The sequence below is a fragment of the Campylobacter portucalensis genome (assembly GCF_009690845.1).
Lineage (GTDB): Bacteria > Campylobacterota > Campylobacteria > Campylobacterales > Campylobacteraceae > Campylobacter_B > Campylobacter_B portucalensis.
In genome coordinates, this window is the sequence record NZ_VWSJ01000031.1 from 1 (window position 1) to 48,959 (window position 48,959).

The window sequence follows — 48,959 nt, forward strand, 5'->3', positions numbered from 1 at the left end:
TTTATCAAACCCCCACACCATCGCACTTTTAAACATTTTAGTGCTTTTAAAAATTCTTATTTATTTAGTCATTTTACAACAACCTATGATAACAAAACTCTAAGCTTTGAGGGTTTAAATTTAAAAGGTAGTGGAGTATTAAAGAATTTACAAGATGAGATACAAGATAATGAAAAGCTATAGAAATCGGGATTTGCTAAAAGATATCTATAAAAGCACAAATGCAAATTTAAACTACATATAAAATAGTGAGTAGGGATAAAAATCGATATATTGCTACAATTATCAAAAAAGATTGCTATGCTAAATCCACATTATTAGTAAATTTACTTTTGTATGATAGCTCTTATCAATCCAGCAATCAACGAAATTAGCTTTATGATTACAATTTTAGCTTTTTGATAAAAACATTAAAATTTCTTTAAATTTAACTTCTAAATTTAAAGAAATAAAACAAATCCAAGCTTAATTGAACTTAATTTCCAAAAAAGTTTTAAATTATGATTAAAAGGATAAAATTATTCACTTAAGAATTTAAAAACTAATTTTATTTATAAAGTATTTTTACTTTTTTAATCGCTTTACAAAAAAATACTTTATAATTTTAATGATAAAGTTTACAAAAAAATATCTAAAACTAAGCGGTAAACATATGAATAATATTAATAAAAATTACAAAGATTTATATCACATTCTATTTTAAAAAATAGTGTTAAAATAATTAAAAATAGACTTAACTTATTAAGTCATATAAAAACTATTTTAATTTTAAAACCAAAAAGCTAGCAAATTTACACTATTTTTTGCTTAAATTTTTATATTTATATTGTTTTTGATTTCTAAGATTAAATTCATTTTTATATACAAATTTTAAAATATCTAACCAAATATAAACTTTTTTTAAATTTTAAATTAGTATAATTCTGCAATAACTTTTTAAGGAGGAGTTATGGAATTTCTTACAAATTTAAGTAATGGAACGCAGTTTTTCATACAACTTCTAATAGTTCTTGTATGTTTGTTTTACGGAGCTAAAAAAGGTGGTGTTGCTCTTGGAATGTTAGGAGGGATTGGTCTTTTAATATTAGTTTTTGGATTCAATATTAATCCAGGCAAGCCTGCTATTGATGTAATGCTAACCATTTTAGCAGTTGTTGTAGCTAGTGCAACACTTCAAGCAAGTGGCGGGCTTGATGTTATGCTTCAAATAGCGGAAAAAATATTAAGAAAAAATCCTAAATACGTAAGCATATTAGCACCTTTTATAACTTGCATTTTAACGATACTTTGCGGAACTGGACATGTTGTTTATACGGTTTTGCCTATAATTTATGATATCGCCATTAAAAATAATATAAGACCAGAACGCCCAATGGCAGCTAGCACTATTGCATGCCAAATGGGCATTATAGCTAGTCCGGTTTCGGTTGCTGTTGTAACTTTAACTGCATTTTTAATCAATGCAGATCACCACTTAGCAGGTTTTAATGGATATGTGGATTTATTAAAAATTACGATACCTTCGACATTTTGCGGAGTTTTTGCTATTGGTATTTTTAGCTGGTTTAGAGGAAAAGATTTAGACAAAGATGAAATTTTTCAAGAAAGATTAAAAAATCCCGAGTTTAAAAAATTTGTCTATGGTGATAGCATAACACTTCTGGATAAAAAATTACCTGCTAAACAATGGCTTGCTATGTGGTTATTTTTAGGTGCTATTGCTATTGTAGCTGTTTTGGGATATTTTAAAGATTTACGCCCTAGCTGGAATGTGACAAAAGAAGGAATAAGCCTGCAAATTATATCTGACAATAAAAAGGTGTTAGAAAATATAATTATAAAAGATGGTAATATTCAAGTAGATGGTCAAAACATAAAGGTTACAAATAGCAAAATAAATCCAAAACAAGATGCCTCAAATATAATAGTTACAAATGAAAATGGCAGTGTTTTAAAGCTATTTAAAGATGGTTTAAACGTAAATTACACAACATCTGATAAAAAAACAAAAAAGTATGAAAATGCAAAAATAGTCTTATCAAACAAAATAACTTCAAAATCAACACTTAGCATGACTTATACAATACAAATTTTTATGCTATTAGTTGGATCTTTAATTTTGATTTTATGTAAAACAGATGCAAATAAAATTTCAAAAAACGAAATTTTTAGGTCTGGAATGGTTGCTCTTGTTGCAGTTTTTGGAATTTCTTGGATGGCACACACAATGTTTTCAGTCCATACCCCGATGCTAAAAGAAGCATTAGGTTCAGTCGTAAATGACTACCCATGGACTTATGCAATTATGCTACTTCTAATCTCAAAATTTGTAAATTCGCAAGCGGCGGCGTTGGTTGCTTTTGTTCCTTTGGCTTTAGGTATAGGTGTTAATCCTGCTTTGATATTAGCCTTTGCACCAGCTTGCTATGGATATTATATACTACCTACATATCCTAGCGATTTAGCAGCAATTCAATTTGATAGAAGCGGAACAACTCATATTGGAAAATTTGTTGTCAATCATAGCTTTATAGCACCTGGATTAATAGGTGTTGTAACCTCTTGCATATTTGGCTATATTTTTACTATTATGTTTGGATACTTATAGTTTTAAATCCCTTTTTATAGGGATTTAAAATATCTTATGATAGCTTTTTTATCTATTTTGTGATTGGAATTTTTATATAAATTTTCTTCTAAATTTTGCAAAATTTTATCTATAAAATCGCTACTTTTTGCATAAGGTAAAAGAATATTAAAAAGCTCTTTATCATTTTTAACTTTTGAAATTTGCCAAATTATTGGCTTATCTTCTTTACTTAATCTGAATTTTTTAATCTTACTAAACACGAAAAAAGCTAAAAATCCACTCAAAATTCCAACCATTAAATATAATAAATTTTTATCATTTTGATGTGTAGTATCGAGTGTTTTATTGGATGAATTTTTTTGAATTTTTGGGGGCATAACTTGATTTAGATTGCTTTTTGATGGTTGGTTTTTTACCTCTATATTTATTGGATCGCTTTTTATGGTTTTTGTACTGTTTAAATCTCTATCAAAATAACTAAAACTAAAGCTAGGTATTGTAAAATTCATATCACTTACTATAGAAAAAATTTGCAAAAACTCAACACTATTTTCGTTATTTACAGATATAGTTTTTATATCAGGTTCATTGCTATAAACAACCCCATTTGGCAAATTTAAACTAAATTTTTCTATATTTTGCAAATTTCCTACGCCCTTTATTTGAAGAGTTAAATTTACAGGCTCATTTGCATTAACCACTTTTTTATCCACACTACTTTTTATATCAAATTTACCATATATTTTAGCACCATCTGGCAATGGCTTGACATTTAAATTTAGAGAATTTGAAAAGAATTTTTTATAATTTAAATTTGAAAAAATATCAAAAGGATAGCCATTATCTTCATAGCGTCCAATATAAGCTAATGATTTTAAAGAATTAAACTCTCCTGCAACAAGCGGAGTAATACTAAATTCAATAACGTTTATTATATAATCATCCTCTCTAGCTATGTTTGGTTTTGAAATTTGTTTTATACTAAGACCATCTACATTTAAAAAATCTAATTTAAAATCATCAATTTTTGCATCTATTTTATATTTAAATTTAAGATACAATTTAACACTATCTCCAAGCATAATCTCTTTCTTATCAACTCCAATCTCCAAAACAAAATCTTCGCCATCTTTTGTCGCTTTTGGCTCCACAACATCTATTTTTACTGGATTGGTATTAAATTTTTTACCATCAATCAAAACTTCAAAGCTAGGAATTTCAACATCGCCATCAGGTCTAAAACTATAACTTTTTATCTCTGTTTTTTTAACATCTCCATTAATTATAATTGTTTTATTAGAGTTAGATACACCTAAAATTTGATAACCGTCTATCTCTTTAATAGTAGGAAATTCTACATTTGAACCATTAGCGATTATGCTAAAATTTGCAATATCTCCTCTATAAATCGCTGGTTTATCTAATTTTATTTCAACATTTGCATATAAATTTATGCAAAATATAAACAATATAAAAATTTTACCAAGGTTTAAGATTTTCATTTTTCTCCTTTGAATTTTTTAGTGGAACTATGAAAGTACCAATATCACGCTTTTGCAGTATATTTTGCCATCTTTTTTGTTCAAGCTCATTAATGGCTTTTTCTTTATCATATTTAAAATTTTGTTCTTTTTGTTTGCTACCATTATTATCGCTTTTTTGATTATTTAAATTTTCATCATCGCTTTGAGTTTTGTGCTTATTTGGTTGATGATTTTGATCTTTTTCTTCTTCATTTTTCTTTTGATTATCGCTATTACTGTCTTTGCTATCTTGATTTTTTTGATTCATATTTTTATCGTCTTTTGAATTTTCATTATCTTTTGTATCATTTTTTTGCTCTTTTTTGTCATTTTTTTGCTCTTTTTTGTTTTTTTGTTTTTTTAAAAGCTCAAGGTTAAATTTTGCATCTTCATCGTTTTTGATTTTAAGAGCTTTTTCATAATTTTCAATAGCCTTGTCAATTTCTTCTAATTTTGCATATGAATTACCTAAATTATATAGTTTTTCAAATTTCAACTCCTCAGCCTCTACTTCTTTAAATTTTTCAATAGCACCAGTATAATTTCCATCTCTATATAAAGAAACTCCTTCATTATATTTAGCTTTTTGAGAATCAATCTTTGCATAACTCTTAGCAGCTTTTTTAAAATCTCCATCAAAATAAGCTGAATTTGCCTTATTTTCGTAATAAAAATCAAATATTTTTGCAAAAGATAAATTTAAAAAAATTATTAATAATAAAATTTTTCTCACGCTTTTCTCCTTTGCGGTAATGAAAAATTTGCCATAAAAAATAGGATTATTGCTAAAATAAGCGGATAATAAAATAGCTCTTTTTTATCTTTTATAATCTCATCTTCTTCGCTTTTTGCACTAAATTTAGAGCTTATAATCTTATTTAATTTACCCATATCTGAATTTTCAAAAGAATACTGCATAATATCTCCACCAGTATTTAAAGCCAAATCTCCAATCTTACGATTTGCTTTTAAAAGCACCATTTTACCATTTTCACTTTTTAAAAGCCCACCCTTATCAGTGGCTACTAAATATACAAAAACTTTTATGTTATTTTTATTTGCAAATTCTATCTCTTTTTCAAAATTCTCATTATCGCCACCATCTGTAAAAATAACCAAAGCCCCACCATCATTAGATAATGATTTTACCGATTCTAAAAGCGACATAACGCTAGTTCCTTTTAGTTTTAAGTGGCTAAAATTTAAATTCTTAAGCAAAAAAGATAAAGAATTAAAATCGTTAGTTAAAGGAGATATCAAAAAAGCTCTATCACTAAAACCAAGGAGTGAGATTTCTTTATCATTGGCATTTTTTAAAAAAGAAAAAATTTTATTTTTTGCAAACTCGAATCTATTTGGAAAAACATCATCAACTATCATTGAATTTGAAATATCAATTCCAATAGCTAAATTTATAAAATCTTTTCTAACCTTTATTTCTCCATTATTTAAAATCGGTCTTGCAAGAGCTATTATGCAAAAAATAAAAGATAAAATCAGTAAAATTTTACGTATTCTTTTAGAAAAACCTCTACTTTTTACATAAATTTTATCTAAAATTTCGGGTCTAAAATTTGATATTTTTGTTTTACTGATAAAAAATAGCAAAAAAAAGGCTATAATTAAAAGCCACAATACCCATAAATTTTCAAATTCTATCATCTTAAAAACCTTTTATTTTGCATAAAAAACACTAAAATTAAAAATATTAAACCAAAAGCCAAAAAATACTCAAAATAGTAAATTTTTTTAACATACTTTTGAGATTGTATCTCGCTTTTTTCTAAACTATCAATTTCATTATATATTTCTTGAAGCTCACTTTTTGTATTTGAATTAAAATATTTTCCGCCAGTTTCTTGTGCTATGATTTGAAGTGCCCTAGAATCATATCCGCCAGGTAACCCAATACCTATAGTATAGACCTTTATTCCCTCTTTTTTAGCTGAATTTAAAGCCACATCAAAAGGAACAGAATCAATAGTATTTTCTCCATCTGTTGGTAAAATTATTATTTTATTTTTAGCGGTGCTGTCTTTGAATAAATTTGTAGTTAAAAAAAGTCCTTCATAAAGTGCAGTTTTATTTCCAGCCATACCTATTTTAAGAGTATCAATCAATCTTTTTAAACTATTTTTATCATATGTTAGAGGAACAGCAATATAAGCAAAATCCCCATAAACACTAAGCCCAATAGAGTCATTTTTTCTTTTATCTATAAAGTCATTTAATATCTCTTTAATGATAGCAAATCTATTAAAAGATTTCATTGAGCCACTCATATCAAGCATAAGTGCAATCTCATAACCTTTTGTTTTGGAGTGCAAGCTTTCATTAATTTTCACAGGACTTGCAAGAGCTATACTTAAAAAAAGTATAGATAAAAATTTAAAAATTTCTAAAACTAAATTATCTTTTTTTGTGGCTTTTTTTAGCATTTTGACATTTGAAAAATACAAACTCTGTCTTTTTTGCTTAAAAAATTTTAATGCAAAAATATAAAATAATGGTATCAAAAAAGCTAAATAATTTTCAAATTCTAGCATTTTATCTCTCTTATCATCTCTATCATCTGATTTTTTAAATCTTCATCTAAATTTGGAACTTCTTTTTTATATTTATAAATTTGAAGCTTTTTATCTAAAATTTTAAATTTTTCTGAGTTGTTTTCATCTAAAAAATACACAAAATTCATACAAAATTTATATGCACTACTCTTAGCATCCAAATAATTAATATTTTTTAAATTTTTTAATGCTAAATCTTTTTGTGTTAAATCTCTTGATTTTTTATGTTTTTTAAATATCATTTTATATAAAAAAATCAACAAAACAGCTAAAAATATAAAAATAATTAAATACAATCCAAAAAAACTTGAGTTTATTTCAACTATTTCTTTAATATCTTTTAAATTTTCTATAGCTTCCATCAAGCTCTCACTATTCTAAGAAGGCTTAAAATCGCATCTTCATCTGTGTAAATCTTACCAAAATTTATTTTATTTTCTAAAAAATGCTCTATCATTTTTTCATCGTGGGCTTTTAAAATTTCTTGATATTTTTTTATGCTACTTTTTGTTAAATTTAACTCAAAAGACTTAAAATTAGAAGCATCTATAAAATCCAAATCGCTAATAATATCCAAATTTTCTTCAAATTTATCCCTCAAAATCAATGCATAAACATCATTTTTAAAAGCAATTTTACTTAAATCAATATCATCTAAAAAATCACTTACAACAAAAACTGCTGCTTTTTGCGAAAAATATTTATTAAGCTCAAAACTATCGAAATCAACACTTTTTCCTAAAATTTCAAAATTTAACGCCTTTTGAATCAAGTCATAAATTTCAACCTCATCTTTTAAATTTAGATAAAATTTTTCATATTTTTGACTTAAAAACATCGTATGAAATGAATTTTTTTGATATATGCTATTAAGACCTATAAGCCCTAAAATTTCTGCACCAAGTTCTATTTTTAACTTAAATGATCCAAAATTTAAACCGCCACTTAATAAAAATATAAAAACAATATTCATCTGTTTTGTTTCATTAAAAACATTTGTTTTTAAACTACCGCTTTTTGCTGTTGATTTCCAATTTATGCGTCTTAAATCTTCATTTTCATACTCTTTTATTTCTCTAAAATCAAGCCCATCGCCTTTTAATAGACTCTCATTTAAACCAAATTTAGAGTTAAAAATATTCTTTTTGGCTTTTAAAAAAATTTCTCTTGATGTTTGCACTAAGGTGCCTTTATGTCTGAAATTATATCATCTATAACATTATCAGGAGTGATTCCTTTAGCTCTTGCTTTATAATTCAATAAAATTCTATGTCTTAAAACATTTTTTACAACACTCATAACATCAAGAGGGCTTACATAATCCTTGCCATTAAGCATCGCATGAGCTAAACTTGCTTTCAAAAGATCAATGCTAGCTCTAGGACTTGCTCCAAATTCTAAAAATTCGCTTATTTTTAATGCTTTATCTCTAGTGCTAGTTATGAGTTTAATTATATATTTTTTAACTTCATTATCGATATGCACTAATTTTAGTTGCTGTTTTAAATTTAGTATTTCATCCCTACTAGCCACTTGCTTAATATCTTCAAATCCATTCAATACAACTCGATTAATAATTTCAATCTCTTCATCAAATGTATTATAATCAACCATCACTTTCATCATAAAACGATCAAGCTGGGCCTCTGGAAGCCTATATGCTCCTTCTTGTTCTATTGGATTTTGAGTAGCCATAACTAAAAAAGGATCATCAAGTTTAAAGGAGTTATCGCCTATAGTAATTTGTTTTTCTTGCATAACCTCAAGTAAGGCTGACTGCACTTTTGATGGAGCTCGATTTATCTCATCAGCCAAAAGCAAATTTGTAAAAGCAGGACCTTTTTTTATGCTAAATTCGCTTGTTTTGATATTATAAATTTCAGTGCCAATAATATCACTAGGTAGTAAATCAGGCGTAAATTGAACTCTTTTAAAATTTAGCCCTAAACTTTTTGCAAGAGCATTTATGGCTGTTGTCTTAGCAAGTCCAGGAACACCTTCAACCAAGATATGTCCATTAGAAATAAGACCAATCAATAAAGAATTTAAAAGCTCATCTTGACCTATTAAAACTTTTTTAACCTCGTTTTTTATATTTTGTAAAATTTCACTCATAAATTTCCCTCATTTAATCTGCAATTAAAAAAAATTATAGTATTTATAGATTAATAAAACATATATATTTTTAAAATATCATAAATTTTATTTAAGAATTATAGCCAGGCTATTAAAAAAATTTATTTAAATTCACAATATATATTTTTTCAAATTTGATTTATTTTCTCATAAGCCTGTATAATAATATCCTTTATAAAAAATAAAATTTTAAATTCATTTCGAATAAAATATTATGCTAACTGATAATATTTTATATAATATAAAAGAGTGTATGAGATAATATATCCCAAATACTATATGAAACCACAATAAAAAATCTCTACCAAAATAAGCTGATAAGAAAAATAAAAAATAATAAAAATATTTTACTCTAAAAACAAATCCAAATTTGATATTTAAGCTATTTAAAATTGTGAGTAAAAATATCTCTATTATATAAAACATACCAAATAGATACGCAAAAACAAAATTCGTATCAAAATATAAAACACTTAAAATAGGCAAAACTATTACAGCAATTTGATCTGTCATAATATCTATTAAACTTCCTGCTTTACTTTCAATCTTTAAGTATCTTACAAGCAGTCCATCTATTCCATCTAATAGGCAATAGGTTAGAAGTAAAACTCCGCCTAGTAATGGATATTTTATAATAATAAACAAGATATAAAAAATAAAAACATCCCAAAATAAGTAATATAATTTGGTTTTATTCTTAAATTTGATAAATATATAATTGGTTTTTGTAAAAAATTATCTCTTTTGTCTTGAAATATTTTTTGTTTAACTTGTTTATTATCACCAAAATAATTAAACACGGCTAATTCCTTTTTTTAAGACAGAATGATAAAATTGCATTTAGTTATTTGTGTAATGGTTATAGATTTCGTATAAAAACTATCTAAATAACTATTATGTGTGGCTAATTTTTTAATTTTTAAAATCTATATCCGTAATAACATTACCTATTATCTTTATCAAATGAGCGTCTGTTGAAGTTGTTAAAAATTTAGATGTTCTTACTCCTAAATTTAAAGCTTTTGTATTTGATTTTAATTCATGGATGCATTTATTACTTCTATTTCATCTACAAAATTTAACATCTTATTAGATAACTCTTTGTTTCATTCTACACTTTTATATAATGGTCCAAAGGATGTGAGATTACGCTAAAATAGATATTATATTCATCTTTTATACCATCATCTAAAAATTCCCACATACTCCTACTTATTCTTGTCATTTTATTTGTTCTAAATTTTTCAATCTCTTTTATGTAAAAATTTTCAGCATTTTAAAAGTATATTTTAGTTCATTTTCTTTAAATAACAAAATATATGACTCTAGGTTTTTTTTGGACACTCACAGCCAAAAAATCATTAATCTCACAAATGCATTGTGGTGTAAAATCTAGATCATACTTTTTAAATCTATAATAGTTACTACCATTATCTAATAAATTTATTATCTCTCCTTGTGCATTTCCTTAAACTCCACTTACCCACTCTATTACCAGTATAAGGTTTGCACCTCTGTTATTTAAAAGCATTATGACACCAATCCCCTAAAGTTAGCTTACAAAGGGCATAAAAATTTTTATATCTTGATTTAATAAAATTTTAAATAAATTCAAATTTCAATATTAAAATAGTAGAGAATTATTTTATAAAAACTCCTCTTTTCTATTTTTTGTGTAAAAAGATAGTGGCAAAACTATTAATTTTTTTTAAAAGGGGGAGGTAATGAAGAAAAATTTTTACATTTAAAAGTGCTGGTTTTATGCAAACAATATATTAAAGAGAAAATAGGATTTTGTTTTGTTGAGCTTCATTTATCTTAAAAATTTTTAAATTTATTTGCAAATAAATCTAAATTTTCAAATTTTCAGCAAAATTTAAAACTTCAAAATATTCATTTTCCATTTTTACTAAATCGCCTTTTTTTTCTTCCAACTCTTCAAAAAGTTCTTGAATTCCTTGATTTTGATAAATTTCAGGTGTAGATAGTGCTATATTTAACTCTTTTATACGAATTTCTAAATTTTCAATCAAACTTGGATACTCTTCTAAAATTTTATTTTGTTTAAAGCTTAATTTTTTAGTTCTAGTTTTATAACTATTTTTCTCTTTCTCTTCTAAAATTGCTTCATTTACTACTTTATTTAACTCTGAAATTTCATCTTCTACTTCTAAATACTCGCTATAAGGAATGTAAGTTTGATTTATTTTTTTGTCTTCTTCGAAAATCCATAATTTATTAGTAGTTTTATCTACAAAATACCTATCATGACTTACGATTAAAACAGCACCTTCAAAACTCATCAAATAATCTTCTAAAATATTTATCGTAGCAATATCTAAATCATTAGTAGGCTCATCTAAAACTAAACAATCATAATCATCAGTAAATAATTTAGCAAGTGCTAGACGGTTCTTTTCGCCGCCACTTAAAACGCTAACAGGTTTTCCTAAAAATTCTTTAGGAAATAAAAAATTTTTCAAATATCCATAAACGTGCATATAATGCCCTCTTACCATTATATGATCCCCACCATTTGGACAAAAAATTTCTATTAAACTCTTATCATCACTAATGCTTTTTCGCATTTGATCAAAATAACCTATCTTGATCAACCCTCTTTTTATTTCTCCGTTATTTGGCTCAACTTCTCCAAGTAGAATTTTTAAAAGCGTAGATTTTCCGCTACCGTTTTTACCTACGATACCTATTCTTTCGCCCTGCAAAACTCGTGCATTAAAATCTGAAAATAAAATTTTATCACCAACTTTTTTAGATAAATTTATACACTCAAAAAGCATCTTTTTTTTATTGTCGCTAACTTGTTTAATCCCTACATTTGCTCGCTCTAGCTCTAGTTTAATCTTTCTAATTAAGCTTGGATTTTTTTTTGCCTCTTCACGCATTTTTAAAACACGCTCTTTTCTGCCTTCATTTCTTTTAAGTCTTGCTTTAACTCCTCGTCTAAGCCATTCTTCTTCACTTTTTAGCTGTTTTAAAAGAGTTTCATGGCTCTTTTGCATAGAAGCCAAAATTTCTTGCTTTTTTGCAAGATAGTAAGCATATCCGCCTTCAAAATTTGAAATTTTTCCATCTTCAATTTCAATACTTCTAGTTGCAATCTTATCTATAAAATATCTATCATGGCTTATAAAAACTATAGTTTGTTTTGAGTTTATCAAAATATCTTCTAAAAATTTAACCATATAAACATCAAGATGGTTTGTAGGTTCATCAAGAAGCAAAACATCTGGTTTTTTTAACACCAAAATACCAAGTGCTATACGGCGTACCTCTCCACCACTTAATGTAGAAATTAATCTATTTTTATACTCTCTTAAGCCAAAATTTTCTATAACTCTTTCTATATGATTTTCTATACTCCAGCCATCTTTACTTTCTATAAATTTAATTAACTCGCTCTCTTTTTGCATAAGCTCTTTGTCGTTGTGATTTTTCGAGATTAAATTTAGGGTGTTTTCATACTCTTTTATAGCATCAAAAATTTCTCTAAGCTCTTCTATCATGGCTTGTTTAACTGTCAAATTTTCATTAAATTTTGGATTTTGATCAAGCATAGCTATATTTATACCATTTTGTGTTATAACTCGCCCACTATCTACATCATACATTCCAGACAAAATTTTCATAAATGTAGATTTACCGCCACCATTTTTTCCTATTATAGCGACTCTTTCTTTTTCATTTAAGCTAAAATTTACATTATTCAAAACCGAGTTAGAACCAAATTTTTTACTAACTTCTATTAAATCAATAAACGCCAAAAATTACCTCTAAATATAAATTTTTATTAAATTTTGCTATTTTACACAAAATTTAATAAAACTATAATAAAAATACATTTAAAATAACTAAAAATAAAATTTTTATCTAAATTTTTATTATTTATAAAATAAAATTAGCTATAATTCTTCGTTAAAAATTTCAAAAAGAGTTTTAAATTTAATTATGGAAAAACAAGTTTCACTTATAAGTATTTTTATACCAGTTTATTTTAATATGCTTTTATCAATCATAACTTTAATGATAAATACATATATGATTAGTCTAATAGATCATAATTTAGTAGGAGCAATGGGTGCTGGTAATCAAATTTTTTCACTTTTTATAAATATATTTAACCTTTTAGCTGTTGGTTGCTCTGTTTTAGTTTCGCAAGCAATAGGAGCTAAAGATAAAAAAACTGCTATTAGAGCTGTTCATATTAGCATTATGCTTAATGCGGGACTTGGGATTATTTGTAGTATTTTTATATTTTTCTTTGCAAATTTAGTATTAAAACTTCTACAAGTTCCTCAAGATGTTTTTAATGAAAGCTATAAATATTTAAGAATCATCAGTCTTATATTTGCAATAGACGCAACTGCTGTTGTTTTAATAGCTGTAATTAGGGCTTATGGTTATGCTTCTCATACTATGTTTGTTTCAATCATAATAAACATTATAACAATATGTGGCAACACAATAGCTCTTTTTGAACCATTTGGATTGCCGTTTTTTGGGTTAAGTGGAGTTGGAATTTCTACGATAACAGGTAGAATTTTAGGTGTTTGTATGCTTTTATTTGTACTAATAAAGGTTGTAAAAATTCCTCTTTTTATATCTTTATTTGTAAATATAAGATTATATTTGCTTAAGAAAATTTTATCTATTGGAATTCCTAGTGCTGGTGAGAATTTAATATGGGTCATTCAATACCTAATAGCTTTTAGTTTTGTAGCAAGTATGGGCTCTAATAGCTTAACAACTCAAACCATATATTTTCAAATTTCAGCTTTTATATTTTTTGCAAGTTCTGCCATTGGGATTGCAAATGAGGTTATAGTGGCTAGATTAGTAGGTGCAAAAGAAAACGAAAAAGCATATCATCAAAGTTTTAAAGCTTTAAAAATAGGATTTTTAATAACTGCTATTTTTTTGGGTGTAGTTTTTTTAAATAAAAATTTAATAATGAGTGCTTTTAATCTACCAAATTCCGTAAAAGAACTAATGCTTCCACTATTTTTCTTATCAATCATTCTTGAATTTGGCAGAACTCAAAATGTAATTATGGTAAATGCTCTTAGAGCTAGCGGAGATGCAAAATTTCCCTTTTACATGGGTATAATTTTTATGTGGGGCGTAAGTATACCGCTTGGATGGTTTTTAGGAATTTATCTTGAAATGGGAATTTTGGGCGTTTGGATTGGTTTTTTGGCTGATGAGTGGCTAAGAGGAAGCATAAATACGCTTAGATGGAAAAGCAAAAAATGGCAAGAAAAAAAATTAATTTAAAAGGATAAAAATGCACACTAAAAAAGTAACTATTAACTACTTAAAAAACTCAAAACAAAAGCTTACTATGATAACAGCTTATGATGCGCTATTTGCTTCTATTTTTGATGGATTTGTGGATATGATTTTAGTTGGAGATAGCTTAGAGATGAGCTTTGGCGGGAAAAATGATACTTTAGAAGCCTCAATGGATAGTATGATTTATCACACAAAAGCAGTTTGCAATGGAGCAAAACTTTCATATATCATTATGGATATGCCTTTTGGAAGTGTTATCTCAAAAGAAATTGCTCTAAAAAATTCAGTTAGAGCCTACAAAGAAACAAATGCTGATGCTATTAAAATAGAAGCAACTTTTAATAACCTTGAGATAATTAAACATATCATTGATAATGGAATTTCAGTTGTCGCTCATATAGGACTAATTCCGCAAAACTCAAGATGTGAAAGTGGGTATCATATCAAAGGCAAAAGTGATAATGAGGCAGATAGTTTGTTAAATTTAGCTTTAAATTTAGAGCAAGCTGGAGTTACTATGATAGTCGTTGAAGGGGTTGTTGAAAGTGTTGCAAGTAAAATTACAAATTCTTTAAAAATACCTGTTATAGGCATTGGCTCAGGTGCAAATACAAATGGGCAAGTTTTAGTCTGGAGTGATATGTTTGGGTTTTTTGATAAATTTAAGCCTAAATTTGTAAAACGCTTTTTAAATGGTAAAGAGCTCGTTCAAAAAGCTTTAACAAATTATATTGATGAGGTTAAAAAAGGTGAATTTCCAAGCAAAGAGCACTATTATAAAGGTTGATGAATTTGAAATTTTTGTAATTAAAAAGCGAATAAAATATGCAAGAATTAAAGTTGATAAACAAGGCTTTATTAGTTTAAATTTGCCGCTAAATTATCCAAAAGATTTAGCAAAAAAGTTTTTAAATGAAAATTTAGAATGGATAAGATCAAAAGCTAATAATGCAAAATCAAAAATACTTCCAAAAAATAAAACTATGCTTTTAGGCAAAATTTATGAGTTTAAATTTGATGATAGCTTTAAAAGTGTTAAAATTATAGGTGATGAAATTCACACACCAAATTTAGAAAAATATCTTAAATTTAAAAAAGAATTTGCTAAAAATGAGTTTAATAAATTTATAGAAATCTATGCACCAATTATCGGTAAAAATATAAATAAAGTTACAATTCGCGATATGAAAACAAGATGGGGAAGCTGCAACTCTACAAAAGGATACATAAATTTAGCTATAAATTTAGTCGAAAAAAGCCCTGATTTGATAGAGTATGTCATTTTGCACGAGCTAACACACCTACTCTATCCACATCATCAAAAAAGTTTTTATAATTATATAGAAAATTTAATGCCTGATTTTAAAGCAAGAGAAAAAAAGTTAAAAAATTAAATTTAACATCTTAATAATAAAAACTCTCTTGCTTGCTTTACAATTAAATTTTTAATAACTTCATTTTGCTTGTTTTAAGCTTCGTTTATAACACAATTTACATACTCTTGTAATTAGGCTAAATGCCCTTTTTAGCCTTTCTTTTGTAATACTTAAGCAACCTATTTCCATCTACTCATAACAATAAAAGCTAAAATTTACTAAAGTTAAAACTCTTTTTTATAAATTACTTTTATAAATTTATCTATTTAACCATTATAAATTTATTGTCTTTTAAAGCTTTCATTGCCTTATCTGACTTAACTTCAACTATATTTGAACCCGCTAAAAAAACGCCAATTTTCATATATTGTTTAACAAAATAGTTTTTTCCCTCTTTAAAATCAATTTTTAAATGGTTATGTCCAAATTCAGATGTAGTACTAATTTTATGAATACCTGGATTTAAAATTATATATTTATATTGTTTGGGCCTCAAAACAGCGATGATTTCATCATCAATAAAAAGCGTTCTATAAACAGCAACTCCAAGCCCAATATCTCTATATAAATAAAGCCCAGATTTGCCAGCAGGAGGTGGATTAAACTGTTTAGTCATAAGAGTTTCTTCCTTATTAGCTAAAGGCATTCTACTATAGCATCCACTAAACACCAACAGACTAAAAATGCCAACTAAAAAAAATAAAAATTTATTTTTCATTACCTATCCTTTAATAAAAAATATTTTTATTTTATCAAAAAAAAAAAAAAACAATAAATCAATATCAAATACTAAAATTTAAAAATTTAGCCACTCTAATGGCACTACTAAATGCAAAATGCAAATTATATCCGCCAAGCATTCCGTTAAAATTTAGAGCCTCTCCTATAAAAAATAACCCCAAATGATCCTTGCTTTGCAAATTTTCATCAAGACATCTCAAACTCACGCCACCTTTTGTAATCTCTGCTTTTGTATAACCAAAAGTCCCAGCTGGTGCAAATTCATAGTTAAAAATTCTTGAAAGCCTACACAACTCATCGCTATTTAAATCACAAAATACCTTATCTCTTATATCACAAATTTCTAAAAATTCTTTTATAAAACGCTTTGGTAAAGGCAGGTTGGTTGAAATCTGCTTTTTTGAACTTTTTATAGTTTTAAAATCAAAATTTGGTAAAAAATTTAACATCATCTTGCCTTTATCCCAAAATAAACTAGCATTTAAAATAGCTGGACCGCTAAGACCTTTATGTGTAAAAAGCATATCGCCACGTATTTTTCTATCATCTACTAAAATTTCAACAAAAGTGCTAACTCCGCTTAAATTCTTAAACCAAAATTCATCTTTTTGCACGGTAAAACCAACCAATGCCGGCTTTAAAACACTCAAATTCAATCCAAATTTTAAAGCAATCTTATAAGCAATATCGCTAACTCCAAGCGATGGATAGCTAAGACCACCACTTGCAACAACTAAATTTTTAGCTAAAAATTTCTCATTTTTTGTAAAAATACAAAATAAATTCTTATCTTTTTTTACATCTATTACTTCGGAATTTAAATTTATTTTTGTAAATTTATTTTTATCTATAAGAGTTTTAAGCACAAAATTAGAGCCATTTTTGCAAAAATACTGAAAATTTTTAATCTTTATAAAATTTTTTGCTCCAAAAAAATCTAAAATTTCACTGCTTTTAAGTAAATCAAATAAAATCTCATCACCATTATAATTTAACTTATTTACAAATTCATTTGTGATATTACACTTCCCGCCACCACTAATAAGAATTTTTTTGCCAAGTTTTTCATTTTTTTCTAAAATTAAAACTCTTTTTCCTTTTAAATTTGCACCTAAAAATAGCCCGCTAGCACCGCCACCAATTATCAAAACATCATAAATTATAACAAATCCTTAATCTAAAAATCTCTTAGTTAAATCAAAATAACTATCAATTCTTCTATCTCTTAAAAATGGCCACCAACGTCTTATATCTTCACATCTTTTTTTATCTATTTTAACAACTTCGCAAACCTCATCGCTAGAATTTGATCTAAAAATTTCCTCTCCACCTGCTCCAAACACAAAACTATTACCCCAAAATCTAATACCGCCCTCATCTTTAGCACTATCTCCAATTAAATTTAAAGATAATTTATCGCCCTCAAAACCAATCCTATTAACTGCCACCACAGGAAGCCCATTTGCAATTGCATGCCCTCTTTGGACGCCAATCCAAGCTTCAAGTTGGCGAGATTTCTCATCTTCATCATCGCCATCAAACCAGCCAATCGCTGTTGGATAGATTAAAATTTCAGCCCCCTTTAAAGCCATAAGTCTTGCAGCTTCTGGATACCATTGATCCCAACAAATAAGCACTCCAAGCCTACCAACACTCGTATTTATCGGCTCATAACCTAAATCTCCAGGGGTAAAATAAAATTTTTCGTAAAAATTTGGATCATCAGGAATGTGCATTTTTCTATATTTTCCTGCTATTTTTCCATCAATATCAAAAACAACAGCGGTGTTATGATAAAGCCCTGCAGATCTTTTTTCAAACAAAGAAGTTACAATAACTACACCAAATTTTTTAGCCACTTCACTCCAAAATTTAACATCTTCTTCATAATCATTTGCCAAATCAAAAAGCCTCACATCCTCAACTTGGCAAAAATATTCATTTTGATGAAGTTCTTGCAAAACGACTAAATTTGCACCATTTTGAACAACTTCTTCTATTAAATTTAAAGTCTTTTTAATAGTTTTTTTCTTATCTCCTTCAAATTTATGTGCAACAATACCAATTCTAAATTCACTCATTTTTATAATCCTTTAAATTTAATCTAATGTAATTTATCTATTTCCTAAAAATCTATTTTGAGTAGCACAATGCAAAGAGCCATTTTGTCTAATAAACACTCTTGCATCAACGCCCACAATCTCTAAATTTGGAAGTTCTTTTTTTAATTTATCAAGCACAATTTTATCATTTTTATCATTATAAGTTGGTACTATTAAAGCGTTATTTACAAATATAAAATTTGCATAAGTTGCAGGTAAGCGACGATTTTCATAAAAAATTGGCTTAGGGATAGGTAAAGAAATTAGCTTAAAATCGCTCTTTTTAAGCTCCTCTTCCATTTTTTTAAGCTCTAAATAATGCTCATCATCTTCGTCCTCACAACTGCTATAAGCTATTGTATCGTGGTTTATAAATCTTGCCAATGTATCAATATGAGAATCTGTATCATCCCCTTTAATAAAGCCATTTTCTAGCCAAATAATATTATGCACACCAAAAATTTCTTTAAAAATTCTCTCAAAATCATCTTTTTTTAAATTTTTATTTCTATTATCATTTAAAAGACATTTTGTCGTAGTTAGCATAGTTCCATAACCATTAAATTCAATACTTCCACCTTCTAAGATTAAATCTATATCTCTTAACTCACCTTTGAAAGATTTAAAAAGCTCAAAATTTACAAGATTATCTTTACTGCTTTTAAATTTACCACCCCAAGCGTTAAATTTAAAATCATAGCTAATTATACGATTAGCATTTTCAACATCAATAGCACCATAATCTCTTATCCAAGTATCATCAGTATCAATTTCATAAAAAATAACATTATTGATATCGCTAAAATAGTGTTGAAAGTCAGATTTATTTGGTGAGATTAATATAACTTTTTGAAATTTTGCAAGAACTTTTACAAATTTAACATAACTTTGAAGTATATCAATCAGATATGGCCTCCAATCACTATTATAATGAGGCAAGGATAAAAATATAGCCTCTTGCCTCTCCCACTCTGCAAATGCTCGCATAAACTACTCCAGTAATAAAATTTTATTTAAATTTATATTTTTACTCATCTATTTGAAAAGAATTTTCAAAAACAGCTCCAAAGCTACCATCTATAAATCTTGTAAATTCTTTTTGATATGTAACCTCAACGGAACCTAAAGCACCATTTCTATTCTTACCAACTATAATCTCAGCCTTTTCTCCATTTGCATTTGGCACAAATTTAGGCTGATAATCTTGAATTGATTTACCTTCATTTATCCATTTTTCACGTCTTTCATCCTCTTCTTGTTGTGCATAAACATCACCTCTATAAACAAAAAGTATAACATCAGCATCTTGCTCGATTGCTCCACTTTCTCTTAAATCACTAAGCATTGGACGTTTATTTGCTCTGCTTTCTAAACCACGATTTAACTGAGAAAGTGCTATAATAGGAATTTTTAACTCCCTTGCTAATAGCTTTAAGCCACGAGAAATATCTGCTATTTGTAAATGTCTTTCACTAAAATTACTACTACTTGTCATAAGCCCTATATAATCAATAATACATAAACTTATCTCTTCATGTTTTGATTTTAATTTTCTAAGTTCTGTTCTAACCTTGTGGATATTAACATAACTCTCATCATAAACAAAAAGCTTCTTTTCAAGCATATCATTGCAAGCATCGCCAAATCTTGTAAATTCATCATCTGTCATTTTAGCTGTTAAAATATTTGAAAGCGATATAGAAGTAATAGCACTAATTAATCTCATCATTAATTGAGATGCTGGCATTTCAAGAGAAAAAAACACAATTCCCTTGCCTAAATTTAAACTTTTTTGCATTAAATTTAAAACAAAAGCAGTTTTTCCCATACCAGGACGAGCTGCAACTATTATAAGTTCTCCCTCCTTAAAGCCCTTTGTATATTCATTTAAATATCTAAAACCAGTGTCAAGACCAACTAAATCTTTATCTAAATTTTGTTTTTGTTTTTTTATCTCTTCAAGCAACTCACTAATTATTTGTGGTGATTCTTTGATATTTCCACTTTGAAAATTTTCAATCAAAGAGTATAGATTTGCACTTATTTCATCAACCATATCTTTTGAAGCAATATTTTCATTTACTTTACTAGGAATTTTATGAGCCAATTTAATCAAAGATCTCTTTACGCTTTTTTCTTTAAGCTCATTTGCGTATTTTACAATATCAATAATGGAATTTGCAGCGATAACGTCACTAAAAATTTGTTCATCATATTTATTTGAAAGTCTTTTTTTGACAAACGCAAAATCTATAGGCTCATCATTTTTTACGCAATCATTAATTGCCCTAAATATATCACTATGACCTTTTAAATAAAAATCTTTTTCATTTATAAGACCTTGAATTTCACTATATCCATCTTCACTATAAAAAATAGAACTAATAATAGCTCTTTCCATATCTAAATCATATAAATTTGATGGTATTTCATTCATTTCTACTATTTACCTCATCTTCAACTTCTTCTAAAAATCTCTCAACCAGTTTATCTTCTTTTAGTTTTGCAACAACCTCACCCTTTCTCATCACAAGCCCCTGCCCTTTTCCAAAAGCAATAGCCACATCAGCTCCTTTTGCTTCTCCTAACGCATTTACCACACAACCCATAACAGAAACATTTAAAGGAGTTTTTATGTGTTTTGTCTTTTCTTCTACAATCTTTACTGCACTTACTAAATCGCTTTGCAATCTTCCACAAGTTGGACATGAAATAATATTTATACCACTTTTTTGAACACCAGAATCTTGCAAAATAGCCCTTGCAACCTTTATTTCTTCTTCCAATTCACCAGTTATTGAAACCCGCATAGTATCTCCAATGCCTTCTAATAAAAGCCCACCTAAAGCCATAGCACTTTTTATTGTTGCATGAAATGAAGTTCCTGCTTCAGTAACGCCTAAATGAAACGGATAAATACACTCACTTCTAAGACCTCTATAAGCTTCCATAGTACTTAAGACATCGCTTGATTTTAAAGAGATTGCAATATCGCTAAAATCAAAATCTTCTAGAAGTTTAAAGTTATATTTAGCTGATTCTATCATCCCTTTAACGCTTCTTCCATATTTTTCTTCAAACTCTTTTTCTAAACTTCCCGAATTTACTCCAATTCTAATTGGTAAATTTCTCTCTTTGCATGCATCAACTACAGCTTTTATTTTTTCTTTGCCGCCAATATTTCCAGGATTTATTCTAATTGCATCGATAAATGGTGCTACTTTTAGAGCGTGTTTATGATTAAAATGAATATCAGCAACTATAGGAAGTGGGCTTTGTTTTTTAATAACCTCCAAAGCTCTTGCATCTTCGCTACTTAAAACTGCACATCTTACAATATCACATCCTGCAAAATACAATCTATTTATTTGACTTAAAGTATGATCAATATCTTTTGTTTTTGAAAATGTCATTGATTGAACACTTATCTTTGCATCTCCGCCAACTGCGACATTTCCAACAAAAAGTTTTTTAGTATTAAATCTTTTAATCTCATGAGTATGCATATTTTTCCTTTAAATCTCGTATTTTACAAAAAATATCTTTAAAAAATAATTTAAAAATTTATATTTAATATAATATATTAAAATTACACAAAAATTTAAAGGCTATATAATGAGTAGAATTATTATTTTTATACTATCTTGCACTATAAGTTTTGCTAGCCAAACTTGCAATGATGACAAAATTTTAGATGAAATTTTTGGAAAAACTTGCCAAATAAAACCAAATTTTAAGCAAAAATCTTCATCTAAAGATATCAATAAAACTAATAAAAATCATAAAAATGATTGATAGGATTGCATCCGCTACCAACTTTAAAAGATTTATTTATAGCATTAAACACATAATCTTTTGCCAATCTTACAGAATCATTTAAAGTCAAGCCATTTGCTAAATTTGCAGCAATTGCACTTGATAAAGAACAACCAGATCCGTGAGTGCTATTAGTTTGCAGTCTTTTAGTTTCAAAAAATTTAAATTCGTCTCTACCTAAAAATAAATCAACTGAATTTCCATCTATTTCACCGCCTTTTAAAAATACAGCCTTTACACCAAAATTTAAAAGTCTTTTTGCAGCTTCAATCATATCATCTTTTGATTTAATCTCAAATTTCAAGATCTCTTGTGCTTCAAATTTATTTGGTGTTATAATTGTAGAGATAGGAAAAAGATATTTTACAATAGCCTCTTTTGCTTCCCCTTCTAGCCAAATATCACCATTTTTGCAAGCCATTACAGGATCGAGTATAATTGGGGGACGATTTTTTATCTCTCTTAGAGTTGAAGCAACAGCGTTTATAATATCCACACTAGGAACTACGCCTATTTTTATTGCATCAACTTTTATATCTTCAAAAATAGCTTTTATACCATCACTAATAATTTTAGAATCAACTAATTCCATACCAAAAATACCCTTAGTATTTTGAGAAGTTGTAGCAGTTACAACACCCATTGCATAAACTTTATGAGCGATAAACACTTTAATATCGGCCAAAATTCCAGCACCGCCACTTGGATCAACGCCTGCTATACTCAAAACATTTTTCATTTTACACTCCAAGATAAGAATAGTGGCAGATTATATCACAAAAATATAAATTTAAGGCCATATTATAGCCTTAAATTTACTCCTCTTCTTTTGCAAAACCATCCTTTGCGTGAGATTCTAAAAATCTTAAAATTCTAGCTTTTTCCTCATCATTTATCTTAGCAAAATACTGCATAGCAGATAAGTAAGCATCCCACTCATTCATTAAGTGTTCAGCTGGATGATGTCCTGCATGACAACTCGTGCAAGTATCATAATAAACTAATTCTATCTCCTCCCAAGCAGGGTATTCTCTATCAACTAAATCTGAACTTTTTACTAAATATTTTTGAGCATTTTTTGCAACTCCGCTATTTAATTTTAAAAAACTAGATAGCGGAGTGTTTGTATTTTTATCGTTTTTATAAACTAAAAATCTCTCATCAGCTCCACTTGTAACACCTTTTACTTCTATCAAGGATAGCTCGCCTTGATTTTTTATAAGTTTTACAGGGGTTCCTTCATAAATTTCACCAACAACTTCATTACTATTTGGATCTATTAAATTTGTTTTGATATTGTAAATCCACATATTTTTTCCAAAAGCAAAACTACTTAAAATTGCTAATAAAAATATCACTTTTTTCATACTATGCTCCTTTTACCACTGGTGCTTTTATGCCCTTATAAGGCTTAGCATTAACTTTTTTTATGTTTGCAAGGCAAGTATTTGCTGTAGTGGCTTGTGCCATTGTTGAAGTCGATATAGAGCTTGTTAGAACATTTACATGCCCTGCATTACATCTTGGATTATCAATACTTTCAGGATCATACCAAACCCCTTCTTGAATAGATATAACTCCACTCATTATATCATTACTTACAACAGCTCCTGCCAATAAACTACCCCTATCATTAAATACTTCAACCGTATCGCCATTTTTAATACCTAATTTCTTAGCATCATCACTATTTATCAAAACAGGCTCTCTATTTCCTACTTTATAAAGTTTTCTTACAAAACAATTATCAAGTTGAGAGTGAATTCTATAAGTTGGATGTGGGCTTACTACATGAAATGGAAATTTTGCCACTTTTTGTGAATCTCCCAACCACTCAGCAGGCTCTATCCAAATTGGATGACCTTTAAAATCATCTAATTTATAACTATCAAATTTATCTGAAAAAATTTGAAGCTTGCCTGTTTCTGTTCTTAGCTTATTATTGACTGGATCAGCCCTAAAATCAGAGTGTCTTATATATTTATATGCACTTTCATCTGGTGTAAAATTTACAAAACCCTTCTCCCAAAATTCTTCAAAACTCATATAATTTGGACAATCGCTTCTATCATAAAAACCTTGAATTCTTTGCATTTTTGTCTTTCCGCCTGTAAATTTACGATGTTCTCTTTCGCCAACGATTTTTGCCATTTCTGCAAAAATATCATAATCATCTCTTGCTTCATAAAGCGGCTCAATCACTTTTTTCATAGCATAAACATAATCTTGAGAATAACTTCCACCATAACTTATATCATCTCTTTCCAAAGTAGTTGTAGCAGGTAAAACTATATCAGCCATTTTAGCAGTTGGTGTCCACCAAGGCTCATGCACAATTACAGCCTCTAGCGTCCTTAAAGCTTTAATAAGAGAATTTGAATCTGGCTGATGACCCAATGTATTTGCACCCACATTATAAAAAACTTTAACGTTTGGATAAGTTAGCTCTCCGCCTTTAAATTTAATCTTCTTGCCTGGATTTAAAATTGCTTCACTTATTCTTGAAGCTGGAATTTTATCTCTAACTTTATTTTTACCTTGTGGAAGACCAGCTGGAAGCATAACCCCACTTGCTGCTTGACCGCCACCTGAATAGTGCATAGAAAATCCAAATCCACCACCTGCAAGACCTATTTGACCGATAAAAGCAGCTAAAACCATTAAAGTCCAATCAGCCTGCTCGCCGTGATGAGCTCTTTGCATAGCCCAATTGCCCGCTAAGAAAGTTCTATTTTTTACAAAAGTATCAGCTAAAGCTTTTATCACACTCTCCTCAACACCTGTAATTTTGCTAGCCCAAGCAGGTGTTTTTTCTACCATATCTTCTGTTTTTCCTAATAAATAAGGTATAAATTTATCAAAACCATAAGTGTAGTTTTCAATAAAATTTTTATCATATTGATTTGAAGCATAAAGATAATGCATCATTCCAAGCATTAATGCTACATCGGTATTTGGGCGAATTTTAATCCACTGTGCGTTTAGCTTTTTAGCAATTGGTGTAAGTTGTGGATCTATTGTGATAAATTTAATATTTGATTTAGCATATTTATCGTAATATGAGTTATTTGCACGATTTGCAACTTTAAAATCTATTTGATTACATTTTAAAATATCTGCTCCCCACATAACATAAACTTGAGTGTTTTCTAATATCATTTCATGGGCAGTTTGAAGAGAATAAACCTCTAAATCACCAACTATTGTTGTATTTACCTTGCCTGCTGCACCATTGCTATGTTCTCCATCCATTGAAATAGCACCACCAATTACGGTATTAAAAAATCTTCCTGCAGTTGCAGAACAATTATGCAAAAGTCCAGGATGTCCCCATCCACCATAACTTGCATTATAAATTTCATTTGGTTTTACGCTTCTTAATTTTTCTAAAACTAATTTAATAGCCTCATCCCAACTAACCCTAACAAATTCCTCTTTGCCTCGAAGTTCAGGCTTAGAATTTGCCTTTATCCCTCTAGCTTCAAGATAACTTTTTCTAACACATGGATATTTAATCCTTGTAGGACTATACACTCTATCTATCCAAGCTTCACTCCAAGGAATTTTTGGATCTTTATCAGAATCTTGAGGAGTGATTTTTACCAATTTTCCATTCTCATCAACTTCGCTCCAAAATGCTCCAACATTTGATGCAGTAGGAATTTTTTTATTTTTCTTTTGACTTGCCAAAAGCGGATTAGAACAAGCCATTAAGCCCGTTATGCCAGCTGTTTTTAGAAAATTTCTTCTTTTTTCTTGCATTATAGCTCTCCTAAATAAAAATTTTTAAAGTAGATAGATTATATCTTAACACTTCATCTAAAAATCATCTTTAATTTTAATATCAGCTTATTTATTATAAAATACTTTATTTTTCATTAGGAGTTTTAATGAATTTTAAATATTTAAATGCTTTTTTTGTTACAAATGATAAAAATTTAATAGAAAAAACTAGAAAAAATAGAGATAAATTTAAAAATTTATATATTTTAAATGAACAAAATTTCATAAATACCTACCTTAATATCAACCTTGCAATCGATATAATCGTGATTGATTTAGATATTTTTCTAAATACTGATTTAGATAATATTTTATCATTTAAAAGCAGTCAACAATTCTTATTTTTAGCTTCCAAAAGGCAAATTTATCTTAAATTTTTAAATAAATTTAACGGTGGAAATTCAGCAGTTCTCTTTAAGCCAATAAAATTTAGTGCAATAATAGATAATATATCTTTACTTATTTTAAACCAAGCCAAAAGCAGTTTAAATTTAGTAAATTTAACAAAAAATTTAGAAATAGATATAGAAAAACAAAGGATTTTTTTAAATAAAAATGAAATTTTTCTAACCCCAATGCTTCACAAACTTTTAATTTTACTTTCACAAAATTTAGGTAAATTAGTTACTTTTGAGATGTTAGAAACTTTTGTGTATGAAAATAATACAACAAATAGAGTCATAATACAAAATTTAGTAGGAAATTTAAAAAGAAAATTCCAACTAAATATTAAAAATATATATGCAAAAGGATATGTTTTAGAAAAATTTGACTAATTTTAGTAAAATCTTAATCAAAAATTAGCTTTAAATTTAACCCAAAAACTTCTACCTGGCTCATAAACTCTAGTAGTTGGTGCTATATCAAGAGTAGATATGGCCGCTCCATTTTTAGAGTTGTGGTAGCTATAAAGGGTATTATTTAAATTTTGTGCTAAAAGTAAAATTTCGTAATTTTTATATTTCACGCCAGCGTTTAAATTTAGAGTCCAAAACTTATCACTATATCCTAAATCTCTCCCCACTACATTTCCATAATCTTTTTTATATCTATGTTGAGAGGCATTTGCATAGATTTCAGAATTTATAAACCAAGTTGGCTTTTGAATTCCTAATGAAAATTTAAAACTCAAAGGTGAAATTTGAGGAAGAGGATCGCCTTTAGCTAAGCCGTTTGTGTTTTTTAAATTTTTAGCATAAGTATATGATAATCCTGCCTCTGCTTTTAGCATATCATAAAGTAAAATTTCTGCATTTGTTTGAAAACCCATCATTATAACATCGCTATTAAAGCTAATTATATTTTGATTCTTATAATGAAGCATAATATAATCATCAATCCTTGAAGCAAAAAGATTTAAATTTGCTGAAGTATTTTGCCCTCTATATGCACCACCAAAATCAACTTGAGTATTTGTCTCTTTCTTAAGCTTATATCCATTTTTTGCGCCATTAACTTTGCCATTTATCTCCCAAAAATCAGGTGCTCTTTGTGCTACACCAAGTCCTGCATATAATGTCAAATCATCAAAATAGTTTTCAAATCTTAAAAATCCAGAATATAAATTTTCATTTTTATCTATTTTTGATTTATGAAATTTTATACCAACTCTGTCATATCTCAATCCACTAAATATCCCAAAACCATCATATAATTTTTCGCCTTGCAAGAATATAGATGAATATGTAAAATCTGCGTTTTTAGAAAATGGTTTTGATTTTATCACATCTTGTGCTGATTTTTGTGAGTTTTGTTTTCCAGACATTCTTGAAATATGGCTATCTTTATAGTGTGAAATTCCAGAATAAATTTTAAAATCATTAAAATTTAACTCATTTTCTAATCTAAAGCCTTTGATTACGCGTTTTGGATTGCTAATCATAAAATCTTTTTTAGCAGGTCTAAGAGAGAAATTATCCATAACATGATCTATTTTATTATAATAAGCATCAAATTTAACTTGATGTTTATCAATATCTTGCACAACCCTTAAAGCGTATGAATTTCTATCAAATTTTGATCCATCCATCATCCTATCTGCATAACTAGCCTTACCTTTGCCGACTTCTGCACTAAATGATACTGCGGTGGTGTCAGTTGGGGTTATGGTTGCTGTTAAGACGATATTTTTTCTATCATAACTTGAATGAACTATTTTTGAGTTACCATCCTTATAATCACCGCTCTTATACAATCCACCAAAAATTTCAACACTGCCAAATTCATTACCAATTAAAGCATTTAAATTTAATTCTTTTCTATTAAAACTACCGTATAAAGCACTTAAATTAGCATTATAAGAAATTTTGTTTAAACGATTAATGCCTCTATCAAAAATAACTCCACCGCCTATAAGTGAGCTAAATCTTACATCTTGAGGGCCTTTGATTAGCTTTGCATATTTATAATTTTGTGGCGATATATAGGTGATTGGGGTATCCATCCTCCCACCACAACCACCATGCAAAAGAGAGTTATTTATAACTACTGGAAGCCTTGAGGCACCTTGGGATCTATAAAATATCTCACTTCCACCGCCACCTTTTCTAGCCATCGAAAATCCTGGTATATCTAAAAGTGATTTTGCAATATCTGAATTTTCTAAAATATTTTTATTGCTAGAAATTTTAACTTCCACTGGCTCATCGAATGTATATTGTTGAAAATTTTCTTCCACCACTACACTTTCAAGGGTTTTTTTCTGAACACCCAATAAATTTATAGAACTAAACAACAAACAAGATAAAACAAAAGATACCCTCATCAATCACCTCCATTAAATTTATACTGTATTTTACAATCAAATATGCATAGAATTCACAATATAGAATAATTTGAAAATAAAATATGATTTTATATAAAATATTGTGTAAAAAAGTAACAACCAGCAAGCAATTCTAATATCAACTACTCAAACAACTCTTTATGGTTAATCTTCATAAATTTTACCACTTCTAAAACTTCATCAACTCCATTAGCTTGGCTATTTTGCAAAACATCATCTATAATTTGCGTATAAATTTCAGCTGCTTTTTGTAAATTTTGCTTTTTAACTCCAGCAAAATACAAAACCCCCTCAAGTAAAATACTAACCTCATAATATAAATCTTCTAACTCAACATTATTTGGCGATTTCATTATCTGCCTCTTTCTCTATTTTTTGTGTCTTTTTGGATATCAATTCTATTATTTGTGATTTTATTTTATCATAACTATAAGCATCTTTAAAGGAGTTAAAAAGCCCACCGCTTGCATTTTTATGACCTCCACCGCTTATTAAATTTTTAGCCATCAAACTAACATCAATATTTCCATTTGCTCTAAAACTCATCGTTTTTCTTGAAGTAACATCTATAAAAAAATCAATATCAGAATTTTGAACCAAAAAGTCATTTCCTATAACCGAAGTATTTCCGATATTGTATGTTAAAATCCCTTTTTTATCAAAATAGCTTATCTCAAATCTTTCTCTATTATCACTTAATTGCTTGACTATATATTTAGAAACTAAATTACTTAATGTATCATCGCTATCTTTCATAAAAAATCTTTTTTTGATAGAGTGAATTTCCATATCAAGTTTAATATGAGCATCCTCTTGCCCCCAAAATTTAAGTGCTTGTGATAAAAGATAAAATATATACTCTCTGCTTTCATCACTAAAAATTACATTATTTATCTCTTTTGCTGATGAAACTATCCCCATACAAACCTTACCAAATTCAAACCAAAGCTCATCTTTTAACCAAATATCTACTGAATTTACTATCTTCACATACTCTTTTAACTCATTATCATCTTGAAAAATTTCACTAAAAAAATCATATGTTATTAAAGTTGCACAACGGCTACTATCTAAAAAATACCACGGAAATTTTTTTGCACATTCTAAGCCACTTTGATGATGATCTAAAAGCAAAATTTTAGAATCAAGTGCTTTTAAACGATTCTCAAAATTTTCGCACTGCAATAAATTTAAATTTAAATCTGTTATTAAAACTAAATTTTTTTGAGATGGATTAATATTTTTATTTTTTTCTATTAAAAGAAGTATTTCATCAAATTTTTCATCAATTTCTCTTCCATAATTTGAGTTAAAAAACAAAATATCATCAAAATAATTTTTAGTAACTATTTGAGCTGAGTATCCATCTAAATCTGTATGAGAAAGGTGATAAATTTTCATCCTTAAACCCTTTTATTTATAATATCATCAAGAGTTATTGTATCTAAAAAATCATCTACTTTTAATTGCAATGAGTTAAAAATCGACCAAATTTCACATTTATCATTTTTTTTAGGACAATCTTCTATAGAAATCGAGCATTCAAAAACTGTTGCTTCGTGTCTTTCAGCACTATTTATAATCTCTTTTAAATTTATTTTATCACGATCTCTAGCCAAAGCAAAACCACCTTTAACGCCTTTAAATGAATTTAATATCCCATCTTTTGCCATATTTTGCAAAATTTTAGCTAAAAAACTTTTTGAAATTTCAAGCTCTTTTGATATAGTATCTACATCTTGTGGTTTTGATTTTTTAGCTATAAAAATCAAAGAAAACAAAGCATACTCACTAGCTTTTGTAAAAAGCATTTACTCTCCTTATTTTTTCTGTATTGTAATAAAAATTTACTATCAAATAGTTTAAATTTAAGAATTTTCTCTAATTTTTTAATGAAATTTTTAAATTTATATATTCTTTAAGATTAAATTGCTATAATTTTGGTTTTTATTAATTACCTATTAGGAGGTCAAATATGGCTTTAGATAAGGCTCAAAAAACACAAATAGTTGCGAAATTCGCTAGAAAAGATAACGATACTGGTTCACCTGAAGTTCAAATAGCACTATTAACCACTAGAATTTCAGAATTAACTAAACACTTACAATCAAATCCTAAAGATTTTTCATCAAGACTTGGTCTTTTAAAATTAGTAAGCAGAAGAAAAAAACTTATGAAATATCTTAAAGCTACAAAATACGAAGTTTATACCAATCTAATAAATGAATTAAATCTAAAAGATAGATAGTTTTAAGCTCTTTTTAAAGGGCTTAAATTTTATTTTATAGCTAAAAAAGTTGCAAAATTTCCCCACTTAAAAATAGTCTCTACCATTTTAAAACCAGATTTTTTAAGCATATTTTTATTTTCATCTTCACTAAAAGGTATCAAAACATTTTCTAAAGCCTCTCTTTTTTGAGAAATTTCAAATTTAGAATATCCTTGATTTTCTTTATAATTTTCATAAATGTCAATAACTTGCTTATTTACTCGCTTATCTTCAAAAAAGATTTTTTCACTTAAAACAAAAACGCCGCCTTTATTTAGATTTTGATAAATCTTATCTATAAATTTCTCTCTTAAAAGCGGTCTAATAAATTGCAAAGTGTAGTTTAAAATAACACAATCACAAAATTTAAAATCACTATTTAAAATATCTGCACATATAAATTCTATATTAGCACCAAATGCCTTTGTTTTATTTTTTGCAATCTCTAGCATATGAAAAGAATTATCAATTCCAACTAGATTAAATTTACTATTTTTCTCAAAAAGTTTTAAAAGCATTGAAGCTGTCGAACAACCCAAATCTACAATCTTCGCATCGCTTTTTAGCTCTTTTATTAAAAAAGATATTATTAAATTTGATGAAATTTCATAGAAAGGAACAGAACGATTTATCATATCATCAAATACGCTGGCCACATTTTTGTCAAATTCAAACTGTTTTGAGATTGGCTGTTTAAAAATTTCATCCCTCATAATACTCCTTTAAAATTTTCTTAGATATCAAAATATCTTTTGAAATTTGCATTTTTAAATCATTTAAATCAAAAAATTTTTGATTTTCTCTTATAAAATCAACAAAAAAAAGCTCTACGTCTTCTACATTTTGCTTAAAAAATGGCTCAATTATGTGAGTTTCAATAGAAAATTTCGAGTCCGTGCTGTATCTTTTACCTAAAAAAGTTATAGAATCATAATTTCTTCCATCAACTTTTATTATGGTTGCATAAACTCCATTTTTAGGTAAAATTTGATCTTGTGTTTCTAAATTTAGAGTTGCAAAAAGCCTATCTTTGCCAATGCCTTGACCTTTGACAACTTTACCAAAAATACAAAATAATCTTCCCAGTAAAAAATTAGATTTTTTAATATCTCCATACCTCAAAAATCTTTTAATATCGCTAGAATGGACACTTAAGCTATTTTTTATAAACTCATCTACTACAAAAACATCTCCATCAAAAAAAATCTTTAAATCACTCACATCACACTTTCTTTTATGTCCAAATTTAAAATCATATCCAACAACTATTAGCTTTAAATTTGCAAACTCGTTTTTAATTGATTTTATAAACTCATCTCCGCTTAAATGCTTGATTTTAGAGATATTTTTATAAAAAATCGGTAAATTTATAAATTTTTCTCTAACTGGAGTTAATTTTTTTAAGCTATTTTCAATCACCAAAATCCCGCCCTTTTCATCTAATTGCTTAAAGATTTCCATATGCCCTAAGTGAATTCCATCAAAATGTCCGATTGCAAGAGAAGTAATAGCAGATTTATCCATTTATATTTAACCTAAATTTAATACATTTTTTTAAAAAGATAAAAAATTTCTTCATTTCCGCTTTTACCTTTTATCTTAGAATATCTTTTTTCAACAAAAATAAGCCCCAATTTAGCACAATCAAGCTCAAATTTTTGCATAGACTTCAAAATAGACTTTTGATCAACAACAACGCCATTTTTATCTCTTTTAACCATTTTTCCGACTTCAAACTGCGGTTTAAACAACATTATAGCAAATTCGCTAAATAAATTAATAAGATAAGGCATTATCAAATTTAACGATATAAAGCTTACATCGCAAGTTAAAATTTCGTAAATTTGATTGGTTTTAAAATCTCTAATATCTAAATTTTCAAAAACTTTCACTCTATCATTATCTCTTAAATTTTGATGAAGTTGATTTGAGCCAACATCAACACAAGTTACACTCTTTGCACCATTTTCAAGTAAAATTTGAGTAAATCCACCAGTAGAGCTTCCTATATCAATGCAGACTTTATCTTTTAAATTTATACCCACATTTTCTAAAAACAGCTTTAGTTTTAAAGCCGCCCTTGATACATAAATTTCATTTATGGCTGAAATTTTACCACTTTTTATATCAAAACTAGGCTTACTTAAAACCATATCATCAAGTAAAATTTGACCACTTCTTATAAGCTCAATTGCCCTATTTCTACTTATATTTAAAGCATTTGCAGTATATAAATCAGCTCTCACTTAAAGCCTTAAATTCATCTTCATTAATTATTTTGATATTTAAACTTTTAGCTTTTTCAAGCTTGCTTCCAGCACTCTCTCCGCAAAGTAAAAAGTCTGTTTTTTTAGAAACAGAATTTACTACATTTGCACCAAGTTTTAAAAGCTCATCCTTAAACTCATCCCTACTTTTACTTAAAGTTCCTGTAATTACAACATTTTTACCATTAAAAACGCTATTTTTAATCTCATTTTTTTGAGATTTTAAGTTTAAAAACTCCATTAAATTTAGAACTTTTTCTTTATTGATATCTACAAAATCAACAAAGCTTTTTGCCATAACATCGCCAAAGCCATCTAAATTTAAAATCTCATCATACGAAGCATTAAGCCAATTATCTCCAAAACTATTAGCTATTTTTCTAGCAGCAACTTCGCCAATATGTTCAATACCAAGTGCTGTTATAAAACGATAAAGTTCTTTAGTTTTAGAATCTTCAATCGCAGTTAATAAATTTGATATTTTTTTATCTTTAAAGCCCTCTAAATTTTCTAAATCTTCATATTTTAAATTATAAATATCAATTATAGATGAAATTTTTCCTTCTTTATAAAGTAACTCTACTATTTTTTCGCCAAGACCATCTATATCCATACAATTTTTTGAAGCAAAATAGATTAAAGAGTTTATAACTCTAGCTTTGCAATCTAAATTTTGACACTTTATCAAAACTTCTTCATTTAAAAGATGAGAGTCACATTCTGGACAGTTTGTAGGGCGTGTGATTTTAGATTGATTTCCATCTCTTCTATCTTTATAAACTTTTGTTATCTTGGGTATAACATCACCGCTTCTAATGACATTTACAAAATCGTTCTTCATAAGATCAAGCCTACTAATTTCATCAAAATTATGTAAAGTTGCATTTCTAACAACCGCTCCATCAATTTCAACTGGCTCTAAAACCCCAACAGGCGTTACAACTCCACTTCTACCAACTTGCAAAGCCACATCTAAAAGTCTTGTAGTTTTTTCAGTTGCTTTAAATTTATAAGCTACCATAAATCGTGGAAATTTAACCGTATATCCTAAATTTTGAGATTTCTCAAGGCTATTTAATCTAACAACCATCCCATCCATTAAGATCTCTTTTTCATCTCTTAAATTTACTAATTCTTTATAAGCTTGTGAAATTTCATCAAAGTTTTTACAAACTCTTTTAAACTTATCTTGTAAAAAACCTAAACTCCTAACAAATTCCATTATTTTTGAGTGAGTAGATAAATTTAGCTCATTATATCCCACTCCCCAAGGAATAAATTTAAGCTTTCTTTTGGCTGTTATGCTACTATCAAGTTGCCTCAAACTCCCTGCTGCTGCATTTCTTGGATTTGCTAATGGTGGTTCATTATCTTTTGCTCGTTGCAAATTTAGCTCATCAAAATCACCTTTTGCTATAACAACTTCGCCTCTTATCTCAATTCTACCCCTATAATCAATGCTTAAAGGAATGCTTTTTATAACCTTAGCATTTGTTGTAACATCTTCTCCAACCACGCCGTCCCCTCTTGTAGCTGCACTTACTAAAATACCATTTTCATAAAGTAAATTTAAACTAGCCCCATCAAATTTAGGCTCACAGTAAAACTGAAAGCCCTCTTTATCCCCTCTTTTAATCCAAGCTTTTAACTCATCATCGTTAAAAACATCTTCCATAGACCACATTTTAGCGATATGGGTTGATTTTTCAAATTTATCGCTTATAACACCACCTATTTTTTGAGTTGGTGAATAAGGTAAAATCTCATTTTCATTAGCTTTTTCATACTCTAAAACTTGATGATATAGCGTGTCGTATTCTTCATCACTTGCTAATGGCTCATCATAACTATAGTAAGCCTTAGCCCATAAATTTAGGGTTTTAACCGCTTCTAAATACTTCAATTTATCCACTACCAAACTCCAAAATCACTATAAATTTCGTGCATCTTAAACATTTGCATATGCTCTTTAACATCGTGAGTTCTAATGATTGTAGCACCATTTTCAAAAGCTTTTAAATGCAAATACAAACTTCCAGGAAGCCTATCTTTAATCTCTGATTTATAATAAAAATTTATAACACTTTTTCTACTAGCTCCAACAAAAAGCGGATATCCAAAGTGTAAAAAATGCTCCAAATGTTTAATCAAAAAGATATTATCACTAGCACTTTTTCCAAATCCAATACCAACATCTAAAACTATTTTTTTACAGCCATTTGCCAAACACTCTTTGATCTTAATTTTAAAAAACTCATCAATTTCATAGATCAAATCATCATATTTTGGATCTTCTTGCATAGTAGTTGGCTCGCCTTGCATATGCATTAAGCAGTATTCCACGTCATATTTTGCAGCAAGAGTGGCTAAATTTGTATTTCCTGTAATATCATTTATCATATAAAAGCCTTTATTTAAAGCATATTCCAAACAATACTCATCAAAACTATCAAGGCTAAATTTTGCTTTTTGATATAAATTTAATCTATAAATTTCATCAATTATCCCCTTAATTCGCCTAAATTCCTCATCTCTACCACAATATTTACTCCCAGGCCTACTTGAAACACCACCTAAATCAATATAACTAGCCCCATCTTCAATATGAGTTATAATTCTTTTAATTCCGCTATTTGTATCAACTCTACTTTGTGAGTTAAAGCTATCTTCATTTATATTTGTAACACCCATAATTTCAGGCTTTTTTGGTTTTGTAAAATTATTTTTTAAATATTTAGCTAACTCTTTTAGCTCAAAGTCTTGTAAAGCCTCTTTTTTAGATAAAATTTCAATTTGTTTATCATTTACTATTAAAAGTGCGTTACTTAAGCCACTTCCTAAAATCACACTTTTTTCACAAACTAGCTCAGCCCCAACACTCAAAGCATCTTGCTTTAAGATATTAGCAGCTGGTGCTTTTATATCTTTTATATAAAAAAAGTTCAAATTTGACTTTTTTTCCATCAGCTTTTGCCCTGCTTTTTCAGGTTTAATATCTTTGCAAATTTCATTAAAATCAGTTTGATTATTAATCTTAAAAATTTTCAACTCATCTCCTTGTTTTTTCGTTTATCATAAGCAAAAGAGGAGTTAAAACAGCTCTTGCTTTAGTATTTAAATTTATTAAAATCATAAGCTTGTTGATATACTCTAACTCTTTTTGGCTAAATTTAAACCCCATCTCAAAGCACTCAAAAATTATACTTTCTAAAATTTTTTTAAGATCATTTTTATCTAACATATCTTTTTTTTCTAACTCTATCTTTGCATTTATAAAATTAGTCAAATCTTTTAAGGTCAAATTTGCAAAATTTAACCCTGTTTTTTCAGCAAAAACTACTTGCAAACGATTTTCAACACTAAGCCTTGATATAATTGTCTTTAAAAATACACTCTTAGATGAACTAACTAGGATAAATTCTATATTCTTAGGCGACTCTTCCAATATCAAAAGTAGCGAATTTTGTGCTTCGTGTCTAAATTTATATCCCATCAAAACGATAGTTTTTAAATGATCTTCTGCAATATAAGCCTCTTTTATAGCATTTTTTGTATCTTCTAGCAAAATTTCACTATTTTCAAAAAATTTAACATCTTGTTTTTGACTCAAAAGCTCGTCTTTTAAAGCTTCAAAGTCATTTGTGATTATAATTTTATTCAAATCACAACCTCATCAAATAAAGCCGCACTAATACTACTATCAAAAAGCTTAAAAAGTTGAATGAGTTTAATATCTAAATTTTCATCATTTGAATCAAGATAAAAACCATTTTCGCACTTTTCATCTATAAGCCACATATAACTATCATCACTACTTTTTGCAATTCTAGCAAGTTCGGTATTTCCTCTACCTACATAAAACAAAACATATCCATTTAAAAAAGATAAGCTAAGCATATCAACTAATAACGCAATCCCCTCTTTTGAATTAATAGAGTCAAAATTTGGAAATAAAGATTTTAGAGAAAAAAATGGTAGTATCGGTCTTTCGTTGTCATTTTTATTTATATTTCTTAAAAAATAATCTTCAAACCAACTTCTATCATCATCACAAAAAAATATAAAAGAGCTTCCATCTAACAAAAGTCTGATTTTTGAAGATAAAAGAGGCGTCCATTCCTCTTTTCTATCCTCTAGCCAAGTTGCCATAAATGTATCTTTTCTGATCCTATCAAGGCTCCATTTATAAAGATCTTGCATTATTTATCTAACTCATAAGCATCATGCAAAATTCTAACAGCAAGCTCGCCATATTTTGCTTCTACTATCATTGAAATTCTTATCTCACTTGTTGAAATCATCTGCATATTTATATTGCTTTGTGCTAATGTTTCAAATGCCTTGCTAGCAATACCACTATGAGATTTCATACCAACTCCAACAATAGAAACTTTTACTATCTCACTATCGCTTTCTATGCTAAAATTTTCCCCTAATCCATTAAGAGCGTCAATAGCTTTATCTAATTCATTTTGTGGTACCGTAAAGCTTATATTTGCTATGCCATCTTTACCTGTATTTTGGATAATCATATCAACATTTATCTCTTTTTGAGATAAAATTTTAAAGATTTTAGCAGCCACTCCTGGCTTATCATCAACATTTCTAACTGTAACTCTTGCTTGATTTCTATCAAGTGCTATTCCGCTTACTATCGCACCTTCCATCTTTGTTTCTCCTATTATAAGTGTTCCCTCATTGTTATTAAAGCTACTTCTAGTAACTAAATTTATGTTTAATTTTTTAGCTAGCTCAACTGATCTATTTTGAAGCACTTTTGCCCCTAAACTAGCAAGCTCTAACATCTCATCGTAGCTAATTTTATCTAATTTTCTAGCCTTTGGTTCAATCCTTGGATCTGTTGTATAAACTCCATCAACATCGGTATAAATTTCGCACAAATCAGCATTTAACGCTCCTGCAATAGCAACTGCTGACAAATCACTTCCGCCACGACCTAAAGTCGTAACATCGCCATTTTTACTAATGCCTTGAAATCCAGCTATAACTACAATCTTGCCCTCTTTTAAAGCATTTTTGATTGCAACAGGATTTATAAATTCTATCTTAGCTTTTGTATGAAATTCATCAGTTATCATACCAGCTTGTCTTCCACTAAAAGCAACAGCTTCAAACCCTTTACCGCTTAAAGCAATGGCTAGCAAAGCACTAGTTATTCTCTCTCCAGCACTCAAAAGCACATCCATTTCTCTATCGTTTGGATTTTTACTAAAATACTCAGCCCACTCTATTAATTTATTTGTTTCTCCGCTCATAGCAGATACTATCACAACTAGATCATTACCCTTTTTTTTAGCCGATATAACTCTTTTTGCTACCTCATCTATCCTCTCAAGTGTTCCAACACTTGTTCCTCCGTATTTTTGAACTATTAACATTAAATATAACCCTCTTTTTTAAAATAATCTAAAACTTTTTTATAGATGTTTTTTTTGAAATGCCCTATGCAATCAAAAATTTCATCAACTCCTATAAATTTATACTCATTAAATTCTGGATGTTTTGTAGATAAATTGATATTTGCGTCCTCTTTTAGACGAACTAAAAAATATTTTTGTGTTTGCCCAATATAGGGCTTTAGTCTAACTCTTGCATTTTTAGGAAAATCATATTTAAGCCAACTCGGATACTCAGAAATTATCTCAATCTCATTAGTTCCAATCTCTTCTTTTAGTTCTCTTAAAAGTGCCATTTGAGGCGTTTCTCCATCATCAATACCGCCTTGTGGAAACTGCCAAATATTTTTAATATCAATACGTTTTGCTATAAAAATCTCCTTTTCTAAAGGATAATTTTTAGAAAGAATAACAGCTGCGACATTTGGTCTGTAACTATTTTGCATACTAAATCCTAAATTTTTTACAAGATTTTATCTAAAATTAATTTAAAAATCGGTAAAAAACCAAAAATTTAAAAGTTTTAGCTAAATTTAATAAAATTAATCTATAGGATTTAAATTGCATATTTATATTCATATTCCGTTTTGTTCTAGCAAGTGTCCATATTGTGCATTTGGTTCAAGTACTGATAGTTTTAATTTAGTAGAAAGGTATTTTGAAGCACTTTTATTTGAGATAAAAAACTCAACTCTAAATAAAATATCTACAATCTTCATAGGTGGCGGAACTCCAAGCGTGATAAGTGCTAAATTTTATGAGAAAATATTTGATGAATTTAGAGATTTTTTAGATATAAAAACTGAAATTACAACTGAAGCAAACCCAAACTCAGCGACGCTAAAATGGCTAAAAGATATGAAAAATTTAGGTGTAAATAGAGTTAGTTTTGGAACTCAAAGTTTTAATGATGAGAAGTTAAAATTCTTAGGTAGAAATCACTCATCAATACACACAAAAAAAGCAGTTTTAAATGCTAAAAAAGTAGGCTTTAAAAATATAAATGTAGATATTATTTATGATACTAAATTTGATGATAAAAAAATGATAGAATTTGAGCTTTTAAATTTAGCTAAATTAGATCTTACACACATTAGTGCCTACTCTCTTACTCTTGAAGAAAATACGCCATTTTATAATAAAAGTAGTTTTAAAAAAGATAGTGTAAATTTGGCTAAATTTCTATTTTTAGGGCTTGAAAATTTAGGCTTTAAACAATACGAAATATCAAATTTCGGTCAAATTTGCAAACACAATCTAGCATATTGGCAAGGTAAAAACTATCTTGGCTTTGGTGCTTATGCTGTTGGCTTTAAGGATGATAAAAGATTTTATTCTCCAAAAGACATTAAATCTTACATCAAAAATCCCACTTTTAAAAATATAGAAAATTTAACTAAAAGCGATTTAAAATTTGAAAAAATATTTTTAGGAATGAGATCAAAAATAGGAGTTGAGGCTAAAATTTTAAATGAGTTGGAACTAAAAAGGGCTAAAATTTTAGTTGAAGAAAAAAAACTTTCATATAAAAATGAAAGATTTTATAATCAAGATTATCTTTTAAGTGATGAGATAGTTTTGTTTTTAGTAGAAATTTAAGCCTCATAAATATATCTCTTTTTTAATCACTGATGGTTGCTTGAGCGTTCATAAGTAGGGGTAATAGAAAGTCTTTGAGAGATTCTAAGTATTCATTTTCTTTAGATTTTTTTTCTTTTAAAGACAGTAATTTATTTAATCTATTAAGAATATTTTTATCTTTAGGAATAAATACTGGGATATTTTCTATATCGTTTTTAGTTATAAATTTTACAATTGACCCTGTAGATTTAGATTTAAATGTATTTATTCTTTCGGCACATGATAGATATAATAAAGCATAATAATCTTTTTTTGGTGTTAGTACATATGTTCTTTGATAGGCATTAAATTTTCCTGTATAATGTTTTACATTAAAATCACCATTGCCAGCAATAAGAACAGATGAATTATTAAATTTATATTCATCACATTTTAAAGGTTCGTTTGAGCATGTAAAGAACTTATATCTTCCATTTTTAACAGAAAAATTTGCATCTTCCTTTCCAGTTATAACTTGTGTAAGATTTTTAGCAACAATAAATTCACCTTTAATTTTATTATTTGTTGATTTAGCCATAATATCTTTAAAAATGAGATGCATTTGCTTCTCTAAATTATCGTTTATTTTGTTGTTTAACTTAATTTTATTTTCAATATTACTTAAAATTTTTCCTACTTTCCTTTGTATATCTATTTGGGGTAAATTTATGTCTATATTTTTTATATCATTTGGTGTAATAGAAGGATATGATGTTGTGCTTTGCTCTGCTAAACTTTGCATTTTTTCTACCATAATATCCTGAGTAATATAATAATAAATAAAATCTGGGTCAGCAATATTATCATCTACATCTATAGTACAAAACCCAGTTGAAACCAAAATGTTTGAAAAATCAAGATTTTTAAGTATTCCAAAATGTTTTTGATTTGGTCTTACAGTTGAATATAATATGGTATTTTGTTTAACTTTCCTTTTAGCCCTACTAGGAATTTTTCCTTCACCAATTTTAAAAATTTTAAAATTTACTATTTCATTACTTATTAAATTACTTGTATCTAAGTATTTAACTTCTGTTATTTTATTTTTTCCCAACAATGAAAATGAATTTATTTTTGCTAAATCACTTAATTTATATTTTCTCACCTTATCGCCTCTTATCCTATATATTTTTGATGTGCTGTTTTTATATTGATTTGTGTTACCATTACATATTTTAATTTAAAATCTTTTTATATCCATTATAACATTTAAATCTGTTTATTATATAAGTTTTAAATATTTTTATAAATTTATGAAAATAAAATTTACTCATACTTCACCTTTTTTAGTTGCTCCATAATCTCTTTTTGTAGTTTTTCTCCTTCTGTAAAATATTCTTGTAATTGTTTTTTATATTCATTCATTTTTGCCTGAAATTCTTCTTGTGTTAATTCGATATATTCAATCTTAATATCAAAATATTGACCAGCTGAAAGTGAATACTTCTTTTCTTTTATTTCATCATAAGTAACCGCCACTGAAAAATCATCTACTGATTTTTTATTATTAAATGTATTTATAATTAAATTTATATCATCATTTGTAAGTCTTCTTTTTTTATTTTTTCCATCTTGATAGTCTTCACCAAGTTTTGAAGCATCTATTAAAATTACTTTATCGTGATTTCTTGCATTATCAAAAAATAAAACCGATACATTAGTTCCAGTATTTGCAAAAACATTAGACGGCATACTAACGCAACCATAAACGATTTTATCATCAACAATTTTCTTTAAAATTTTATTTTCTACGCCCGATTTAGAAGTTATAAATCCAGTAGGAATAACAATTGCTCCTTTTCCCGTTTTAGGCTTTAAAGAGTTGATAACGTGTTGAATAAATAGAGTATAAATTGCCATACTTTCTTTTTTCTTAGCTGGAATATTAGGAACTCCAGCCCAAAATCTCGCAGGCATTGCTGATATCTTTTCTCTTGTTTCTGAAAAATCCATTTTAAAAGGTGGATTTGATACAACAAAATCAAATGTTCTTAAATCTTTGCAATTATCGCTTTTATGATATGGAGCAACTAAAGTATCCCCTTGAATTGCATAATCTAAAGATGAAACTAAACCATTTAATATAAGATTTAATTTAAGCATTTTATTGCTTCTTTGAGATATATCTTGAGCAAATATAGTGCATTTATCTTCTCCAATTTGATGAGATAAAGCCATAACTAGCGTTCCTGTGCCTGCTGAAGGGTCATAAATCTCAATACTATGATAATCTTTTTTATCTCCAACCAATAATCTTGCCATAATGGTTGCAATTGATTGTGGAGTATAATACTCTGCATATTTACCGCCACCATTTGTATTGTAGTCTTTGATTAAATATTCAAATATTGCTGCAAAAAAATCGTAATGTTCATCAAATACTTCTTCAAATGAAAAATTTACCAATTTATCAATCAATGCTCTTGCAAAATTTGAACGCTCATTTTCATCAGTAACATATATAGTTAATTTTTCAAATATAGGAATTTTAGTATTTTGCACTGTTTGAGTGGCAAAAATATCTTCATTTTTAGTTGCAATCTTAACCATTGTTTCGTCAAAAATTGAAGCAAAATTTTCTTTTCCTTGTTGATTCCATAAATTAGAAATAAGATGCTCGGGATCAAGTAGTGGGATGTCTGCTGATAATTCATCTAATAAATCCTCTCTTGTATTTTTATCCATTTTATTATAAGCTTCTTCCCATTTTTTGGCAGTTTTAAGCTCGCTACTAATTTTTTTAATCTCATAACCAAATTTATCATTAATAAATTTATACAAAAAAACTTGTGTAATGATTTTATACTCATTCCCATCATTTCCCATTCCATAAATTTGACATATTGATTTTAATTCATCGATTAATTTAATAGTTTTTTCTTTTACTTGTAAATTCAAATCTCCCCTCCTTTGATTTAATAAGCATAAATTTCATTATATTGATTTAGATATTCAAGTTTTACTTTTTCCATAATAAATTTCTTATCCTCTTTGTTTGTAACTATATTTTTATTTTTAAAAGTCGATGTTATGCTACTAGTTATCGTTTTTCCAAAGTAAGCATCTTTTTTTAAAATATCATTTTTATCATAAACTTGTTTATCTAAATCTGATTTAATTACCCAAAGAATATCCATAATTTCAATATCTTTATCTGAAGCAATATAATTAAGATTTCTCTTTTTTCTTGATTGATTTTCCTCTCTTATTCTTTTGTGAATGCGTGTAAATTTTATATCTCCTTTATATTTTTTACTTAAGGTTTCATTTTTTCTATTTATTTCATCTAATTTTTTGATAATCTCATCTAAATGTTTTAAATACATTTCATATTCTTTCATACTCGATATAGTAAATCCTTTTTCCTTAAATCTCTGTTTAAATGCTTCAAAAATTGATATAAACTCTATATCTTCTTGATCGATATTTTGAGTAAAAGATAATATCGTTTTTTTTAATTTTTCATTTAAATCATATTTTGATACGATTTTTAATTCTTCTTCAAAAGATTTTGTAAAACTAAACTCAATATCCAACATCGCTTCATTAATCATCATTTTTATATCATCATTACCCTCTAAAGCCATCTTTTGGTTAATTATATTTATTCTACGGCTAACCTCAGAAATCATTTGCGGCAAACCATCAATTTGCATTTTATTAAATTTTTCTTTTAGTTCATCATCGCCAAATGTTTTTACGATATTAAAACAATCTCTTGCATCCATTAAAGCATTTTTTAATTCTAACAACACTTTTTTATCTTCAACATTTGAGATTTCACTTGAAAAATCTTCTAAATTGTCAGTTGTATAGTTAAATAATAGCTCTTTTACATTTTCTATTTTAGAAATTAATTTTTCTCTATCTTCTAATACATCGTTAAAAGTATCAATGACTATATTTTCATCTAATTCATTAAATCTTCCTAATTCTTCAAGATATGCTGCGTTTGTTTCATCAAAATTTTTCTTTATATCTGCAAAATCTATAATATATCCATATCTATTATCTTCATAAGGTCTATTAACTCGAGTTATAGCTTGTAATAAATTATGATCTTTGAGTTTTCTACCAAAATATAATCTCTTAAGTCTTGGAGCATCAAATCCAGTCAAAAGCATATTAAAAACAATTAAAATATCAACTTTTAAATTCTTTTTAAAGTCATTTATAATTTTCTTTCTTGTCTCTTTATCTTCGCTATCATAAAGTATTAAACCTGCTTTATAATGAGTTTGGTTTGAAGAATCTTCATTTAATTCTTTTTGCATTTTATCAAAGATTTCAAATATTTTTTTAGCTTGTGTGCTCGTTTCACAAATAACCATCCCACCTAATGTATCATCGCCTTTATGTAGTCTAAAATTTTTTAAATCTTCAATTATATATTTAGTAAGCTCTTTAATATATGATTCGTGCTCAATTATGTCTGATTTTTTTATATCTTTTTTTTGCACTAAGATATCTAATTTATCATAAATTTGTGTTAATTTTTCTCTATAAGATGTTTCAATATCTTCTCTTATAATTTTTAGCGTATATCCATCTTGAATAGATTTATCATAATAATATGTGTGAATGTAATCTCCAAAAATTTTCCACGAAGCCTTTTCTTCTTTTAATAATGGAGTTCCTGTTAAAGCAATTTTTATAGAATCGGTATCAGAATTAAATAAATTAGATAAAAAACTGCCTTCTGGTTTATATCCTCTATGTGCTTCATCTATAATAAAAATTCTCTGTAAATTTGTAGCATATTTTGGTAAATCAACTTTTGTTTTATCCTCCGCAAAACGTTGGATATTAACAACAATAATTTCTAAATTTCCGCTATTTCCCTCCATAGATTGATTTGTTCGAAATTGCTCCATTAATTCTTCTTTGTTGTTTGCAGTTTTAACTGATAATCCTCTAGCTTCAAATTCTTGTTTTGATTGCTCTAATAAATCTAATCTATCAACTACAAAATAAAATTTAGCTACCTTATTTTTATTAGCGAAGTAGTCTGTTAAATATTTTGTTAGATAGTAAGATAATGCTGTTTTACCGCTACCTTGTGTATGCCAAATAACGCCCGATTTTTTACCTTCATCTAGTTTTTCCTTGATTGCAAAACTAGCAAACATTTGCTGGTATCTCATAATGTGTTTTTGATTAATAGAAACTATTTTTCCATCTTCTTCTTTCGTAGAATTAACATATGCAATTCCATATTTAATGAGAAATAAAAGTCTTTTTGGACTACATATTGATGTTATAATTTTATTTGTGGGCGTCATAATATTTAAATTCTTTTGATATTCAGGGGCATTATGTAATACCTCGCAATTAAAATCACTCAAAATTTTCTTTTCAACATCAAAATCGATATCTAGATAAGGGTAGTTTTCGTAAAAATAATTTTCGTTATTTTTTATAGCATCTTCTCTAAAACAATTAAAAAAAGATTTATCTTTTGAAGCAGTGCAATAAAACGCCCCTTCTATTGGGACAATACCGCCTTTTGTAGAATATTCCATATTATTTGAAAATATCATTAATTGCGTGATATTAATAAATCTTCTAAATTTTTTATTAGGAAATCTTAAATTATTCATTCTTTCACTTTCAGCTATAATTCCATCTTTATTGTTTGGTATTTTTACCTCAATAAAAACTAGCGGCAATCCATTAATAAATAGTGTTATATCTGGTCTAAATTCATCATTTCCATTTTTACAAGTAAATTCAGCCGTAAAATGATAGACATTATTTTGAACGTTGTTAAAATCAATTAACTTCTTTTTGGCTGAAACTAATCTTTTATAAAAGCTTTTCCCTAAATCATCATTATTTAATTCCTGCTTAATTTCAGATAAAATTTGTTTTGCTTCACCTTTAAATTTAGGATTTAATTTTTGAAACTGCTTTTCAAAAACATTAACTAATATATTAGTATCGCCATCATATACTGTATCAAGATCATTTTCTGAAATTTTACCAAAATATTCATATCCTAATCTTGTAAGATGAATTAATGCAGGTAATTGAACTCTTGTATTTTCATTAAAATTTGATTCTATCATTTTATTACCCTTTCTATATTTGTTAAATTTTATTATAACATATAATAAAAATTAAAACAAAACTAAAAATCATCTATTCTTCTATATTTTACCGCATATATTAATTTTAATATTAAAATAACTTTTTACATTTTTTAAATAAAATTAAAGAAAATTAAGTAAAATAACCAAAAATACAAATTTTAGGAAAAAATATGTTTGGAATGAGCTTTTCTGAAATTTTAATCATCGCAATAGTAGCAGTTATCGCACTAGGTCCAGAAAAATTACCAAAAGCAATGGTTGAAATAGCAAAATATCTAAAAATACTTAAAAAAACAGTAAATGATGCAAAAAACAGTTTTGAACAAGAGATAAAAATAGCAGAACTCAAAGAAGATGCCAAAAAATATAAACAAAGCATTACTCAAACAAAAGATGAAGTTAGAAAAAAAATAACTTTTGAAGATCTTGAAGAGCTAAAAAATGGTGTAAATTCAGTAAAAGATGAGGTTAGTGAAAATTTAGAGCAAATAAAAAGCGGCTTTAATACTATAAAAGATCCATCAAATGCCATCAAACAAAGCATTAAAAATGAAATTATAGATAAAAAGGATTTAAATGTTTGAAGAGTTAAAACCACATATTGTAGAATTAAGAAAAAGACTTTTTATCTCTGTTTTATCGGTTATAATACTTTTTTTAGTGTGTTTTTCGTTTTGGGAAGCTATTTTAAATTTTATGCTATCACCGCTTAAAGAGGCTATGAAAGGCTCTAGCGAAGTGATTTTTACTCATCCTGCAGAAGCTTTTTTTACAGCAATGAAAGTTTCATTTTTTGCTGGACTTGTTCTTTCTATGCCTATAATTTTTTGGCAATTTTGGCTTTTTGTTGCTCCTGGACTTTATGATAATGAAAAAAAATACGTAATTCCTTTTGTTTTAAGTGCTAGCGTGATGTTTTTGGCAGGATCTGCATTTTGTTATTACTTAGTCGTTCCTGTAGCTTTTGATTTTTTAATAAATTTTGGTCACGGAACTTTTACTGCAATGCCAAAAATAGGTGAATTTGTGGGGTTTTTTATAAAATTAATAGCTGCTTTTGGTATTAGTTTTGAACTACCAATAATCACGTTTTTTCTAGCACTTATAGGGCTTGTAACCGATAAAAGTTTGATTTCTTTTTTTAGATATGGAGTTGTATTGATTTTTGTATTTGCTGCCATTATGACACCACCTGATATTTTAAGTCAATTTATGCTAGCAGTGCCACTTATAATTTTATATGCTATTTCAATATTAATAGCAAAAATAATCAACCCTCATAAAGATGAAGAGTTGCAAAATGATGAATGACTTAGATCTACTTAACACTTATGATTATTTCTTGCCAAAAGAACTAATCGCCACTAAACCGACTTTGCCTAAAGAAGAAGCTAAGCTTTTAGTATATGATCGTAAAAATGATAAAATTTATCATCTAAAATTTGGAAATCTACCTGAAATTTTACCACCTTGTAAAATTATTTTTAACGATACAAAAGTTATAAAAGCTAGAATCTATGGACACAAAGAGAGTGGAGGAAAGATAGAACTTTTAATCAACCGCCCTTTAGATGATAATAAATTTAGTGTTTTTATAAAAGGCTCTGTTAAAATTGATACTAAACTTATCTTTGAAAATGAGCTTTTTGCTAGAGTTTTAGAGCTTTTAGATGATGGAAGTAGGATTGTAAAATTTTATAAAAAAAGCGAAATTTTAAATACAGACAATGTTTTTGAAATTTTAGAAAAAATCGGTCATACACCACTTCCGCCATATATAAAAAGAGATGATAATAAAAACGATGAAATTTGGTATCAAAGTGTCTTTGCTAAAAATTTAGGTGCAGTCGCAGCTCCAACTGCTTCGCTTCATTTTAGCGATGATATGATAAAAACTCTTAAAAAAACTCATGAAATTTTTTATTTAACGCTTCATATTGGAGCTGGGACTTTTAAAGGCGTAGAGAGCGAAAATATACACGATCACAAAATGCATTCAGAATGGTTTAATATCCCTAAAAATACAGCTTTAGTTTTGGATAGTAAAGATCAAATTTTAGGCGTTGGCACAACTGTAACAAGAGCGGTTGAAGATTACGCTAGAAATCATAATTTAAGCAAAGAGTGCAATTTGTTTTTAAACTATGCAAATAAACCAATTCGTCAAAACTATCTTTTAACAAATTTTCACTTGCCAAAATCAACTTTAATAATGTTAGTAACAGCATTTATAGGATATGAAAAAACAATGGAAATTTATAAAATAGCTATAGAAAAAGGATATAAATTCTATTCATACGGTGATGCGATGTTAGTGATTTAATATTTTATTCTATGCTTTTTGTAATAATTTAAATTATATTAATATTTTTAAATATATAAATTTTATGTTGATTTTAAAATTCCAAATTAATAAAAATTAATTTGGAATTAAACTCTAAAAATCTATATTTTGATTTAGAAGTCATAAGAGTAGAAATAATCTTTAAATAAATTCTAAAAGAGTAAAAAGATATAGAGGTTTTTAGTAAATTTAGATTTAATTGTTAAATTTAATGAAAT

Annotated in this window: 46 protein-coding genes; 12 read left to right on the forward strand and 34 right to left on the reverse strand. The window is 27.7% G+C overall.

Going from position 1 to position 48,959, the window contains the following annotated elements; genetic code table 11:
• Positions 1–183, forward strand: a 183-nt coding sequence (locus F1B92_RS08840) for a hypothetical protein (RefSeq protein WP_195836324.1), incomplete at its 5' end; no start/stop codon positions are given.
• Between the two features lie 766 nt (positions 184–949).
• Positions 950–2,608 (forward strand): anaerobic C4-dicarboxylate transporter, encoded by a 1,659-nt coding sequence (locus tag F1B92_RS07335; RefSeq protein WP_154571199.1) that lies wholly within the window; start codon positions 950–952, stop codon positions 2,606–2,608.
• Between the two features lie 14 nt (positions 2,609–2,622).
• On the opposite strand, the gene F1B92_RS07340 is transcribed toward F1B92_RS07335, so the two are convergent.
• From F1B92_RS07340 to abc-f, 9 genes are all read right to left on the reverse strand, one after another.
• Positions 2,623–4,092, reverse strand: coding sequence for a BatD family protein (locus tag F1B92_RS07340; protein ID WP_154571200.1), 1,470 nt, complete (start codon positions 4,090–4,092; stop codon positions 2,623–2,625).
• Positions 4,070–4,846 carry a tetratricopeptide repeat protein gene (locus F1B92_RS07345; RefSeq protein WP_154571201.1) on the reverse strand — a complete coding sequence of 259 codons (777 nt, stop codon included), beginning with the start codon at positions 4,844–4,846 and terminating at the stop codon, positions 4,070–4,072. The genes F1B92_RS07340 and F1B92_RS07345 overlap by 23 nt, the downstream gene beginning before the upstream one ends.
• Positions 4,843–5,775 carry a vWA domain-containing protein gene (locus F1B92_RS07350; protein ID WP_154571202.1) on the reverse strand — a complete coding sequence of 311 codons (933 nt, stop codon included), beginning with the start codon at positions 5,773–5,775 and terminating at the stop codon, positions 4,843–4,845. Before F1B92_RS07350 ends, F1B92_RS07345 begins: the two co-directional genes overlap by 4 nt.
• Complete coding sequence (locus F1B92_RS07355) at positions 5,772–6,659, reverse strand: vWA domain-containing protein (protein ID WP_154571203.1); 888 nt, start codon at positions 6,657–6,659, stop codon at positions 5,772–5,774. Before F1B92_RS07355 ends, F1B92_RS07350 begins: the two co-directional genes overlap by 4 nt.
• Positions 6,653–7,042: a hypothetical protein gene (locus F1B92_RS07360; RefSeq protein WP_154571204.1), complete on the reverse strand. Its 390-nt coding sequence runs from the start codon at positions 7,040–7,042 to the stop codon at positions 6,653–6,655. The genes F1B92_RS07355 and F1B92_RS07360 overlap by 7 nt, the downstream gene beginning before the upstream one ends.
• Positions 7,042–7,860 (reverse strand): DUF58 domain-containing protein, encoded by an 819-nt coding sequence (locus F1B92_RS07365; RefSeq protein WP_195836325.1) that lies wholly within the window; start codon positions 7,858–7,860, stop codon positions 7,042–7,044. The genes F1B92_RS07360 and F1B92_RS07365 overlap by 1 nt, the downstream gene beginning before the upstream one ends.
• On the reverse strand, positions 7,860–8,795 hold the full coding sequence (locus F1B92_RS07370; protein WP_154571205.1) for an AAA family ATPase: 936 nt from the start codon (positions 8,793–8,795) through the stop codon (positions 7,860–7,862). The genes F1B92_RS07365 and F1B92_RS07370 overlap by 1 nt, the downstream gene beginning before the upstream one ends.
• Positions 8,796–9,011: 216 nt before the next feature.
• On the reverse strand, positions 9,012–9,530 hold the full coding sequence (locus tag F1B92_RS07375; protein ID WP_326833129.1) for a CDP-alcohol phosphatidyltransferase family protein: 519 nt from the start codon (positions 9,528–9,530) through the stop codon (positions 9,012–9,014).
• Positions 9,531–10,666: 1,136 nt separating this feature from the next.
• A complete protein-coding gene (abc-f, locus tag F1B92_RS07380) occupies positions 10,667–12,601 on the reverse strand; it encodes a ribosomal protection-like ABC-F family protein (RefSeq protein ID WP_154571207.1) in 1,935 nt (644 codons plus the stop codon).
• Between the two features lie 184 nt (positions 12,602–12,785).
• On the opposite strand from abc-f, the gene F1B92_RS07385 reads away from it, so the two are divergent.
• Genes F1B92_RS07385 through F1B92_RS07395 form a run of 3 tightly spaced genes read left to right on the forward strand, consistent with a single transcriptional unit; the run spans position 12,786 to position 15,523 of the window.
• Positions 12,786–14,111, forward strand: a complete 1,326-nt coding sequence (locus F1B92_RS07385; protein ID WP_154571208.1) for an MATE family efflux transporter — start codon at positions 12,786–12,788, stop codon at positions 14,109–14,111.
• Between the two features lie 10 nt (positions 14,112–14,121).
• Complete coding sequence (gene panB, locus F1B92_RS07390) at positions 14,122–14,916, forward strand: 3-methyl-2-oxobutanoate hydroxymethyltransferase (protein ID WP_154571209.1); 795 nt, start codon at positions 14,122–14,124, stop codon at positions 14,914–14,916.
• Positions 14,879–15,523: a M48 family metallopeptidase gene (locus F1B92_RS07395; protein ID WP_326833125.1), complete on the forward strand. Its 645-nt coding sequence runs from the start codon at positions 14,879–14,881 to the stop codon at positions 15,521–15,523. The genes panB and F1B92_RS07395 overlap by 38 nt, the downstream gene beginning before the upstream one ends.
• Before the next feature lie 244 nt (positions 15,524–15,767).
• Here the strand turns inward: F1B92_RS07395 and F1B92_RS07400 are convergent, their stop codons facing one another.
• From F1B92_RS07400 to ispG, 6 genes are all read right to left on the reverse strand, one after another.
• Positions 15,768–16,223, reverse strand: coding sequence for a DUF2846 domain-containing protein (locus tag F1B92_RS07400; protein ID WP_154571211.1), 456 nt, complete (start codon positions 16,221–16,223; stop codon positions 15,768–15,770).
• Positions 16,224–16,287: 64 nt separating this feature from the next.
• Entirely contained in the window at positions 16,288–17,394 is a 1,107-nt protein-coding gene (locus F1B92_RS07405) for a BaiN/RdsA family NAD(P)/FAD-dependent oxidoreductase (protein WP_154571212.1), read from the reverse strand.
• Between the two features lie 24 nt (positions 17,395–17,418).
• Positions 17,419–18,327, reverse strand: coding sequence for a carbon-nitrogen hydrolase (locus F1B92_RS07410; protein WP_154571213.1), 909 nt, complete (start codon positions 18,325–18,327; stop codon positions 17,419–17,421).
• Positions 18,328–18,360: 33 nt separating this feature from the next.
• Entirely contained in the window at positions 18,361–19,335 is a 975-nt protein-coding gene (locus F1B92_RS07415; protein ID WP_154571214.1) for an agmatine deiminase family protein, read from the reverse strand.
• A gap of 40 nt (positions 19,336–19,375) precedes the next feature.
• Entirely contained in the window at positions 19,376–20,776 is a 1,401-nt protein-coding gene (locus F1B92_RS07420; protein WP_407643640.1) for a replicative DNA helicase, read from the reverse strand.
• Position 20,777: 1 nt separating this feature from the next.
• Positions 20,778–21,854: a flavodoxin-dependent (E)-4-hydroxy-3-methylbut-2-enyl-diphosphate synthase gene (ispG, locus tag F1B92_RS07425; RefSeq protein ID WP_154571216.1), complete on the reverse strand. Its 1,077-nt coding sequence runs from the start codon at positions 21,852–21,854 to the stop codon at positions 20,778–20,780.
• Between the two features lie 109 nt (positions 21,855–21,963).
• Between ispG and F1B92_RS07430 the strand changes: the two genes are divergently transcribed.
• Entirely contained in the window at positions 21,964–22,143 is a 180-nt protein-coding gene (locus F1B92_RS07430) for a hypothetical protein (protein ID WP_154571217.1), read from the forward strand.
• On the opposite strand, the gene thiD is transcribed toward F1B92_RS07430, so the two are convergent.
• The 3 genes from thiD to F1B92_RS07445 all read right to left on the reverse strand — a co-directional run bounded on the left by thiD (position 22,118) and on the right by F1B92_RS07445 (position 25,926).
• On the reverse strand, positions 22,118–22,903 hold the full coding sequence (thiD, locus tag F1B92_RS07435) for a bifunctional hydroxymethylpyrimidine kinase/phosphomethylpyrimidine kinase (protein ID WP_154571218.1): 786 nt from the start codon (positions 22,901–22,903) through the stop codon (positions 22,118–22,120). The genes F1B92_RS07430 and thiD overlap by 26 nt on opposite strands.
• A gap of 76 nt (positions 22,904–22,979) precedes the next feature.
• On the reverse strand, positions 22,980–23,531 hold the full coding sequence (locus tag F1B92_RS07440; protein WP_154571219.1) for a hypothetical protein: 552 nt from the start codon (positions 23,529–23,531) through the stop codon (positions 22,980–22,982).
• A gap of 1 nt (position 23,532) precedes the next feature.
• Positions 23,533–25,926, reverse strand: a complete 2,394-nt coding sequence (locus F1B92_RS07445) for a molybdopterin-dependent oxidoreductase (protein WP_154571220.1) — start codon at positions 25,924–25,926, stop codon at positions 23,533–23,535.
• Positions 25,927–26,054: 128 nt separating this feature from the next.
• On the opposite strand from F1B92_RS07445, the gene F1B92_RS07450 reads away from it, so the two are divergent.
• The gene (locus F1B92_RS07450) at positions 26,055–26,723 is read left to right on the forward strand and encodes a response regulator transcription factor (protein ID WP_154571221.1); all 669 of its coding nucleotides are present in this window, start codon (positions 26,055–26,057) and stop codon (positions 26,721–26,723) included.
• Between the two features lie 17 nt (positions 26,724–26,740).
• Here F1B92_RS07450 and F1B92_RS07455 read toward each other — a convergent pair whose 3' ends face one another.
• The 4 genes from F1B92_RS07455 to F1B92_RS07470 all read right to left on the reverse strand — a co-directional run bounded on the left by F1B92_RS07455 (position 26,741) and on the right by F1B92_RS07470 (position 30,543).
• Entirely contained in the window at positions 26,741–28,711 is a 1,971-nt protein-coding gene (locus F1B92_RS07455; protein ID WP_154571222.1) for a TonB-dependent receptor domain-containing protein, read from the reverse strand.
• Positions 28,712–28,854: 143 nt separating this feature from the next.
• Positions 28,855–29,085: a hypothetical protein gene (locus F1B92_RS07460; protein ID WP_154571223.1), complete on the reverse strand. Its 231-nt coding sequence runs from the start codon at positions 29,083–29,085 to the stop codon at positions 28,855–28,857.
• A complete protein-coding gene (locus F1B92_RS07465) occupies positions 29,069–30,133 on the reverse strand; it encodes a DHH family phosphoesterase (RefSeq protein WP_154571224.1) in 1,065 nt (354 codons plus the stop codon). The genes F1B92_RS07460 and F1B92_RS07465 overlap by 17 nt, the downstream gene beginning before the upstream one ends.
• 2 nt (positions 30,134–30,135) lie before the next feature.
• A complete protein-coding gene (locus F1B92_RS07470) occupies positions 30,136–30,543 on the reverse strand; it encodes an Rrf2 family transcriptional regulator (RefSeq protein ID WP_154571225.1) in 408 nt (135 codons plus the stop codon).
• A 164-nt stretch (positions 30,544–30,707) separates the two neighbouring features.
• Between F1B92_RS07470 and rpsO the strand changes: the two genes are divergently transcribed.
• On the forward strand, positions 30,708–30,980 hold the full coding sequence (gene rpsO / locus F1B92_RS07475; protein ID WP_154571226.1) for a 30S ribosomal protein S15: 273 nt from the start codon (positions 30,708–30,710) through the stop codon (positions 30,978–30,980).
• Positions 30,981–31,009: 29 nt separating this feature from the next.
• Here rpsO and cmoA read toward each other — a convergent pair whose 3' ends face one another.
• The 9 genes from cmoA to F1B92_RS07520 are packed head-to-tail and all read right to left on the reverse strand — an operon-like array spanning position 31,010 to position 39,131.
• Positions 31,010–31,714 (reverse strand): carboxy-S-adenosyl-L-methionine synthase CmoA, encoded by a 705-nt coding sequence (cmoA, locus tag F1B92_RS07480; RefSeq protein ID WP_154571227.1) that lies wholly within the window; start codon positions 31,712–31,714, stop codon positions 31,010–31,012.
• Positions 31,704–32,525 carry a bifunctional riboflavin kinase/FAD synthetase gene (locus tag F1B92_RS07485; RefSeq protein ID WP_154571228.1) on the reverse strand — a complete coding sequence of 274 codons (822 nt, stop codon included), beginning with the start codon at positions 32,523–32,525 and terminating at the stop codon, positions 31,704–31,706. Before F1B92_RS07485 ends, cmoA begins: the two co-directional genes overlap by 11 nt.
• A gap of 17 nt (positions 32,526–32,542) precedes the next feature.
• Positions 32,543–33,247 (reverse strand): 23S rRNA (cytidine-2'-O)-methyltransferase TlyA, encoded by a 705-nt coding sequence (tlyA, locus tag F1B92_RS07490; RefSeq protein WP_326833126.1) that lies wholly within the window; start codon positions 33,245–33,247, stop codon positions 32,543–32,545.
• Complete coding sequence (ligA, locus tag F1B92_RS07495) at positions 33,237–35,180, reverse strand: NAD-dependent DNA ligase LigA (protein ID WP_326833127.1); 1,944 nt, start codon at positions 35,178–35,180, stop codon at positions 33,237–33,239. The genes tlyA and ligA overlap by 11 nt, the downstream gene beginning before the upstream one ends.
• Positions 35,180–36,316, reverse strand: coding sequence for a dihydropteroate synthase (folP, locus tag F1B92_RS07500; RefSeq protein WP_154571230.1), 1,137 nt, complete (start codon positions 36,314–36,316; stop codon positions 35,180–35,182). The genes ligA and folP overlap by 1 nt, the downstream gene beginning before the upstream one ends.
• 1 nt (position 36,317) lies before the next feature.
• Complete coding sequence (locus F1B92_RS07505) at positions 36,318–36,929, reverse strand: DNA polymerase III subunit delta' (protein ID WP_154571231.1); 612 nt, start codon at positions 36,927–36,929, stop codon at positions 36,318–36,320.
• Positions 36,926–37,468: a HobA family DNA replication regulator gene (locus tag F1B92_RS07510; protein ID WP_154571232.1), complete on the reverse strand. Its 543-nt coding sequence runs from the start codon at positions 37,466–37,468 to the stop codon at positions 36,926–36,928. The genes F1B92_RS07505 and F1B92_RS07510 overlap by 4 nt, the downstream gene beginning before the upstream one ends.
• Positions 37,468–38,667, reverse strand: a complete 1,200-nt coding sequence (locus F1B92_RS07515) for an aspartate kinase (RefSeq protein WP_154571233.1) — start codon at positions 38,665–38,667, stop codon at positions 37,468–37,470. Before F1B92_RS07515 ends, F1B92_RS07510 begins: the two co-directional genes overlap by 1 nt.
• Entirely contained in the window at positions 38,667–39,131 is a 465-nt protein-coding gene (locus F1B92_RS07520; RefSeq protein ID WP_154571234.1) for an RNA pyrophosphohydrolase, read from the reverse strand. Before F1B92_RS07520 ends, F1B92_RS07515 begins: the two co-directional genes overlap by 1 nt.
• A 115-nt stretch (positions 39,132–39,246) precedes the next feature.
• On the opposite strand from F1B92_RS07520, the gene hemW reads away from it, so the two are divergent.
• Positions 39,247–40,284, forward strand: a complete 1,038-nt coding sequence (gene hemW, locus F1B92_RS07525) for a radical SAM family heme chaperone HemW (RefSeq protein ID WP_154571235.1) — start codon at positions 39,247–39,249, stop codon at positions 40,282–40,284.
• A 22-nt stretch (positions 40,285–40,306) separates the two neighbouring features.
• Here the strand turns inward: hemW and F1B92_RS09470 are convergent, their stop codons facing one another.
• The 3 genes from F1B92_RS09470 to F1B92_RS07540 form a co-directional block, all read right to left on the reverse strand.
• Entirely contained in the window at positions 40,307–41,410 is a 1,104-nt protein-coding gene (locus tag F1B92_RS09470; protein WP_326833128.1) for a restriction endonuclease subunit S, read from the reverse strand.
• A gap of 161 nt (positions 41,411–41,571) precedes the next feature.
• On the reverse strand, positions 41,572–43,203 hold the full coding sequence (locus tag F1B92_RS07535; RefSeq protein ID WP_154571236.1) for an HsdM family class I SAM-dependent methyltransferase: 1,632 nt from the start codon (positions 43,201–43,203) through the stop codon (positions 41,572–41,574).
• Between the two features lie 17 nt (positions 43,204–43,220).
• Entirely contained in the window at positions 43,221–46,373 is a 3,153-nt protein-coding gene (locus F1B92_RS07540; RefSeq protein WP_154571237.1) for a type I restriction endonuclease subunit R, read from the reverse strand.
• A 194-nt stretch (positions 46,374–46,567) separates the two neighbouring features.
• Here F1B92_RS07540 and tatB point away from each other — a divergent pair, with 194 nt between their 5' ends.
• The 3 genes from tatB to queA are packed head-to-tail and all read left to right on the forward strand — an operon-like array spanning position 46,568 to position 48,720.
• Positions 46,568–46,981: a Sec-independent protein translocase protein TatB gene (gene tatB / locus F1B92_RS07545; RefSeq protein WP_154571238.1), complete on the forward strand. Its 414-nt coding sequence runs from the start codon at positions 46,568–46,570 to the stop codon at positions 46,979–46,981.
• On the forward strand, positions 46,974–47,708 hold the full coding sequence (tatC, locus tag F1B92_RS07550; protein WP_154571239.1) for a twin-arginine translocase subunit TatC: 735 nt from the start codon (positions 46,974–46,976) through the stop codon (positions 47,706–47,708). Before tatB ends, tatC begins: the two co-directional genes overlap by 8 nt.
• On the forward strand, positions 47,701–48,720 hold the full coding sequence (gene queA, locus F1B92_RS07555) for a tRNA preQ1(34) S-adenosylmethionine ribosyltransferase-isomerase QueA (RefSeq protein ID WP_195836326.1): 1,020 nt from the start codon (positions 47,701–47,703) through the stop codon (positions 48,718–48,720). Before tatC ends, queA begins: the two co-directional genes overlap by 8 nt.
• The last annotated feature ends 239 nt before the right edge of the window (positions 48,721–48,959 follow it).

What these genes read in the sequence shown, in the direction of transcription:
- F1B92_RS07400 (WP_154571211.1), bottom strand. Translation starts at nt 16,223, where the DNA reads ATGAAAAATAAATTTTTATTTTTTTTAGTTGGCATTTTTAGTCTGTTG.
- F1B92_RS07520 (WP_154571234.1), bottom strand. Translation starts at nt 39,131, where the DNA reads ATGCAAAATAGTTACAGACCAAATGTCGCAGCTGTTATTCTTTCTAAA.
- F1B92_RS07385 (WP_154571208.1), top strand. Translation starts at nt 12,786, where the DNA reads ATGGAAAAACAAGTTTCACTTATAAGTATTTTTATACCAGTTTATTTT.
- F1B92_RS07485 (WP_154571228.1), bottom strand. Translation starts at nt 32,525, where the DNA reads ATGGATAAATCTGCTATTACTTCTCTTGCAATCGGACATTTTGATGGA.
- F1B92_RS07355 (WP_154571203.1), bottom strand. Translation starts at nt 6,659, where the DNA reads ATGCTAGAATTTGAAAATTATTTAGCTTTTTTGATACCATTATTTTAT.
- queA (WP_195836326.1), top strand. Translation starts at nt 47,701, where the DNA reads ATGAATGACTTAGATCTACTTAACACTTATGATTATTTCTTGCCAAAA.
- F1B92_RS07450 (WP_154571221.1), top strand. Translation starts at nt 26,055, where the DNA reads ATGAATTTTAAATATTTAAATGCTTTTTTTGTTACAAATGATAAAAAT.
- F1B92_RS07340 (WP_154571200.1), bottom strand. Translation starts at nt 4,092, where the DNA reads ATGAAAATCTTAAACCTTGGTAAAATTTTTATATTGTTTATATTTTGC.
- F1B92_RS07465 (WP_154571224.1), bottom strand. Translation starts at nt 30,133, where the DNA reads ATGAAAATTTATCACCTTTCTCATACAGATTTAGATGGATACTCAGCT.
- F1B92_RS07440 (WP_154571219.1), bottom strand. Translation starts at nt 23,531, where the DNA reads ATGAAAAAAGTGATATTTTTATTAGCAATTTTAAGTAGTTTTGCTTTT.
- tatB (WP_154571238.1), top strand. Translation starts at nt 46,568, where the DNA reads ATGTTTGGAATGAGCTTTTCTGAAATTTTAATCATCGCAATAGTAGCA.
- F1B92_RS07415 (WP_154571214.1), bottom strand. Translation starts at nt 19,335, where the DNA reads ATGCGAGCATTTGCAGAGTGGGAGAGGCAAGAGGCTATATTTTTATCC.
- panB (WP_154571209.1), top strand. Translation starts at nt 14,122, where the DNA reads ATGCACACTAAAAAAGTAACTATTAACTACTTAAAAAACTCAAAACAA.
- rpsO (WP_154571226.1), top strand. Translation starts at nt 30,708, where the DNA reads ATGGCTTTAGATAAGGCTCAAAAAACACAAATAGTTGCGAAATTCGCT.
- F1B92_RS07350 (WP_154571202.1), bottom strand. Translation starts at nt 5,775, where the DNA reads ATGATAGAATTTGAAAATTTATGGGTATTGTGGCTTTTAATTATAGCC.
- F1B92_RS07515 (WP_154571233.1), bottom strand. Translation starts at nt 38,667, where the DNA reads ATGTTAATAGTTCAAAAATACGGAGGAACAAGTGTTGGAACACTTGAG.
- F1B92_RS07470 (WP_154571225.1), bottom strand. Translation starts at nt 30,543, where the DNA reads ATGCTTTTTACAAAAGCTAGTGAGTATGCTTTGTTTTCTTTGATTTTT.
- F1B92_RS07445 (WP_154571220.1), bottom strand. Translation starts at nt 25,926, where the DNA reads ATGCAAGAAAAAAGAAGAAATTTTCTAAAAACAGCTGGCATAACGGGC.
- F1B92_RS07370 (WP_154571205.1), bottom strand. Translation starts at nt 8,795, where the DNA reads ATGAGTGAAATTTTACAAAATATAAAAAACGAGGTTAAAAAAGTTTTA.
- F1B92_RS07430 (WP_154571217.1), top strand. Translation starts at nt 21,964, where the DNA reads ATGAGTAGAATTATTATTTTTATACTATCTTGCACTATAAGTTTTGCT.
- ispG (WP_154571216.1), bottom strand. Translation starts at nt 21,854, where the DNA reads ATGCATACTCATGAGATTAAAAGATTTAATACTAAAAAACTTTTTGTT.
- F1B92_RS07360 (WP_154571204.1), bottom strand. Translation starts at nt 7,042, where the DNA reads ATGGAAGCTATAGAAAATTTAAAAGATATTAAAGAAATAGTTGAAATA.
- F1B92_RS07410 (WP_154571213.1), bottom strand. Translation starts at nt 18,327, where the DNA reads ATGAGTGAATTTAGAATTGGTATTGTTGCACATAAATTTGAAGGAGAT.
- F1B92_RS07460 (WP_154571223.1), bottom strand. Translation starts at nt 29,085, where the DNA reads ATGAAATCGCCAAATAATGTTGAGTTAGAAGATTTATATTATGAGGTT.
- tatC (WP_154571239.1), top strand. Translation starts at nt 46,974, where the DNA reads ATGTTTGAAGAGTTAAAACCACATATTGTAGAATTAAGAAAAAGACTT.
- F1B92_RS07335 (WP_154571199.1), top strand. Translation starts at nt 950, where the DNA reads ATGGAATTTCTTACAAATTTAAGTAATGGAACGCAGTTTTTCATACAA.
- F1B92_RS07510 (WP_154571232.1), bottom strand. Translation starts at nt 37,468, where the DNA reads ATGCAAGATCTTTATAAATGGAGCCTTGATAGGATCAGAAAAGATACA.
- cmoA (WP_154571227.1), bottom strand. Translation starts at nt 31,714, where the DNA reads ATGAGGGATGAAATTTTTAAACAGCCAATCTCAAAACAGTTTGAATTT.
- thiD (WP_154571218.1), bottom strand. Translation starts at nt 22,903, where the DNA reads ATGAAAAATGTTTTGAGTATAGCAGGCGTTGATCCAAGTGGCGGTGCT.
- F1B92_RS07455 (WP_154571222.1), bottom strand. Translation starts at nt 28,711, where the DNA reads ATGAGGGTATCTTTTGTTTTATCTTGTTTGTTGTTTAGTTCTATAAAT.
- F1B92_RS07540 (WP_154571237.1), bottom strand. Translation starts at nt 46,373, where the DNA reads ATGATAGAATCAAATTTTAATGAAAATACAAGAGTTCAATTACCTGCA.